The following is a 57,671-nucleotide window of genomic DNA, read 5'->3' as shown; positions in this document are numbered from 1 at the left end:
TCGCCACTGCTCCTCGGTGAAGTCCGTCAGGTCGTCGGCGAGCGCCGCCCGTTCGGCGAAGGTCAGGTCCCAGAGGCGCGCGACCATGTCGGGTCCGTCAGAGGCCGAGCAGCTGCCCGACGGTGCTGTAGTTGAGGATCGAGTCGACCGAGAGCGCGCAGAACAGCAGCGCCAGGTAGTTGTTCGACTGCAGGAAGACCTTGAGCGGCTTGATCTCCTGACCCGCCTTGGTCTGCGTGTAGAGCTTGTGCACGGCGTAGAGGAACCAGCCGCCGCACAGCGCCGCGGCGACCGCGTAGACCAGGCCCGCGGCCGGGATCAGCACGAGCGTGGTGATGACGGTGGCCCACGTGTACCAGACCATCTGGCGCGCGACGACGGTCTCCGGCGCCACGACGGGCAGCATCGGCACGCCTGCAGCCTTGTAGTCCTCCCGGTAGCGCATGGCCAGCGCCCAGGTGTGGGGCGGCGTCCAGAAGAAGATCACCAGGAACAGCACGATCGCCGGCCACCCGATGGTGTTGGTGGCGGCCGCCCAGCCCACCAGCGTGGGCATGCAGCCGGCGGCGCCGCCCCAGACCACGTTCTGCGAGGTCCGGCGCTTGAGCAGCATCGTGTAGACGAACAGGTAGAACGCGATGGTGACCAGCACGAGCACGGCCGAGAGCACGTTCGCCATGACGGACAACCAGGCGAACGAGGCGGCCGCGAGCACCAGGCCGAAGATCAGGGCGTGCCGGACCGGCACCGCGTGCCGCGCGAGCGGACGACGCTCGGTGCGCTTCATCTTCTGGTCGATGTCGGCGTCCGCGACCATGTTCAGGGTGTTCGCCGACGCGGCGCCCAGCCAGCCGCCGAACAGCGTCGAGAGGATGAGCGGGAGGTTCACGTGGCCGCGGTCCGCGAGCAGCATCACCGGGATGGTGGCCACGAGCAGCAGTTCGATGACCTTCGGCTTGGTCAGGGCGATGTACGCCAGCACGGTCTGCCCCGCGCGGCCGGCGAAGGAGGTGGGCGCCGACACGGCCGTCGAGCGAGCGTCTGGGGTGTTCGTCCCGTGCCCGCCCTTGAAAACCATGTGTGCCGCACTCTCTTCTTCACACGTCCAGGCGCCGCCCGGACTCGTTTCCTCCCCAGCCGGGGCTGACCGACCGCGGGCGGAGGGGCGACTGCCCCGCCGCGGATCCGCGACCGGCGCAGACCCCATCTACTACGTGCCATGGTAGTCCTCCGGTCGCGCGTCGCCGAATCGGGTTCGCCCACGCGAATCACGGTCACGCCCGGGCCGCGCCCCTGAGCGGTGGTTTCCGCAGATGGCACAACAGCGCCGAGTAGGGTTGAGTCGAGCACGCACGCCCCCACGACCAGGAGAGCCCGCCCGCCGTGACCAGCACCGCCGAGATCCACGCACTCACCACGCCGCACCACCCCGCCGACTGGACCGATCTCGACACGCGCGCGGTCGACACGGCCCGGGTCCTGGCCGCCGATGCGGTCCAGAAGGTCGGCAACGGCCACCCCGGCACCGCCATGAGCCTGGCGCCCCTGGCATACACCCTGTTCCAGAAGATCATGGTCCACGACCCGTCGGACACCGACTGGATCGGCCGCGACCGGTTCGTGCTCTCCTGCGGCCACTCCTCCCTCACCCTGTACCTGCAGCTGTACCTGGGCGGCTTCGGCCTCGAGCTCGCGGACATCGAGGCGCTGCGCACCGAGGGTTCACTGACCCCCGGCCACCCCGAGTACCGCCACACCCGCGGCGTGGAGATCACCACCGGCCCGCTCGGCCAGGGCCTGGCCTCCGCCGTCGGCATGGCGATGGCCTCCCGCTACGAGCGCGGCCTGTTCGATCCGCAGACCGCCCAGGGCCAGAGCCCGTTCGACCACTTCATCTACGTCATCGCCTCCGACGGCGACATCGAGGAGGGCGTCACCTCCGAGGCCTCGTCCCTGGCCGGCACCCAGCAGCTGGGCAACCTGATCGTCTTCTACGACGACAATAAGATCTCCATCGAGCACAACACCGACATCGCCCTCTCCGAGGACGTCGCGAAGCGGTACGAGGCCTACGGCTGGCACGTCCAGTACGTCGAGGGCGGCGAGAACGTCACCGCCATCGAGGAGGCCACGGCCGCGGCGAAGGCCGTCACCGACAAGCCGTCGATCATCATCGTGCGCACGATCATCGGCTTCCCCGCCCCGACCAAGATGAACACCGGCGGCGTGCACGGCTCCGCGCTCGGCACCGACGAGGTCGCCGCCGTCAAGCAGATCCTCGGCTTCGACCCGGAGAAGAACTTCGACGTCGCACCCGAGGTCATCGCCCACTCGCGCGAGCTGATCAAGCGCGGCAAGGCCGAGCACGAGGCGTGGGACGTCAGGTTCGACGCCTGGGCCGCCGCCAACCCCGAGCGCAAGGCCCTCCTGGACCGCCTCGAGGCCGGCACCCTGCCCGAGGGCTGGGACGCCGACCTGCCCACCTGGAGCGCCGAGGACAAGCCGCTCGCGACCCGCGCCGCGTCCGGCGCCTTCCTCGCGGCCGCCGGGCAGACCCTGCCCGAACTGTGGGGCGGCTCCGCCGACCTCGCCGGCTCGAACAACACCACCATCAAGGGCGCCGACTCCTTCGGCCCGACGTCGATCTCCACCGACGACTGGAACGCCCAGCCCTACGGCCGCACCCTGCACTTCGGCATCCGCGAGCACGCCATGGGCTCGATCCTCAACGGCATCGTCCTGCACGGCCCGACCCGCCCCTACGGCGGCACCTTCCTCCAGTTCGCCGACTACATGCGTCCCGCCGTCCGCCTCGCCGCGCTGATGGACATCGACCCCATCTACGTCTGGACCCACGACTCCGTCGGCCTCGGCGAAGACGGCCCCACCCACCAGCCGGTCGAGCACCTGGCCGCGCTCCGCGCCATCCCCGGCCTGAACGTCGTCCGGCCCGCCGACGCCAACGAGACCGTCGCCGCCTGGAAGGCGACCCTCGAGCGCACCGGCGGCAACGGCCCCACCGGTCTGATCCTCAGCCGCCAGGGCCTGCCGATCCTGGCCGGAACGTCCGCCGAGGGCGTCGCGCGGGGCGGTTACGTCCTCCAGGACGCCGACGGTGCCGCACCCGACGTCATCCTCATCGGCACCGGTTCCGAGGTGCAGTACGCGGTCGAGGCCGCCGCACTCCTGGCCGGCAAGGGGATCAAGGCCCGCGTCGTCTCGATGCCCTGCGTCGAGTGGTTCCACGCCCAGGACCAGGCCTACCAGGACAGCGTGCTGCCGCCCGCCGTCAAGGCCCGCGTCGCCGTCGAAGCCGGCATCGCGCAGTCGTGGTGGCGCATCGTCGGCGGCTTCGGCGAGGTCGTCTCGCTCGAGCACTTCGGCGAGTCCGCCTCCGACAAGGTCCTGTTCACCAAGTACGGATTCACCGGCGAGAACGTGGCCCAGAAGGCCGAACAGTCCCTCGCCAACCTGAAGGGATAACCCACACCATGGCTCAGAACCCGAATCTCGCCGCCCTCTACGAGGCAGGCGTCTCCGTCTGGCTCGACGACCTGTCGCGGAGCCTCATCGCCTCCGGCGACCTGAAGACGCTGACCGAGACGGACTCCGTCACGGGCGTCACCACCAACCCCGCGATCTTCCAGGCCGCGCTCTCCAAGGGCACCGACTACGACGGTCAGGTCGCCGAGCTCGCCGCCCGCGGCGCCGACGTGGACGAGACGATCCGCACCGTCACCACCGACGACGTCCGCAACGCCTGCGACGTCCTCGCGCCGATCTTCGAGAAGACCGGTGGCCTGGACGGCCGCGTCTCGATCGAGGTCGATCCGCGCCTCGCCCACGACACCGATGGCACCGTCGCCCAGGCGATCGAGCTCCACCGCATCGTGGACCGGCCGAACGTCCTGATCAAGATCCCCGCCACGCTGGCCGGCCTGCCCGCGATCACTCGCGTCATCGCCGAGGGCATCTCCGTCAATGTCACGCTGATCTTCTCCGTCGAGCGGCACCGCCAGGTGATGGCCGCCTACCTCGACGGCATCGAGCAGGCGGCCGCGGCCGGCAAGAACGTCGCCGACATCTACTCGGTCGCCTCCTTCTTCGTCTCCCGCGTCGACACCGAGATCGACAAGCGGCTCGAAGCGATCGGCACCGACGCGGCGCTCGCCCTGCGCGGCAAGGCCGGCCTCGCCAACGCGCGCCTCGCCTACGCCGCCTACGAAGAGGTCTTCGGCGGCGCCCGCTTCGCCGCGATCGAGGGCGCCAACGTCCAGCGTCCGCTCTGGGCGTCGACCGGCGTCAAGAACCCGGAGTACCCGGACACGCTGTACGTCGCCGGCCTCATCGCACCGAACACCGTCAACACCATGCCCGGCGCCACGATGACCGCCTTCGCCGACCACGGCGAGGTCACCGACGGCACGATCCTCGGCCGCGCCGAGGAGTCCGCGCAGGTCTTCAGCGACCTCGAGGGCGCCGGCGTCGACCTCGCCGAGGTCTTCGAGGTGCTCGAGACCGAGGGCGTGGAGAAGTTCGAGGAGGCCTGGCAGAAGCTGCTCGACGCGACCGCCGCGCAGCTCAAGGACAAGGCCTCCTAACCGGTGCCCCGGACGAAGCACCCCGCGACCACGCGCCGATACCGGTCGGGCGGGATCCGATGATGCCCGGCAATCCCCTTCGTGACCCGAAGGACCGTCGGCTGCCGAGGATCGCGGGGCCCTCGTCCCTGGTGATCTTCGGCGTCACCGGCGACCTCTCCCGGCGCAAGCTCATGCCCGCGGTGTACGACCTGGCCAACCGCGGCCTGCTTCCGCCGGGCTTCTCCCTGGTGGGCTTCGGCCGCCGCCCGTGGACCGACGAGGACTTCGCGGCGACGGTCCGGGAGGCGGCGAAGGCGCACTCGCGCACCGAGTTCCGCGAGGACGTCTGGGAGCGCCTCGCCGAGGGCATCCGGTTCGTCCAGGGCGAGTTCGACGACGACGACGCCTTCGATCGCCTCTCGGCGACGTTGGCGGACCTCGACGCCGAGCGCGGCACGGGCGGTAACACCGCCTTCTACCTGTCGATCCCGCCCGGCGCCTTCCCCACGGTGTGCGAGCAGCTCAAGCGCTCCGGCCTCGCGGATCAATCGCACGGCTGGCGGCGGGTGGTCATCGAGAAGCCCTTCGGGCACGACCTGGAGTCGGCGCAGCAGCTCAACGCCGTGGTCAACGACGTCTTCCCCGAGCAGTCGGTCTTCCGGATCGACCACTACCTCGGCAAGGAGACGGTGCAGAACATCCTCGCGCTGCGCTTCGCGAATCAGCTCTTCGAGCCGACGTGGAACAGCCACTACGTGGACAGCGTGCAGATCACGATGGCGGAGGACATCGGCCTGGGCGGCCGCGCCGGGTACTACGACGGCATCGGCGCGGCCCGCGACGTCATCCAGAACCACCTGCTCCAGCTCATGGCGCTCGTCGCGATGGAGGAGCCGACCAGCTTCCACCCGGCGGAGCTGCAGGCGGAGAAGATCAAGGTCCTCTCGGCCGCCTCTCCCGTCGAGCCGCTGTCGGAGACCTCCGCCCGAGGCCAGTACGGTCCCGGCTGGCAGGGCAGCGAAAAGGTCGTCGGCCTGCTCCAGGAGGAGGGGTTCAGCACGACCTCCACCACGGAGACCTTCGCCGCGATCACCGTCGAGATCGCCTCCCGGCGGTGGGCGGGGGTGCCCTTCTACCTGCGCACGGGCAAGCGGCTCGGGCGCCGGGTCACCGAGATCGCGCTGATCTTCAAGCGCGCGCCGCACCTGCCCTTCGACGACACCATGACCGCCGAGCTGGGCCAGAACGCGCTCGTCATTCGCGTGCAGCCCGACGAGGGCGTGACGCTCCGGTTCGGTTCCAAGGTGCCGGGCAGCTCGATGGAGGTCCGCGACGTCAACATGGATTTCAGCTACGGCGAGGCCTTCACGGTGAGTTCCCCCGAGGCCTACGAGCGGTTGATCCTCGACGTGCTGCTCGGCGAGCCCTCGCTGTTCCCCGTGAACGCCGAGGTCGAGCTCTCGTGGAAGATCCTCGACCCGGTCCTCGAGATGTGGGCGCAGAGCGGTAGGCCCGAGGAGTACGAGTCCGGGTCCTGGGGCCCGGCATCGGCCGACGAGATGCTGGCCCGGACCGGAAGGACGTGGCGCCGCCCATGATTCTCGATCTGCCGGACACGTCCACGCAGGACGTCTCGAAGCAACTCGTGCGCCTGCGCGAGTCGGGAGGCGCGGTCACGCTGGGCCGCGTCCTGACGCTCATCATCTCCGCCGAGGAGGGCGAGCCCACCGAGAGCGCGATCGAGGCGACCAACGCCGCGTCGCGCGAGCACCCGTGCCGCGTCATCGTGGTGGCCCGCGGCCCCCGCGCGGAGCGGACCCGCCTCGACGCCCAGATCCGCGTGGGCGGCGACGCGGGCGCGTCCGAGGTGGTGGTGCTGCGCCTGTTCGGCGAGCTGGCCGACCACAGCGCCTCCGTGGTCGTGCCCTTCCTGCTCCCGGACACCCCCGTCGTCGCGTGGTGGCCCGGCGTGGCCCCCGCGGTGCCGTCCGCCGACCGGATGGGCCGCCTCGCGAGCCGGCGCATCACCGACGCGACCGCCTCCGCCGACTCGGTCGCCGTGCTGGCGCAACGCCGCGACGGCTTCGCGCCGGGCGATTCGGACCTGGCCTGGTCGCGGATCACGCCGTGGCGTGCGCTCCTGGCGTCCGCGCTCGACCAGCCGCCGTTCGAGCCGATCACCTCGGCGGTCGTCACGGGACCGTCGAACAGCCCCGGCGTCGACCTGCTCGCGGGCTGGTTGCGGGCGCGGCTCGACGTGCCCGTGCAGCGCCGGGCGGGCAGCTTCGAGGTGCAGCTCGACCGCGCGAGCGGGCCGCTGCGCCTGGAGTTCGACCAGAACTCGACCGCCGTCCTCGTGCGGCCGGGTCAGCCCGACGGCCGCGTCGTGATCCGCCGGCGGGACGTGGCCGACTGCCTGGCGGAGGAACTGCGCCGGCTCGACGATGACGACATCTACTTCACGGCGTTGGACGGCGTGTCCGACGTGGACCGATCGGAGATGCCCTGATGACCACACCGAAGGCCACCGTCCGCACGTTCGACGACGCCGCCGCCCTGGTCGCGGCGGCGGCCGACGACCTGGTCGGGGTGATCGCGCAGGCGCAGGCCGACCGCGGCTTCGCCTCGATCGTGCTGACCGGCGGCACGAACGGTAATGCGCTCTCGGCGGCGTTGCGGGACAAGGAGATCGACTGGTCAAGGGTCGACGTCTTCTTCGGCGACGAGCGTTTCGTCGCGGGCGACGATCCCGACCGCAACGTGCTCCAGGCCGAGGACGCGCTGCTGGCGCACGTCCCGGTTCCCGACGCGAACGTCTACCGCTTCCCCGCCGCCGACGAGTTCAACGGCGACGGCGAGCTCGCGGCGCGGGTGTACGCGAAGCGCCTGGCGGACAACGCCGCCGCCCGCGGCAACGCGGTGCCGGTGGGCACGGGCACCGTCCCGCGGTTCGACGTGCACCTGCTCGGCATGGGCGGCGAGGGGCACATCAACTCGCTGTTCCCGCACACCGATGCGGTCCGCGAACAGGACGCGACGGTGGTCGCGGTGGAGGGCTCCCCCAAGCCGCCTCCGCGGCGATTGACGCTGACGCTGCCCGCTGTCGGAGCGGCCCGCCGAGTCTGGTTCCTCGTCTCGGGCGAGGACAAGTCGGAGGCCGTCGCCGCCGGAGTCGGCGGCGCCTCGCCGGAGGACTGGCCCTGCGCCGGCGCGCACGGCTCGGAGGAGACGGTCTGGTACCTCGACGGTGCCGCCGCCTCCCAGCTCGACTAGGACTGTTCCAGCACGATCGTCGGGACGCCCAGCGCGGGATCCTTGATCGTCGCGACGCGGGTGCCCGGCTTGGCGCCGCGGCGCACCTCGCTGACGGTGACGCCCTCGTCGGTCAGGCGGGCGCGCGTCGCGTCGGCGTCGACGGTGCGCCACGCGAGGCCCCACAGGCCGTCCGGCCCGGCGGGATCGACTCCCTCGCCCTCCTGCAGGACGACCTCCACGAGCAGGTCACCGCGGCGGAGGAAGAGCTGATGCACTCCCCAGGACTGGACGCGGTCCAAGCGGAGGTCGAAGTCGAGCCGGCCGCAGAGCGTGGCGATGATCCGGTCGCGGTTCGGCGAGCTGAGGACCACGTGGTCCACACCGGTGATCTCCGCGCCCGGGCCGCTCGCGGGCACCGTCGGGCCGGCGAGGCCGAGCGCGAGTCCGTCGGCCGCACCGGCGAATCCGGCCTCGACCTCGACGACCGGCAGTCCGCGCCGGTCCACGAGCTTCGCCGCCGCCGCGGGTGCGTCCGTCGCGACGAGCAGGCCCGGCCCGCTCGCCCACGACGGTGCGCCGACGGCCACGTCGATCCCGCCCGCCGAGAAGCGGTCCGCCGGATCCGCGCCGAGCAGCCTGGCGTGGGCCGCCCGGGCCTGCTCCGGCACATCGAGGATGATCAGGTCACGTGCTTGCGGAGTGCTCACTCCGCCATCCTGCCCTACCGGATCAGCCGGGATCGGTGCCGGACCACGTCTTCCACGCATCCCCCATCGACTTCGCGACCGCGGTACCCACGGCCTTCGCGGCCTCGACGCCGGAGGGCGTCGACGGTGCCGCACCCGCCCATCGCGCGACGAGCTCACTCGAGGCGCGCGCCGTCGCACTGCCGGAACTCGCGGCATCGGTGGCCCGCACCACCGCGCCGTCCACCCGGACAGCGGCCCTGCGCAGCGCGTCCACCGCCTTCCCCAGCGCACCGAGCCGGCTCGTGAAGCTCTCCAACTTCGCGGCGAGCCTGCGCAGTACCCCGGTGAACCTCTGTCCGAGCACGGCTCCGCGGAGGATCGCGCTGTTGATGAACGTCGCGACGGAGCCGCCCGAGGTGGGCACCGAGGCCGCCGATGCGATCGCGGCTCCCGCCGTCAGCCACCCGAGGAAGGTCGAGAGTTCATCGCGGATGTAGTTGCGCACCTCGACGACGAGCGTGCCCGCGCCCGCCAGCCCCGCTGCGGCCGCGCGGGCCGCCGTGCCGAGTGCCTCGCTGTGGCCGGCCAGCTCCGTGGTCGCTGATCGGTAGGCCTCCGCTGCCTCGCCCGACCAACCGCTCCGGGTGGCCGCGGCGGCGTCGGACACCGATTGGGCGACGGTCGCCAGGGGCGTGGCGACCTCGTCCGTCCAGGTGTCGGTGACGGCCTCGATCGCGTCCGGATCCCCCGACACCGCGTCCAGCGCGGTCCGGAGGACCGGGTTGTGCTCGATCACCCATCCGAAGCCCGCGGCGACGATCGATCCGAGCGGGTCCGAGACCACGTCCTTGACCGATCCCACCAGCCCGACCGCCGCCCCCGCGCTGCCGAGACTGAGAAGCCCGTCATCGGACAGGGCGCTCGCCGCATCGCGTACCGCCTCGGCGAGCGGGACACCGTCGACCAGACCGGTCATCGCGGAATCCCGGCCGCGCCGGCCTCATCCGCGTCCCGGAGAACCGTGACCGTGCGCTCGAAATCCGCTCGGTGCGTGGCCAGTTCGGCGCTGTGTTCCGTGATGGCACGCTCCGCCTTCTCTAGGTAGACGTTCACCAGCGCCATGATCGGCGTGAACATCGCCCCGAAATCCATCGAACCGACCCGCGCCGCGCCGGCCGCCCCGGCGCCATCCACTGTCGCGCCGATGTCGGCGAGCGCTCGCGCGTGGGCGGCGGCGACCTCCGCCGTCAGCTCGACGTCGGCCATGATCCCTCCGTGTACGCGCTCCAGATTTCGTGGTCCGGATAGAACCCGGTGGCGATCGAGTGGACCTCCCTGGCCGCAGCCTGCTCGGCCAGGGAGGCCGCCGTCATGATCTCCGCGCTCAGAGCCTCCCCCGAGAGCTCCACTGCGCGTCCTGCGATCACCACCCCCGTGAGACGTCCTCCCATTCCGACGGTGACCCGCACATCCCCCCGTGCGGCCGCCCCGGTGCCGGAAACCCCGGCCAATCGCTCACGGACCTCGTGTGCCTGGTCGATCGTCTTCTCCGCCTCGGCGGCGTCCGACCAGAACTGCGGCGTCGTCTCCAACTCGTTCCCCCGATCTCGTTGGCTTTTTCCTCCGCATCAATTAGACGCACCGGCTCAGCGATCGGTTCCCACTTTCTTTTCCCGCAGATCAGGCGCCCAGCGAGGTCGGAATCGGCGCTCCGCGCTACGCCTGGCCGGACCGTCGGTATGCGGTGGGGGTCATGCCGAACCACCGCCGGCAGGACCGGGTGAGCACACTCTGCTCCGCGTATCCGACCTGCCGGCACACGAGGTCGATCCCCAGGTCCGTGTCGAGCAGCAACCGCTGCGCGGTGGTCCGGCGCACCTCGTCGACAAGGCCCGTGAACGTCGCCCCCTCGGCCGCGAGACGGCGCTGCAAGGTCTTGGGGTGCATGCCGATGTAGCCGGCGACATCCGAGATCCCCACGGCCCCGGTGGGCAGGAGCATCCGCAGCAGGCTCAGCACGATGTGCGTGGTACTGGTGGCATTCGCCCCCACCGATCCGTGCAGGTAGTCCATCGCTGTCTGGTGGGCGACCGGATCGGTGGGGAGCTTGCGCTCCAGATCCCCGGTGCGCACCCGGACGCCGAGGAAGGGTTCGCAGAACCGGGTGGGACCGGCGTAGTAGCGGTCGTACTCGTCGGCGGGCCCGATCGGTGCATGCGGCACGTGCACGGAGACCGGACGGTAGTTCCTGCCGAAGAAGGACCTCAGCACGTTGACGGTGACCCCGAGAGCCAGTTCGTCGGCCTGCACCTGGGGCGGAGCGGGGTCGAGGACGAAGGCGTATTCGAACCGGTGCAGGGCCGGATCCAGGTCCGGCACCATGCGCGCACTGATCGACGGGCTGTACGACACCATGAACCGGTCGAAGATGTCGAAGGCGTGGCCCACCGACGGCGCGCTGCGGGCGGCGAGGCCGACCGCGCCGAGGATATCGATGGACTGCCGGGAGGCGAGGCGCCTGCCGAAGTCGGGTACGCCGAGGGCACCCGCGGCGTCCTCCAACAGCTGGATGCCGCTGCGGAGCGGGATGTAGCGGTCGTGCTGCCCGAGATCCTCGACGTCGATCCCGACGTTCCGGACCAGTGATCGACTGTCACCGCCCAGTTCGGACACGAGCTCGTGGAACCCGCTCATCGCGGTGCCCCGGATCACCGACATGTCCCATACTGTCGAAAATCTGTCCGGAAAAGTCAAGAACCGATCCGCCCCGACGGTGCAGCAGCGCACCGGCCCGCAAGACGGTTCCGGTTCTCCATCGCGCCTCTACAGCGCTCTATCGCGATCCGGCCCTCCGGTAGACCGGCGGTACGCGGTGGGGGTCATGCCGAACCACCGCCGGCAGGACCGGGTGAGCACACTCTGCTCCGCGTATCCGACCTGCCGGCACACGAGGTCGATTCCCAGGTCCGTGTCGAGCAGCAACCGCTGCGCGGTGGTCCGGCGCACCTCGTCGACCAGGCCGGCGAAGGTGACACCCTCGGCGGTGAGCCTGCGCTGCAGGGTCTTTGCGTGCACACCGATGTAGCCGGCGACATCCGAGATCCCCACGGCCCCGGTGGGCAGCAACATGCGCAGCAGCGTCAGCACCGTGTGCGTGGTGGTCACCGGAGCCTCGGCGGCGGAGGCGGTGAGGTACTCCACGGCGATGCGGTGCGCCAGGGGGTCGACCGGGAGTGTGCGCTCCAGATCGACGGTGCGGACCGTGATCGCAGCCACCGGCTCGGAGAACGACGTCGGACCCCCGAAATACCGGCGGTAGTCGTCGACGGGCCCGTTCGGGAGGTGCGGCATGTGCACCGACACCGGGCGATAGTTCTGCCCCAGGAAGAGCCGGAGCACGCCGATCGACACGCCGAGGGACAGCTCGATCGCCTGGGATTGCGGCGGCGGGTCGGGCATCGTGTACTGGAACTCGAACCTGTGCAGCGCGGGGTCCACCGTCGGGTTCATCTCGGCACTGATCACCGGGCTGTAGGCGGACATGAAGCGCCTGATCACGGTGAACGCCTCGCCGACGGACTGCGCGCTACGCGCGGCCAGCCCCACCGCGCCGAGGATGTCGATGGACTGCCGGGTCGCCAGTCGGCGCCCCAGGTCGGGAGTGTCCAGAACGGCGGCGGTCTCCTCGAGCAGCGCGATGCCGTTGCGGAGGGGAATGTACCGCTCGTGCTGCCCGAAGTCGTCGACATCGAGACCGGCGGCGGCCGCGAGTGCCCGTGGGGCGCCACCGATCTCGGACACGAGCTCGGAGAATCCGCTCAAGGCGGTACCCCGGATCACTGACATGTCTCATACTGTCGAAAATCTGTCCTGGAATGTCAAGACTCCGCAGGTGGCGGTGGCACAGAATTGTTGTGTCGAGAGCCCCGGACGCACTTCTGGAGAACTAGGAAGATGCGCCCGGGCTCTCGCGTCTCAGCCGCATTAACCGTACCCCGGTTGCGGTATCGCGACGACGTCATTTCTTTCGTTCGGGTGACTTCATACGCTTGGGGACAAGACCTTCCGGACAGCTGCTACTGTCTGCATGCCGATGGCACCGGGACGGAGCGGAGTCTCCCGTCCGGGAACCAGTGGGGTGTTGAAGAAATCGATGCTCGAAGGAGATTCATGCTGACCGCCAATGATGCGCGCGCGATCGCGAAGGACGCCTACGTCTACGGCTTCCCGATGGTGGATTCCTACCGGATTCAACACGCCTACTTCGTCGATTCCACCAATCCCGAGTACAAGGGCGCGTGGAACACGGTGCACGGCGCGGCACGAGTCTTCACCTCCGACGACACGGTGATCCAGACCCCGAACTCCGATACTCCCTACGCGATGCTGGGTGCGGACCTGCGGGCGGAACCGCTCGTCCTGACGGTGCCGGAGATCGAGGAGGGGCGCTACTACTCCCTCTCCTTCATCGACGCGTACACCTTCGACTACGACTTCGTGGGCAGCCGTACCACCGGCAACGGCGGCGGCGACTACCTGCTCGTCGGCCCCGGCTGGAACGGCGAGGTACCGGAGGGCATCGCCGGCGTGATCCGGTCTGCCACCGATTTCAGCCTGGTGATCTACCGGACGCAGCTCTTCGATCCGGCGGACCTGGAGAACGTCAAGGCCATCCAGGCGAAGTACACGGCGCAGCCGCTGTCCGCCTTCCTCGGGACCGAGCCCGCGCCCGTCGCGCCCGCCGATTTCGTCACGCCGCTGTCCCCCGACGCGCAGCGCACCTCACTCGAGTTCTTCGACGTGCTCAGCCGCGTGCTCGAGTTCGCCCCCGTCCTCCCCGAGGAGCAGGCGGTACGAGATCGCTTCGCCCAGCTCGGAATCGGCGCCGGACTGGACTTCCAGGCCGGGCTGACCGACGAACTGCGGGCGGCGGTGGCGGCGGGCATGGCCGACGCGTGGGCCGAGCTCGCTGCCTTCAAGGCCTCCGAGGTGGACACCGGCAAGGTGTCGTCGGGGCAGTTGTTCGGGACTCGCGAGCAGTTGGCCGGCAACTACCTCTACCGGATGGCCGCAGCGGTCTTCGGCATCTTCGGGCTGCCGGCCGTCGAGGCGATGTACCCGTTCCTCTCGGTGGACACCACGGGCGCCACGCTGGACGGGGCGAACAAGTACACCGTGCGCCTGGCCGCGGACGCGCTGCCACCCGTGAACGCGTTCTGGTCGATCACGCTGTACAAGCTGCCGGAGAGCCTGCTCGTCGCGAACCCGATCAACCGGTACCTCATCAACTCCCCGATGCTGCCCTCGCTGATCCGGGACGCCGACGGCGGGATCACGCTGTACGTGCAGAACGAGTCGCCGGGCGAGGGCCTGGAGGCCAACTGGCTGCCGGCACCGTCGGGCGCCTTCACGATGATCATGCGACTGTACTGGCCGCAGCAGGCGGCGCTGGACGGCACCTGGCGCGCTCCCGCAGTCAACCGGGCCTGACGAACGCGGAGATGTGGGATCTCATGTGAGATCCCACATCTCGCGCGGCTTCTCGGTATATCGAGCACCGGCTGATGCGTGCTGGATGCGGTTGACGAGATGCTGAGAATTCTGTGAAAATTCGTGCAGTGATTCGCCGGCGAAAGGTGACTCACCCAAGTCGAGAGGGCGGCTTATGGAACTTCGCAGCGGCAGGCCGGTGTTCCGGTGGGGATAGCCGACATCGCGCTCGGCGCGGCACCCATCGCCGGTGGACTGCTGGTGGGGAGCGTCGCGGGCGGCCTCAAGCCGCCGGACTACCGCGCGGCGATCAAAGCCGACCTGGACATCCTCGACCGGCTCCCGGACGATGACACCGAGCTGCGGGACTCCCTCTACCGCAGCATCTCGATGCGAGTGAACTCGCTCGTCGCCGGCGTCGATCGGAGCATCGCGCTCAAGCAGGCGGCTGCGGCGTACCAAGGGCACTGGCGCGACGCCGTCTCCTTTCTCTGCGCAGTGCTGTTCACCGTGGTGTGGTGGCACGTCGACCACCACCGGTCGAACTGGAAGCCGATGTTCGCGCTGATGATCGTGGCCTGCATCGTCACCGCGGTCTACGCCGTGCGGGGCATCATGGCCGGCATCCGTAACCGGCGCGGAGCACGGGCGTCGGTGCGGCCGACTGGGCCGTCCGACGATGCCGGTGGCCCCTCCCGTGGTCCAGGCGCCCCCGCGGGTGACCGCGCGGACTGGCGCGCCGGCGGGATCGGCCCGACCCCGGGACCCCACCCGGACCCGCGCGGCGGGTCCATCGCGGGATCCGGCCCCGGGCCGTACCCGGGACTTCCCGGCGGTCCACGCCCGGGGGCCGGTCCCGGCCCGTTCCCGGGACCCGCCGGCGGCCCGCGTCCGGGATCGGGTTCGAGCCAGTTCCCGGACCCCACCACGGGGCCGTTCAGCGCGGCGCGAGAAGGCCAGCACCGCGCCTGATCGGCGCCGGAAGACGACAGCAGACTTCCCCGGCTCGTACGTGGTTCGGGGTGGACCCAAACAACGAAAGGGAACCGAAATGGCTTTCAATCTGAAGGTCGCCCGTCGGGCGATCGCGCCGGTGCTCGGCGCGGGCGCCGTGGCGCTGGCACTCGCCCTGCCGGGCGCCGCATCCGCCGCACCGCTGCCCGCGGGCTGCACCGCCGCGAATCTGGCGGACGTCACCGGCGACGTCGCCAAGAACACCGCGACGTACCTGAACGCACACCCGAACGTCAACGCGTTCTACACCGGGCTGCACAACCAGCCCACCGATGAGGTCAAGACCAAGGTCACGGCGTTCTTCAAGCAGAACCCGCAGACGCTCAAGGATCTCAACAAGATCCGTCAGCCGCTCGTGGACTTCCGCACCAAGTGCAACATCCCCGAGCCGTCCAACCAGTTCCTGGGGCAGTGATCATGACCAACTCCCTTCGTACCTGGGCCGCCGGTGCGCTCGCGGCCGTGGCGATCCCCGCCGGGATCGCCCTGCTGGGCCCCACGGCCTCCGCCAACGCCGTCGTCTGCGCCGCGGGCGTCCGGGTCGCCGGTTGCGCCGGAGTGGCGCACGTCGTCGCCCCGTACGCGCCGCCCCCGGCCTACTACGCGCCGGTGCCGACGGACTACCCGCCGCCGGCCGGCGGCTGCGCCGCCTACCACGGCCCTCGGGTCAGCGTGGGTGGCTGCAACTAGTAGCCCGCACTGACGGCGCGACGGGCGCCCCGCACCACCGCACCCGGTGGGCGGGGCGCCCGTCGCATATCCGACGGTGCCGTGCGCGGCCGCGGTGAGCCTGCGCGGGCGCGCCGGAAACCCGCGCTGACCTGCACATCGACCGACAACCAGTCATGCGTGCTTGTTTTCGTCGAGACGATTCTGATTAAGTGGTGCTCAACAAGCCCGCAGAACCCCTGCAGAAAGGTGGTCACCCCATGGCCGCACGCCGCCGCTCGAGCTGGATGAACGAGGAGCTCGACGCCCTCCGCGACCTCGCGGACAAGTTCCTGGCGAAGGAACTCACGCCCAACATCGAGAAGTTCGCCGAGCAGCACCACGTGGACCGTGACCTGTGGAACAAGGCCGGCGAGCTGGGCCTGCTGTGCCTCTCCATCCCCGAGGAGTACGGCGGCGGTGGCGGCGACTTCCGCCACGAGGCGGTACTGATCGCCGCGCAGGCGCAGGCCTTCGACACCAGCTGGGGCGTCTCGCTGCACAACGGCATCGTCGCGCACTACATCCTCGCCTACGGCACCGAGGACCAGAAGAAGACGTGGCTGCCGAAGATGGCCTCCGGCGAGGCCGTGGGTGCCATCGCGATGACCGAGCCCGGCACCGGATCGGACCTGCAGAACGTCAAGACCCGCGCCATCAAGACCGGCGGCGAGTACGTGATCAACGGCAGCAAGACCTTCATCACCAACGGCCAGCAGGCCGACATCGTCGTACTCGTCTGCAAGACCGACCCCGAGCAGGGCGCCGCCGGCATCTCGCTGATCCTGGTCGAGGCCAACCGCGAGGGCTTCCGCAAGGGCAACATCCTCAACAAGATCGGCCAGAAGGGCCAGGACACGTCCGAGCTGTTCTTCGACGATGTGCACGTGCCCGTCGAGAACCTGCTCGGCACCCAGGAGGGCCTGGGCTTCTACCAGCTCATGCAGCAGCTGCCGCAGGAGCGTCTCATCATCGGCCAGGCCTGCGTCGCCGGCATGGAGGTCATCTTCGAGGAGACCCTGCGCTACACCAAGGAGCGCGAGGCCTTCGGCCGTCCCATCTTCGGCTTCCAGAACACCAAGTTCAAGCTCGCCGAGGCGCTGACGGAGACCACCATCGCGCGCGTCTTCGTGGACGACTGCATCGAGAAGCACGTCAAGGGCGAGCTGGACATCCCCACCGTGGCCATGGCGAAGTGGTGGACCTCGGACCGGGCGCAGCAGGTCGCCTCCGAGTGCCTGCAGCTCTTCGGCGGGTACGGCTACATGGCCGAGTACCCGGCGGCGCGCTTCTGGGTCGACAACCGCGTCCAGATGATCTACGCCGGCACCAACGAGATCATGAAGGAGATCATCGCCCGCACGCTCTGACGCGCAGCGCGAATGCTCCGGCGGCGCCCGGGTGCCATCCGAACGGATGGCACCCGGGCGTCTCGTCCGCGGGACTCAGCGCTGCAGGGGCGTCATCGTCCGCTGTGCGGCGGGAACCGCCAGCGCCACGAGGCCGCGCACGAGGCCCTTGACGACGTCGAGGTTGTCGAAGTAGTCGCGCCACAGCACGATGCGGCCGTCGTGGACGTCGAACCGGCCGCAGACCCAGAACCGCACGCGCAGCGGTCCGACGCGCAGCTCGTCGATGCGCTCGGTGAGGACGACGGCCCCGTCGGCCGCGATGGACGTGACCTCGACGCCGAAGCCGAGCGCGGGGAGCGCGAGCAGCCGGATCACCCGGCCCGCACGCTTCCGCCCGCGCAGGGTGGCCAGCCCCACGTTCGTGTAGACCACGTCCTCGTCGAAGGCGGCGACCGCCTCCTCCGCCCGACCGTCCTGCATATCGGCGAGGAAGGTCAGTACCGTCGCGCGTTCGTCCTGCACCACCACGTCAGTCATGCGGCCGACAGTACCGCCGCCTCGCCGCCGCGTCCTCCGCCCTGGGGCGGAGAAACTACCCGGAGTTGCGCAGCGCCGTCGCGAGGCCGTTCATGGTGAGCAGGATGCCGCGCTGCACGAGCGGATCCTCGTCGCCCGAGCGGTAGCGGCGCAGCAGCTCCACCTGCAGGTGGTTGAGCGGTTCGAGGTACGGGAAGCGGTTGAACACCGATCGCTTGAGGGCGGGGTTGTCGGCCAGCAGGTCGTCGGTCTCGGCGATCGCGTAGTACATCTCGATCGTCCGCCGGTGCTCGTCGGCGATCTTGCCGAAGACCCGGTCGCGCAGGGCCGCATCGGGAACCAGGTCCGCGTACCGAGCGGCCAACCCCAGATCGGACTTCGCGAGCACCTGCGCCATGTTGGAGAGCACCGAGCGGAAGAAGGGCCAGCGCCGGTACAGCTCGCGCAACCGCTCCAGGCGCGCCGGGTCTCCCCCGATCCAGGTCTCGAACGCCGTTCCCGTGCCGTAGAAGCCGGGGAGCATGACCCGCGAGAGCGACCACGCCATCACCCACGGGATCGCACGCAGGTCGGAGATCTTGGACGTCTGTTTGCGGGAGCTGGGCCGGGAGCCGATGTTCAGCGAACCGATCTCCGCCACCGGCGTGGAGGTCGTGAAGTACTCGACGAAGCCCTCGGTGCGGTGCACGAGGTCACCGTAGGCCTCACGGGCGAGCGCGGCCAGCTCGTCGAGTACCGCGTACGCCTCCTCGGCGTTGTCGCCCAGGCCCTCGACGTCGAGGAGCGTGGACTCGAGCGTGGCGGCGACGAGGGACTCCAGATTCCGCACGGCCAGAGCGGGTTCCGCGTACTTCGCGGCGATGATCTCACCCTGTTCGGTCAGCCGCAGGGAGCCGCGGACGGCGCCCGGGGGCTGCGCCAGGATCGCGTCGTAGCTCGGCCCGCCACCGCGCCCGACGGTGCCACCGCGACCGTGGAAGAGCCGCAGCGTGATTCCGGTCTCCCGCGCCATCGCGACGAGATCGAGCTCGGCACGGTACAGCGCCCAGTTCGCGGCGAGGTAGCCGCCGTCCTTGTTGGAATCGCTGTAGCCCAGCATGATCTCCTGCAGTCCGCCCTTGCCGTCGACCAGCGAGCGGTACACCGGCACGGCGAGCGCAGCACGCATCGTCGCAGCGCCCTGCTGCAGGTCTTCGATCGTCTCGAAGAGCGGCACGATGTTGACCGGACATGCGGCGCCGCCGTCGGCGTCCGGCCGCAGGAGCCCCACCTCCTTGAGCAGCACCGCCGCCTCCAGGAGGTCCGAGACCGAGGTGCACATGGAGATGATGTAGTTCGGGATCGCCCCTGCGCCCAGGGTTTCCACCGCTCGTGCCGCGGCGCGGAGCACGCCCAGTTCCTTGGCGGTCTGCTCCGAGAACTGCGCGCCGGGACCCACGAGCGGCCGGCGCAGGCGCAGCTCGCCGGCCAGCAGGCGGACGCGCTCATCCTCGTCGAGGGAGGCGTAGTCGGGATGCACTCCGGCCCAGGCGAAGAGCTCCGCGATGGTCTCGAGATGCACATCGGAGTTCTGCCGCATGTCCAGCCCCGAGAGGTGGAACCCGAAGGTGCTCACCGCTTCCCGGAGATCCTGCAGCCGGTCGTCGGCGATCAGTCCGTCACCGCCGGCCCGGAGCGAGGCGTCCACGACGCCCAGGTCCGCCAGGAGTTCCGACGGTGCCCCGTAGGCCTGCGCCCCGATATCGGCGCGCGCGTCGAGCGGCTCGTCGAGCAGCGCATCCGCCGTCGCGGAGAGCCGCCCCCGGATGCCGTGCAGCGCACGGCGATAGGGCTCGTCCGCCCGCTTGGCCGAGTCGTCCCACGCCGCAAGGGCGAGCAGATCGTCGGAGACCGTGGTGAGCCGCGAACTGAGCGCGAGCTCACGCTCCAGGTGCAGCAGCTCACTCAGATAGTGCCCGATGGCCGTCGCCGCGGCGCGCCGCGAGGCCGTCGTGACGACGTCCGCGGTCACATAGGGGTTGCCGTCGCGGTCCCCGCCGATCCACGAACCCGGCCGGACGATCGGCTCGGGCAGCAGGTTCTCGCCGGGGTACAGCTCGCGCAGCCGCGTCCGGGCCTCGCGATTGATCGCCGGCATCACCCGGAGGAAGGCGGCGTCGAAGTACCGCAGCCCGTTCTCGATCTCGTCCTGGATGCGCAGCCGCTCGAGCCGGACGAGGGCCGTGTCCCAGAGCGTGAGGATCTGGCGGCGCAGCGCGACCTGCACCTGCTCCTCCTCACGCGCGTCCAGCTCGGTGCGGTCCCGGTACCGCATCAGCTCGGAGATCCGGTGCTGCGTGTCGAAGACGGTGCGCCGCCGCGTCTCCGTCGGGTGCGCGGTGATCACCGGGACGACGAGCGCGTGCCGCAGGGCCGCAGCCACCTCGGCACCGTCGAGCCCGGCCTCCTCCAGCAGGGCGTAGGTGTGCGCCAACGAGGACGCCTGCGGCGGCTCGCCCGCCCGCACGTGGATCGCGCGGCGGCGCTCGCGGTGCAGATCCTCCGCGAGGTTCGCGAGGAGCGCGAAGTGCGAGAAGGCACGGATGACCGGGACCGCCTCGGCGGTGGGGAGGTCGGCGAACAGCGCGGCGAGCTGCTCGCGGTCGATCTCGGAGCGGCGGACGGCGAAGGACTCCTGCCGCGCCCGTTCGACGAGCTCGAAGATCCCGGGTCCGGCCTGCTCGCGGACCGTATCGCCGAGAATCCCACCGAGCAACCGGATGTCGTCGCGGAGTGGTTCGGTGGCGGCGGGGCCTGGCTCACTGGTCATAACGTGCAGTATGCCAAGTCATTTCGCCACTTGCGAGACTGAAGACCACCACTGCCCATATGGGCGCCTTGCGATCCCGGGCGTGTCGGCACCGTCGACAACGAAAACGCCCCGAACCCTACGGGTTCGGGGCGTCTCGCTCAGGATCGACGCGACGTCAGGAACTGAGCCTGATGCTCAAGGTGACGCCGACGATGCACACCGTCCAGATGATGCCCACGAAGATCGTCACCCGATCGAGGTTCTTCTCCACCACGGACGAACCCGAGAGCGACGACTGCACACCACCACCGAACAGCGACGACAGGCCGCCGCCCTTACCGCGATGGAGCAGCACGAGCACCACCAGCAGCAGGCTCAGCACGAGGATGGCGATCTTCAGCACCAGCTGCAATGTATCCACGAGGATCCAGTGTACCTTCCGGTCGGCGTCGGTGATTCAGGGCGTCGGTTCAGAGCGGCCCGGCCGGCCATCCACGTCATAGCGGCCCGGCCGGCCACTCCACCTCAGAGCGGCCCGCCGGCCGCGATGGCGCTCAGTGCGGCGAACTCGTCGGGCTTGAGCGACGCACCGCCGACCAGGCCTCCGTCCACGTCCGGCTGCGCGACCAGCTCGCCGACGTTCTTACTGGACACCGAGCCGCCGTAGAGCACCCGGATGCCGGCCGCGACGTCGGCGCCGCCCAGCTCCGCCACGGTGGCGCGCACCGCGGCACACACCTCCTGCGCGTCCTGCGGAGTGGCGACCTTGCCGGTGCCGATGGCCCACACCGGCTCGTAGGCGATGACGATCTTCGACAGCTCATCGGCGCTGAGCCCGGCGAGCGAGCCCCCCAGCTGCTCGACGTTGTACTCGACGTGCGTGCCCTGCTCGCGGATGTCCAGCCCCTCGCCGATACAGACGATCGGCGTCAGGCCGTGCCGCAGCGCCGCCTTCGTCTTGGCCAGCACGATCTCGTCCGTCTCGCCGTGGATCGTGCGGCGCTCGCTGTGCCCGACCACCACGTAGGTGCAGCCGAGCTTGGCGAGGAAGGCGCCCGAGATGTCACCCGTGTACGCGCCCGAATCGTGCGGCGAGAGGTCCTGCGCGCCGTAGGTGATCTTCAGGTCGTCACCGTCGACGGCGGTCTGCACCGAGCGCAGGTCGGTGAACGGCGGAATGACCGTCACGTCGACGTGCGCGAAGTACTTGTCCGGCAAGGCGAACGCCAGCTTCTGCACCACCGCGATCGCCTCGAGATGGTTGAGGTTCATCTTCCAGTTGCCGGCGATGAGCGGCTTACGGCTCATGCGTCACCCCTTTCGAGCACCTTCAGCCCCGGGAGCTCCTTGCCCTCGAGGTACTCCAACGACGCACCGCCACCGGTCGAGATGTGGCTGAAGCCGTCCTCGTCGAGGCCGAGAGTGCGCACCGCCGCGGCGGAGTCACCGCCGCCGACGACCGTGAACGCGCCGTTGCTCGTGGCCCTGATGACCGCCTCCGCGACGGCCTTCGTGCCGGCCGCGAAGGCCGGGAACTCGAAGACGCCCATGGGACCGTTCCAGAAGACCGTCTTGGCCTGCGCCAGCACCGCGCCGAAGCGCTCGGCCGATGCGGGGCCGATGTCGAGGCCCATCCACCCGTCCTCGATGGCGTCCGCGGCGACCGTCTTCGACGCGGCGTCCGCGGCGAAGGCGTCGGCGACCACCACGTCGACCGGAAGGTGCAGAACGTCGCCGAACTCCTCGAGCAGCGCCTTGCAGGTGTCGATCTGGTCCTCCTGGAGCAGCGAGGTGCCCACGGAGTAGCCCTGCGCGGCGAGGAAGGTGAAGGCCATGCCGCCGCCGATGACGAGCGTGTCGACCTTCGGCGCGAGAGCGCGGATGACCCCCAGCTTGTCGGAGACCTTCGAGCCGCCGAGCACCACGGCGTAGGGCCGCGACGGGTTCTCGGTCAGCTGCGCGAGCACGCGGACCTCGGCGTCGACGAGGCCTCCGGCGTACGCCGGGAGCAGCTTCGCGACGTCGAAGACCGACGCCTGCTTGCGGTGCACCACGCCGAAACCGTCGGAGACGAAGGCTCCCTCACCGGCGTGCGAGGAGACGTCGACGAGCTCGGCGAGGTCGCGGGCGAGCGCCTCGCGCTCGGCGTCGTCCTTGCTGGTCTCGCGCGGATCGAAGCGCACGTTCTCCAGCAGGAGCACGTCACCGTCGGTGAGGCCCTCGGCGCGCGCGAGCGCGTCCTGGCCCACGACGTCGCCGGCGAGCTGGACGTTGCGGCCCAGGCGCTCAGCCAGTTCCTTCGCGACGGGCGCGAGGGAGAACTTCGGGTCCGGGGCGCCCTTCGGACGGCCCAGATGCGCCGTGACGATCACCTTGGCGCCGGCCTCGGCGAGCGCCTTCAGGGTGGGCACCGAGGCGACGATGCGACCGGCGTCGGTGATGACGCCGTTGTCGTCGAGCGGCACGTTCAGGTCACTGCGGACCAGGACGGTGCGTCCCTCGACGCCCTCGGAGAGCAGGTCGGAAAGAGTGGAAACGGTCATCAGAGCGATTTACCTACCAGATCAGTCAGGTCGACGAGGCGGTTGCTGTAGCCCCATTCGTTGTCATACCAGGAGACGACCTTAGCCTGATCGTCGATCACCTTGGTCAAACCGGCGTCGAACAGCGAGCTGTGCGGGTCGGTCACGATGTCCGAGGAGACGATCGGCACGTCGTAGTACTTCAGGATGCCCTTGAGCTTGCCCTCCGCGGCGGCCTTGAGCGCGGCGTTGATCTCGTCGACGGTGGCCCGCTTCTCGAGCTGCACCGTCAGATCCGTCACCGAACCCGTGGGGATCGGCACCCGCAACGCGTAGCCGTCCAGCTTGCCCTTGAGCTCGGGCAGGACGAGACCGATCGCCTTCGCCGCACCGGTGGAGGTCGGCACGATGTTGATCGCGGCCGCACGGGCACGACGCGGATCCTTGTGCGGACCGTCCTGCAGATTCTGATCCTGCGTGTACGCATGCACCGTCGTCATCAAGCCACTGATGATCCCGAACTCGTCGTTGACCACCTTCGCCAGCGGCCCCAGGCAGTTCGTGGTGCACGAGGCGTTGGAGATGATGTTCTGGCTGCCGTCGTACTTGTCGTCGTTGACACCCATCACGATCGTGATGTCCTCACCCGACGCCGGCGCCGAGATGATCACCTTCTTCGCACCCGAATCCAGGTGACCCTGCGCCTTCTCCCGGGCGGTGAAGATACCCGTCGACTCCACCACCACGTCGACACCCAGGTCGCCCCAGGGCAGCGCCGACGGGCCCTCACGGACCTCCAGAGCCTTGATCACCTGATCGCCCACCCGGATCGAGTCACCATCGGCGACCACGTCCACGTCCAGCCGGCCGAGGATCGAATCGAACTTGAGCAGATGCGCCAGCATCGCATTATCGGTCAGGTCGTTGACCGCCACGATCTCGACATCCGTCGTGCCGAGCGCCTGCCGCGCGGCGACCGCCCGGAAGTAGTTGCGGCCGATCCGGCCGAACCCGTTGATACCTACACGAACCGTCACTGTTGTGCTCCTTCGAGTCAGGGATTCCTGCCCGTCAACGGTAGCCGTGGAACACCCCGACCGCTTGGCTATTACCAGTTCTGCGGTCGTCGCCGATCGTGCCCGTTCGCTCGGCTTTCGGAGGCGCTCAGCCCTCGTCGAGCATGTCCGCGGTGACGGCGGACTCGGTGTCCGGCACCCCGTCGGCGGCGGCGCGCTTGTCTGCCATGGACAGCAGGCGGCGGATCCGGCCGGCGACGGCGTCCTTGGTCATGGGGGGATCGGCCAGCTGGCCGAGTTCCTCGAGCGAGGCCTGACGGTGCTGCACGCGCAGCGAGCCCGCCTGGGCCAGGTGATCGGGCACGTCGGAGCCCAGGATCTCGAGCGCCCGCTCGACCCGCGCTGCGGCCGCGACCGCGGCGCGGGCGGACCGGCGGAGATTCGCATCGTCGAAATTGGCCAGACGGTTCGCGGTGGCGCGGACCTCGCGCCGCATGCGCCGCTCCTCCCAGACGAGCCGGGTGTCGTTGGCGCCCATCCGGGTGAGCAGCGCACCGATCGCCTCGCCGTCCCGGACCACGACCCGGTCCGCGCCGCGCACCTCGCGGGCCTTCGCGGTGACGCCGAGGCGGCGGGCGCAGCCCACGAGGGCGAGCGCGACCTCCGGCCCCGGGCAGGAGACCTCGAGCGCGCTGGATCGTCCGGGTTCGGTGAGGGAGCCGTGCGCGAGGAAGGCGCCACGCCACGCGGCCTCGGCGTCGTGCACCGAGCCGCCGACGATCTGCGACGGCAGGCCGACCACCGGCCGCCCGCGCATGTCGAGCAGCCCCGTCTGCCGTGCCAGCGCCTCGCCGTCCTTGACCACCCGGACGATGTACCGGGCGGCCTTGCGCAGCCCACCCGCGCTGAGCACGTGCACGTCGGAGTTGTAGCCGTACAGGTCGAGGATCTCCTTGCGGAGCCGCCGGGCGGTGATCCCCATGTCCACCTCGGCCTCGACGATCACCCGTCCGCCCTGGATGTGGAGCCCGCCCGCGAACCGGAGCAACGAGGCGACCTCCGCGCGGCGCGCGCTTACCTGGGTAATGGAGAGCCTGCTGAGCTCGTCCTTGACCTGGGATGTCAGCGCCACTGCTGGCCCCTCCTAGGGAAATGTCGACTACTTCGGATGGATGACGAAGGGTTGCTATTCGCGGTCCGAGAGTTCACTGTAGGCCACTTCGGCTATCGCGGCTGCCAGTGCCTCGGGGTCGTGCTGATGCGCCCCCGGGACACCGACGTCCACGAAGTGCGGCGTCGCGCCCAGCAACGCGGTGGCCCGGATCAGGTGCTCGCGTTCCGTCCCCACGGGCACCGTCCGCGCGTCGACGATGACGTCGTCGAAGCGCAGGCCGTCAGCGTGCGCGGCGAGCACGTGCAGGTGCCGCTCCGGCGAGTACCCGCCCGTCTCCTCCGGTTCCGGGGCCAGATTGAGGATCAGGACCCGCCGGGCGGACGTGCGCCGCAGCGCGTCGACCTGCTCGGGCACGAGGACGTGCGGGATGACCGAGCTGAACCACGATCCCGGGCCCAGCGTCACCACGTCGGCGCTCAGGATGGCCTCGACGGCGTCGACGCAGGCGCTGGGATTCGGCGGCAACAACCGGACCCGCCGGACCTGGCCCGGGGTCACGGCGACGGCGACCTGCCCCCGGATCACCCGGGAGAGCCGGGGATCGTCCTCGAGCCCCGTCACGTCCGCCTCGATCCGCAGCGGCCCCGGGACCATCGGCAGCACGCGCCCCTGGACGCCGAACCGGTCGACGATCGCGTCGAGGGCGTCGACGGGGTCGCCCAGCACCTCGCACAGTCCGGCCAGCAGGAGGTTCCCGACGGGGTGTCCGGCCATCGCCCCGCCACCGCCGAAGCGGTGCTGCAGGATCCCGGCCCAGAACTCGCCGCGGTCGTCGTCGGGCATGAGGGCGGCGAGCGCCATGCGCAGGTCGCCCGGCGGGATGATGCCGAGCTCCCTGCGCAGTCGGCCCGAGGACCCGCCGTCGTCGGCGACGGTGACGATGGCGGTGATCTCCGCGCCGAGGGCGCGCCCCGCACGCAGCGTCGCGAACAGTCCGTGCCCCCCGCCCAGGGAGGCCAGTCTCAGCGGCTTCATTCGAGCCCCAGATCCCGGTGCGCGGCACGGACTTCGATGCCCGATCGGCCGGCGAGGCGGCGTACCAGTTCCTCTGTCATCGCAACGCTGCGATGCTTGCCGCCGGTGCACCCGACGCCCACCGTGAGGTAGGTCTTCCCCTCGCGCCGGTACCCGGCGAGCACCGGGTCGAGCAGCCGGACATAGGTGTCGAGGAAGTCGGACGCGCCGGGCTGGCCCAGCACGTACTCGGAGACGTCGCCGGTGAGTCCGTTGAGCGGACGCAGCTCGGGCACCCAGAACGGGTTGGGCAGGAAGCGCACGTCGAGCACCATGTCCGCGTCGAGCAGGATGCCGTTCTTGAAGCCGAAGGATTCGACGGTGACGGTCACCGTGCCGGACCGCAACGTGCGGAAGGAGTTCTCGATGGTCTCGCGCAGCCGCGCCACCGACAGGTTCGAGGTGTCCAGCACGAGGTCCGCGGTCGAGCGGATGGGCCGCAGGATCCGCCGTTCCGCGGCGATGCCCTCGGCGAGCGTCCCACTGCCCTGCAGCGGGTGCTTGCGGCGGACCTGCTCGAACCGGCGGATGAGCGTCTCGTCGGAGGCGTCGAGGAAGAGCACCCGGGGCTCGATCTCCTTCTCCGCCAACTCCCGCCGGATGTTCGCGAAGTCGCCCGTGAAGGTGCGGCTGCGGACGTCGGTCACGATGCACAGGCGGTGGATCCGTGACTCGTCGGCCAGCGAGATGTCCACCATGTTGCTGATCAGCGCGGGCGGCAGATTGTCGGCGACGTACCACCCGAGGTCCTCGAGCACCTTGGCCGCGGTGCCGCGGCCGGCCCCGGACAGGCCGGTGACGAGCAGCACGTCCATCGGCCCGTCGCTGCGATGCTCGCCGACGGTCCGCTCCCCTGCTCGGTCGTCCGGATTCCCGGTCGGGCTCACGGACCCTCCTCCTCGCTCGTCGGTACCGTCTCAGCCTAGCCACCACCGCCGGTTCCCGCGGTGGTCTCGACAGGCCGTCGCTCCCGCGCGGCGGACCGCCTAGAGTCGTCACGATGTCCGTCCGTCGCAACGCCTCCGTGACCGTCGCAGCCCTCGCCGTGGCGGCGTCCGCCCTGGTCGCTCCCGCGGCGTCGGCGGAGACGGTGCCCGGCACCGTCGGGCTCGATCCCGCCCTCGCGGAAGCCTACTCGGCGGCGTACCGGGCGGCCGCGTCGAGCGGGGTGGTGCTGCGCATCACGTCCGGCAAGCGCTCCTGGTCCCAGCAGCAGTGGCTGTGGGAGGACGGGATCGCGCGGTACGGCTCCCCCGCCGCGGCCCGGCGATGGGTGCTCCCACCGGCGGAGTCCACGCACGTCAGCGGCCGGGCCGTCGACGTGGGACCGGCGCAGGGCGCCGCCTGGCTGCAGGCGAACGGGAACCGGTGGGGCCTGTGCCGGACCTTCGACAACGAGTGGTGGCACTTCGAACTGGCCACCGACCCGGGCGGCACGTGCCCGCCGACGGTGCCGGACGCCTCGCAGCGCTGAGCTCTCGCCCGAGATCTCCGCGCGAGGTCTCGCCGAAACCGTTCGTGCGGCTCAAGGACCGGTGTTAGGTTGCGATGAACCGACTCCTTGGAGGGCATCGTGTTCCGTCTCAGGTCGGCGGCGGCAGCCGCACTCGTGCTCCCCCTCGCCCTCGCCGGGTGCGGGACCTCCGGAAACGGCGGCGGGCCGTCGGGCGGACCGTCGACGGTGCCGATCGCCGCGGGCGGCTGCGATGCCACGAGCCCGACCGGCACGATGTACCGGCCCTCGGCCACCGCATCCCCGACGGGGCCCCGGGACATCAGCACCAACCCCGAGGGCGCCTCCGGATACCGGTCGGGGCTGCCGGTGACCCGCACCAAGGGCTACGCCGCGGCCACGGCGAACCCGATCGCCACGAAGGCGGCGTGTGAGGTCCTCGCGAAGGGCGGCACGGCGGCCGACGCGCTCGTCGCGGCGCAGACGGTGCTCGGCCTCGTCGAACCGCAGTCCTCCGGGATCGCGGGCGGCGCCTTCCTGCTGTACTACGACGCGAAGACGAAGAAGGTCCAGGCCTACGACGGCAGGGAGACGGCGCCCGCGAGCGCCGACGAGAACTACCTGCGCTGGATCTCACCCGAGGACCACAGCGCCCCCAAGCCCGACGCCCGCGCGTCGGGGAGGGCGATCGGCGTGCCCGGGGCGCTGCGCCTGCTCGAGGCCGTCCAGAGCGAGCACGGGAACAAGCCCTGGCGCGAGCTCTTCGATCCGGCCGTGAAGATCGCCGACGACGGCTTCGAGATCAGCCCGCGCCTGGCCGGCGCCATCGCCGAGGAGGCGAAGAATTTCGCGAACGACGCCGATCTCAAGGGATACTTCCTCGAGCCCGACGGTGCCCCGAAGAAGGCCGGCGTCAAGCTCACCAACCCCGCCTACGCGAAGACCCTGGGCGCCATCGCCTCCGAGGGCGCGAAGGCCTTCTACACCGGGCCGATCGCGGAGGCGATCGTCGCCTCGGTGCGCGACACCACCGGTGGCCGTACCGCGGGCACGATGACGGTCGAGGACCTCGCGAAGTACAGCGTCAAGACCCGCGAGGCGGTGTGCACGCCGTACCGCACCCGCGAGCTGTGCGGAATGCCCGCGCCGTCCTCGGGCGGCATCACCGTGGCGCAGGCGCTGGGAATCCTGAACTCCTTCGACCTGTCGAAGCTCGGCCCGGCCGCCGTGCACGGCGGCGATCCCGGGACCGACGGCGGCATCCCCACCGCCGAGGCGATCCACCTGATCTCGGAGGCCGAGCGGCTGGCCTACGCGGACCGCGACAAGTACATCGCCGATCCCGACTTCATCCCGCTGCCCGGCGGTTCGCCGGCCGCACTCGTCGATCCGGCGTACCTGGCCGGTCGCGCGAAGCTGATCGACCGGAACAAGCCGATGGGCACCGCGAAGCCCGGCGAGTTCCCCACCGCCACACCGGGTGTGACCACCACCCCGGAGCACGGCACCAGCCACATCACGATCCTCGACAAGCACGGCAACGTCGCGTCGATGACCACTACCATCGAGTCGGCCTTCGGCTCGTACCACATGGTCGACGGCTTCCTGCTCAACAACCAGCTCACCGACTTCTCCGCGGATCCCGTCGACGCCACCGGCCGGCCGGTGGCGAACCGAGTGCAGCCGAACAAGCGTCCGCGCAGCTCGATGTCGCCCACGCTCCTCTTCGCCCGTGGCGCCGACGGCGGCCGGGGCGAGATGGTCGGCGCGCTCGGCTCCCCCGGCGGCGCCGTCATCATCCAGTTCGTGATCAAGGCGATCATCGGCCTCACCGACTGGAACCTGAACCCGCAGCAGGCCGTCGGCATGGCCAACTTCGGCGCGGCGAACACGCCGAAGACGAACGTGGACAGCGCGCACCCCGTGCTGGCCACCGACGAGGGCCGCAAGGTCGTCGAGGATCTGCGGGCGCTCGGCCACCAGCTCAACCTCGCCCCGCAGGTGTCGGGGCTGTCGGCCATCGTCAAGCAGGGCGACGACGTCGACGCCGGCGGCGTCGATCCCCGGCGCGAGGGAGTCGTGCTGGGCGGCGGCTGACCCGCTGCTCGGCTACCGCTGAGCCGCGCCCTCGCCGAGGCGGACGGCCTGCCCGACGACCCGCAGCCGCACCTCGTCGCCGGGCGTCGGCAGCTGCGTGCTCGGGTGCCGGATGTCGATGGTCGTGCCATCGGCGATCCGCAGCCCCACGGTGGCGTCCGGGCCGAAGAACTCGACCCGCTCGACGGTGGCGGGCACACCCTCCCCCGCGATCCGGATCTGCTCGGGCCGCAACATCAGTCGCGCCCTCCCGACGGTGCCGTCGGCCACCGTCAGGCTCCCCAGAGCGGTTTCCGCTGCCCCGCCGACGATCTCGCCCTCGAGCACGACCACGTCGCCGAGGAACCGCGCAACGGTCTCGGACGCGGGGCGCGCGTAGACCCGCGCCGGCGGGCCGGCCTGCTCGAGGACCCCGCCGCGCAAGACCGCGACCTGGTCGGCGAAGGACAGCGCCTCCGCCTGGTCGTGGGTCACCAGCACCGTCGTGATACCGGCCGCGCCGAGCACCTCGGCGACCGCGGCGCGCGTCGCGACCCGCAGGCCGGCGTCGAGGGCGGAGAAGGACTCGTCGAGCAGCATGATCCGCGGGCGGCCCGCGAGTGCCCGGGCGAGGGCCACGCGCTGCTGTTGGCCGCCGGAGAGCTCGTGCGGATAGCGCCGCGCCAGCGCGGGGTCCAGCGAGACGGTCTCCAACAGCTCGGCGACCCGCCCCGCCGCGGCACGCCGCCGCACCGGCACCGTGGCGCCGAGGCCGAAGGCGATGTTGCGCGCGACCGACAGATGCGGGAACAGCGCACCGTCCTGCGCGACGTAGCCGACACCCCGGCGGTGCGCCGCGACCCACGCGGTCTCGGAGGCCAGGTCCCGGTCTCCGAGCCGGACCGACCCGGCGTCGGGCCTTACGAACCCGGCGACGAGGCGCAGCAGCGTGGTCTTTCCGGAGCCGGACGGACCGACCACCGCGGTGATGGATCCGGCGGGCACCGTCAGGTCGACATCGCGCAGGACGGTGTCGCCGCCGTAGCGCTTGGTGAGTCCGCGCAGCACGAGTTCGGCGCTCATGCGGCTCCTCTCGTCCGGGTGGTGCGTCCGGCGGCCCGTCGGGACTGCCGGAAGAGCAGGTACGTGGTGGGCAGCGAGAGCAGCACCATCGCCAGCGCGTAGGGCGCCGCGCCGGCGTAGTCGATCTCGCTGCTCTTGGCCCAGAACTCGGTCGCCAGCGTGCGGGTGCCGTTGGGCGCGAGGATCAGCGTCGCGGTGAGCTCGTTGGTGACCGCGAGGAAGACCAGCGCGGCACCGGCCGCGGACGCGGGTGCGGTCAGCCGCAGGGTGATGCGGGCGAAGGCGACCGGGGGCGGCGCGCCGAGGGCGCGGGCCGCCTCCTCGAGCGACGACGGTGCCTGCGCCAGCCCGGCCCGCAGCCCGACGGCGGCGCGGGGCAGGAACAGCATCACGTAAGCGAGCACCAGCACCGTCGAGCTCTGGTAGAGATCCGGAACCACGCGGATGGAGACGGTCACCAGCGCGAGGCCGATGACGATCCCCGGCATCGCGCTGCTCACGTAGGTCGACGCCTCGAGCGCGCGGGTGATCCGGTTCGGCCGCCGGACGGCGAGGTAGGCGAGGGGGAAGGCGACCGCGACGGTGAGCACCGCGGTCACGGCGCCGTAGCCGAGCGAGGTGCCCAGCGCGTCGAGGAGATCGCGCGGCACCGTCGAGGCGGCGCCCAGCACCGTCCATCGGATCACGAACCACAGCGGCAGCCCGAGCGCCGCGGCGACGAGCGCCAGCAGCGCCAGCTGCGCTCCGATCTGGTACCCGCCCAGCGGGATCCGCTCGGGTCCGGCGATCGCGCCGGAGCCCACCCGGGCGTACCGGGCGCGCCCCCGGGCCGCCACCTCGGCGAGGAGCAGGAGCAGGCACAGGACCGCGAGCACCCCGGCCAGCATCGATCCGGCGGCGCCGTTGAAGGTCGACTGGTACTGCACCATGATCGCCGTCGTGAAGGTGTCGAACCGGATCATCGCGAACGCGCCGTACTCGGCGAGCAGGTGCAGCGCCACGAGCACGGCGCCGCCGAGCGCGGCCAGCCGCAGCTGCGGGAGCACCACGCGCACGAAGACCGCCCAGCGGCCGAGGCCGAGCGCGGCGGCGGACTCCTCCAGCGCGGGGTCGAGCCGGCTCAGCGCCGCGGCGACGGGGATGTAGACGAGCGGGTAGTAGAAGAGCACGGCGATGAGCACCCCGGACCAGAGTCCGGCGAGCGACGGGATCGCCGACACCCAGCCGTAGCTGCCGACGAAGGCGGGGATCGCGAGCGGCGCGGCGAGCAGCAACGACCACGCCCGGCGGCCCCACAGCGTGGTGCGCTCGACGAGCCAGGCACCGGCCACCCCGACGATCACGGTCAGCGGCACCGCGACCACGGTGAGCAGCACGGTGTTCGTCAGGAGCTCGGCGACACGGGGCCGCAGGACCAGGCGCAGCGATTCGGCCCAGCCGGTGTCGATCGTCGTCCAGACGACGAAGCCCAGCGGCACCGCCGCGACCGCCGCGATGGCGGCGGCCGCGAGGGTGAGCAGCCTCAGAGCAGGCCCGCCTCGGTCATGAGCTTCACGACCTCGGGGCCGTTGAGCTTGGCCGGGTCGACGGTCGGCGCCTGCAGGTCGGCGAGCGGCACGAGCTTCGGGTTGGCAGGGACGCCGGAGGCGACCGGGTACTCGAACGAGGTGCCCTTCTCCAGCACCTCCTGGCCCGCCTTGGAAGTGAGGAACTTCAGGAACTGCTGCGCCTGCGCCTGCTTCTTCGAGGACTTGAGCACGCCACCGCCGGAGATCGAGACGAAGGCGCCCGGGTCCTGGTGCTTGAAGTAGTACGTGCCCACGTTGCCGGAGTTCTCGGCGGTCTTGGCCTGGTCGCCGTAGAAGTAGTAGTGGTAGATCAGCGCCGTGTCGACCTCGCCGGCGTTGACGGCCTTCATCGCGGCGCCGTTGCCCTTGTACGCCTTGGCGTTCTCCTTCATCGCCTTCAGCCAGTCCTTCGTGGCCTGCTCGCCCTTGAGCTGCAGGTACGCCGAGACGATGGCCTGGAAGTCGGCGCCCGACGGCGAGGCGCCCCAGCGACCCTTCCAGTCCGCGGTCGCGAGATCGGTCATCGACTTCGGCAACTGCTCGGGCGTGACCTTGCGCTTGTCGTAGACCAGCACGGTGGAGCGGGCGGCGATGCCGGTCCACTTCCCCGTCGACGGCTTGAGGCCGGCGTCCACCTGCGCGAGCGTGGCGGGATCGACGTCGGCGAACAGGCCCTTGTTCTCGACCTGGGTCATGGCGGGCGAGTTCTCGGTGAGGAAGACGTCGGCGGGCGAGCGGTCGCCCTCGGCGATGATCTGCTGCGCGAGCTCGGAGTCCTTACCCTGCCGGATCGTGACCTTGATGCCGGTCGCCGCGGTGAACTTCTCCACCCACTCCTTGGCGAGGGTGTCGTGCTGGGCGTTGTAGAGGGTCAGCTCGCCGCCCGCCGTGCCGGAGCCCGCCGCTCCGGAGCTCGACGGTGCGGCACCGTCGCCGCTGGAGCCGCAGGCGGTGACTGTGAGGGAGGCGATCGCCACCAGGGCGGCGGCGAGGGTGGAACGCGTGCGCAACGACATCGTCGAATCCTTTTCTTGAGCAACGAGATCACTCACCTCAGGCGGGAGTAAGGCGACGCTACACTAAGTCCTGGACCGGCGGAAGCGCCGGGGTGACCGCGTCACAGCACGAGAACCGCGGCCACGGTGGCGGGAACAGCGAGTAGCAGACCGTGCGCCGCGAACGCCCGGGCGGAGACCCGCACGCCCGCGCGGGCGCAGCGCGCCCGCCAGAGCAGCGTCGCGAGCGAGGCCCACAGGGTCACGACCGGCGCCACGCCGACACCGATCAGCAGGGCCATGAGCCGGACCGGGTCCCCTGCGGCGGTGGGCTCCAGGGCGAGGTAGGCGGGCAGGTTGTTGACGCCGTTCGCGGCGAGCGCCCCGATCCCCGCGAGCCGCAGCAGGTCCGACGGTGCCGTGCCCGCCCCCGCCGCCTCGCGGAGGACGCCTTCGAGCCCGGCGGCGAGCGCCACCTGCACCGCGGTGAAGACCCCCGCCAGGATCAGGACCATGCGCCAGGGCACGTCGAGCTCCCGGAGCCGCTCGGGCCGACGGACCGCGACCACGACGATCAGGGCGAGCGCGGCCACCGTCGACGCCACCGCGGGCGGGACGCCGAGCACGAACGCCGGCCCCAGCGCCAGGCAGGCGGCGGCCGCGATGCCGAACAGCACGCGGTCCGGCGGCGGGTCGACATCGGGAACGACGTACCGGCCGCGCAGGGCTCGACGGTGCAGCAGCCACAGCACGGCGACGGTCACGGCGATCGCCGCCAGCGCGGGCCGCCAGGAGAGCCCGAGGTAGGCCCGCACGCCGCCGTCGAGATGGTAGACGGCGAGGAGGTTCGTGAGGTTGGAGACGGGGAGCAGCAGCGACGCCGTGTTCGCGAGCCACACCGTGGTCATCGCGAAGGGCAGGGGTGCCAGCCCGAGCCGGCCGGCGGCCGCCAGGACGACGGGGGTCAACAGCACCGCGGTCGTGTCCAGGCTCAGGACGATCGTCGCGGCGCAGGCGAGGACGACCACGCCGAGCCAGAGACCGAGCACGCTGCCGCGCCCGAGCCGGGCGGCGAGCACCGCCACCGCGTCGAAGATGCCGGCCAGCTGCGCGATCTCGGCGACGACGGTGATCGCGAGGAGGAAGACGAGGACGGGGGCGACCTGCGCCACCACGTCGGCGGCGTTCACGCGCTGTCGGTGCGCAGGCCGTCGAGCACCGTCCGGGCGGTGGTGAGCCCGATGCCGGGCACCTCCACGATCTCCTCCAGGGTCGCCTCGCGCAGTTTGGCGACGGAACCGAAGTGCTTGATCAGCGCCGCCTTGCGGGTGTCGCCGAGACCCGGGATGGAGTCGAGCGCGCTCACGGTCATGCGCTTGGACCGTTTGCTGCGGTGGAAGGAGATCGCGAACCGGTGCGCCTCGTCGCGCACCCGCTGCAGCAGGAACAGCGCGTCCGAGCTGCGCGGCAGGATCACGGGGTCCTCCTCGCCGGGGACCCACACCTCCTCGAGGCGCTTGGCGAGGCCTACCACGGCCACGTCCGTGACCCCGAGTTCGTCGAGCACCTCCTGCGCGGCGGCGGCCTGCGGCGCGCCACCGTCGACCACGAAGAGGTTCGGCGGGTACGCGAACCGGCGCGGGCGCCCGGTCTGGGGGTCGATCGCGGCCTCCGGGGCGAGGTCACCCCCGTTGTCGCCGGCGGCGAGATCGCCCGTGCTCTCCTCCTGCCGCACGTCGGCCCGGTGGCGGAGGAAGCGGCGGCGGGTGACCTCGGCGATGGAGGCGACGTCGTCGCTGTGGCCGTCGCCCGCGGCCTCCTTGATCCCGTAGTGCCGGTAGTCGGACCGCTTCGCCAGGCCGTCCTCGAAGACGACCAGCGAGGCCACCACGTCGGAGCCCTGGATGTGGCTGATGTCGACGCACTCGATCCGCAGCGGGGCCTCGTCGAGGTCGAGTGCGTCCTGCAGGCCCTGCAGAGCGGCCGACCGTGCGGTGAGGTCCCCGGAGCGTTTGAGTTTGTGCTGGTGCAGTGCCTCGGCGGCGTTCCGCTCGACGGTCTCCATCAGCGTGCGCTTGTCGCCGCGCTGCGGGATGCGGAGGGAGACCTTGCCGCCCCGGAGTTCCTCGAGCCAGTCCTGCACCTCCTGCGCGTCCTCGGGGAGCACCGGCACGAGCACCTCACGGGGAACGGGGTTGACCGCGCCCTCGCCCGACTGCGCGGCCCGGTCCGTCTCCTCGCCGTAGAACTGGGTGAGGAACTGCTCGATGAAGTCGGCGTTCTCGCTGCCCTCCGCGTCACCCGGCTTCTCGACCACCCAGCCGCGCTGGCCGCGCACGCGGCCGCCGCGGACGTGGAAGATCTGGACGGCGGCCTCGAGATCGTCGGCGGTGAAGGCGATGACGTCGGCGTCGGTGCCGTCGCCGAGGACCACCGCCTGCTTCTCGACGGCTTTGCGCAGCGCGGAGACGTCGTCCCGGAGCCGGGCGGCGCGCTCGAAGTCCAGTTCGGCGCTGGCGGCGAGCATGTCGCTCTCCAGGTGCTTGATCAGGTTGTCGGTCTTGCCGGCGAGGAAGTCGCAGAAGTCGAGGACGATCTCCCGGTGCTCGGCGGCGGTGACCCGCCCGACGCACGGTGCCGAGCACTTGTCGATGTACCCCAGCAGGCAGGGACGCCCCATCTGGTTGTGCCGCTTGAAGACACCGGCCGAGCAGGTCCGGGCGGGGAAGACGCGCAGCAGCAGGTCGAGCGTCTCGCGGATCGCCCAGGCGTGGCTGTACGGCCCGAAGTAGCGCACCCCCTTGCGCCGCGGCCCGCGGTAGACGTACAGCCGCGGGTACTCCTCGTTCAGGGTGACCGCCAGCATCGGGTAGGTCTTGTCGTCCCGGTAGCGGACGTTGAACTGGGGGTCGAACTCCTTGATCCAGTTGTACTCGAGCTGCAGCGCCTCCACCTCGGTGCCGACGACGGTCCACTCGACGGACGCGGCGGTGGTGACCATCTGGTAGGTGCGCGGGTGCAGCCCGTAGACGTCGGCGAAGTAGGAGTTGAGACGGCTGCGTAAGGACTTCGCCTTGCCCACGTAGATGACGCGGCCGTGCTTGTCCCGGAACTTGTACACGCCGGGCTGGGTGGGAATGGAGCCCGGTGCGGGACGGTAACTCTGCGGATCGGCCACCCGTCCAGGTTAGGACGGGTGGCCGACAAGTCCTGGCATCGGCAGGCGGGAGATCAGCCGACCGGGATCCACACCGGCCCGAGCCAGAAGCCCCAGTGGTTGCGCCCCTTGTCCCAGATCGGCGTGTGCCACCCGCCCTGCCGGTACACCGGCCCGGGCCGCCAGTTCGGGTTCTGCCCGTTCGGGCGGGGCGCGGCCTGCTGCGGAACCCGGTTCGGGGTCTGCCCGGCGTTCGGGCGGGGAGCGGGGGTGGTGGTCTTCGCAGCCTGCCCGGCGCCCGGCTGGGCCGGGTTCGGCTCCGCCGCGGCGGTGCCTGCACCGATGGTCGCGAGGCCACCGATCACGGTGGCGCCGAGGAGTGCTGATCCGATCATCTTCTTCATCGTTGTCATGGTGGAAGCCTGACGGTCCGATCTGCGCGTGAGCACCACACGACCTGGGAGCCTGCTGAACGGTCCGCGGCGTCCGCGGCACGCCGGTCTAGTCGTGGACCACGTCCACCTCCCCTGCGGCGTGCTGCGCCCGCAGGACCTTCTTGTCGAACTTGCCGACCGAGGTCTTCGGGACCTCGGCGATGAACGCCCAGTTGTCCGGGATCTGCCACTTCGCGAACTTCCCGCTGAGATGTTCCCGCAGGTCGGCGACGGTGACCTCCGCACCGGGGTGCAGCACCACCGCGACCAGCGGGCGCTCGTCCCACTTCGGGTCGGGCACGCCGATGGCGACGGCCTCGAGCACCGCGGGGTGCGCCATGACCTCGTTCTCCAGTTCGACGGAGCTGATCCACTCGCCGCCGGACTTGATGACGTCCTTGGACCGGTCCACGAGCGTCACGTACCCGTCCGCGGTGAGCTTGCCGATATCGCCGGTGCGCAACCAGCCGTCGTCGAACTTGTCGCCGCCCACGGGCTCGGCCCCGTCGGGGCTGTAGTAGCTGCCGGTGATCCACGGGCCCCGGACCTGCACCTCACCCTGGGAGACGCCGTCGGCGGGCACGACCTGGCCCAGGTCGTCGACGAGGCGCCCCTCGACGCCCGGGAGGAACCGTCCCTGCGTGTTCCGGTACGCCCAGGCGTCCTCGCCGGTGACGCCGCGCGGTGGCCAGGCGATGCTGGCGAGCGGCGAGGTCTCCGTCATTCCCCACGCCTGTACGATCTGCACGCCGTGCCGGTCGAGGGCCTTTGCGAGGCTGAGCGGGACCGCCGAGCCGCCGCAGGCGATGTGCCGCAAGTGGCTGATGTCCTGCGGGTGCTGGTCGAGGTGGTTGACGATGCCGATCCACACCGCGGGGACCGCGGCCGAGAGGGTCGGCTTCTCCTCTGCCAACAGCCGGAGCATGGGCTCGGGCTGCAGGTACCGGTCGGGCAGGATCAGCGACGCGCCGGACATCAGCGCCCCGAACGGCGTGCCCCAGCTCATCGCGTGGAACATGGGCACGATCGGCAGCACCGTGTCGTTCGGGCCCATGCCGAGGCCGTAGCTCGCGCAGACGGCGGTGGAGTGGAGCCAGATGCTGCGGTGGCTGTACATGACGCCCTTCGGGTCGCCCGTCGTGCCGGAGGTGTAGCAGGCCGCCGCGGCCGCGCGCTCGTCGATGTCCGGCCAGTCGTACTCGTCGTTCTGGGCGTCGAGCAGGTCGCGGTAGTCGTGCAGTTGCACGCCCGACGGTGCCTCCACCAGCCCCTTGTCGCCGTCCACCACGATCACGTGCTCGATCGTGGTCATACCGCCGATGGCGGCGTTGAGCTGCGGGATGAGGCTGCCGTCGGTGATGATCACGCGGTCGGCGGCGTGGTTGGCGATGTAGGTGATCTGCTCGGGAAAGAGCCGGATGTTGATCGTGTGCAGGACCGCACCCATCGCCGGGATGGCGACGTAGGCGGTCATGTGCTCGTTGTTGTTCCACTGGAACGTGCCGACTCGATCGCCCGGCACCACGCCGAGGGCCGTGAGCGCGTTCGCCAGCCGGGCCGCCTCGTGGCCCATCTCGCGGAAGCTCATCCGGGTGGTCTTCTCAGGCGTCCACGTGGCCACCTCCGCCGCATCGGCGTACCAGGTGGTGGCGTGGCGGAGCAGCGTCGCCAGCGACAGGTGCTCGTCTTGCATCGTTGAGGTCAGGGGCAGGATCCGTTCGCGCATGCACCATGGGTACCGCATACCCGACGGTGGCGGCCCGATTTCGCCGAGCTCGGCCCTGCCGGTCATGCGGCCGCACCGATCAATCGCAGGTCGAACCCTGCTCCCACGCCGGAGGGCGGGCGGCGGCGATCGCCCGGTAGCCGGTCGTCGAGCAGCACGCGGACCGTCCAGCCCGTGAACTGCCCCGTTCCACTGTCGAACCCCGCCGGTTGCGAAACCTCCAGCCGGACCGTTCCACCGTCGTCCCGGTAGAGGACGACCGTCCGACAAGTTCTGGGTGCTCCCCGCGGGCATTAGCGCCACCGGGATCGCAACGGTTCCGGGCACCGTCGGGCCTGGACAGACTGCAGGGAACCGCCCGACGGAAGGAACGCCATGACCCGCCAGCTCCACCTCGGTGGATTCCAGATCGCCTCGCACGTCACGCATTCGCACGCCGCATGGCGCCACCCCGCCTCCGATCCGGCGTTCCTCACGCCGGAGTACTACCACCGGATCGGACGGATCCTGGAGCGCGGCCGGTTCGACTTCCTCTTCTTCGCCGACCTGCTCTCCGTCCCCACGCGGTTCGGAAACGACATCGACGAGTCGCTGCGCCGCGGGACGCAGGCCTCGGCGACTCTCGACCCGTCGATCGTGGCCGCGTCGATCGGCGCGGTCACGTCGCGACTCGGGATCGCGATCACCAAGTCCACCACGTACTTCCACCCGTTCGAGCTGGCCCGGATCTTCTCCAGCCTCGACCACATCACCCGCGGGCGGATCGCGTGGAACATCGTGACCTCGCTGAGCCAGTCGGAGGCGCTGAACTTCGGGCACGACGAGCACCTCGAGCACGACCTGCGGTACGTGCGGGCGCAGGAGTTCGTCGAGACCGCCGTCGAGCTGTGGGCGTCGTGGGAGCCGGACGCGCTGGTACAGGACAAGGAGTCCGGCGTCTTCGCCGATCCGGCCCGGATCCACGCCGTGGACCGGCGGTCGGAGCACTTCCGCACCCGCGGTCCCCTGCCCACCCCGCGGTCGCCGCAGGGCCGACCGGTGCTGATCCAGGCCGGATCCTCGGGTCGCGGCAAGGATTTCGCGGCGAAGTGGGCGGAGGCGATCTTCGAGATCGATCCGACGCCCGAGGGTCGGCGGGCCTACTACGACGACGTGAAGTCCCGCGCGGTGAACTTCGGCCGGCGCCCCGAGGACGTGAAGATCTTCCCCTCGTTCATCCCGTTCGTGGGCGAGACCGAGTCGATCGCGCGGGAGAAGCAACAGTTCCACAACGAGCTGGCCGATCCCGTCTCCGGGCTGATCACACTGTCCGTCCACACCGACCACGACTTCTCGCAGTACGACCTCGACAAGCCGGTGGAGGACGTCACCGTCGGCGGCACGCAGGGCCTGTTCGACGTGGCCCGGCGCCTGTCCGAGCGGGACAACCTGACGCTGCGCGACATCGGCAAGCTCTACGCGCAGGGCGTGCTGCTCCCCCAGTTCGTCGGCACCGCGGCGGATATCGCGGATCAGATCGAGGAGGGTTTCACCGGCGGGGAGGCCGACGGCTACATCCTCTCCGCCGCCAGCTCCCCCGGAACGTTCAACGACTTCGTCGACTTCGTGGTGCCCGAACTGCAGCGCCGTGGACTGTTCCGCAAGGAGTACACCGGCCGCACCCTGCGCGAGCACCTCGACCTCCCCGCCGACCCGTTCGCGCCGCGTGCGGTGGCCAAGGCGGGCTGAGTACCGGTCTGCTGAGGATCCCGGGGGCTCCGTCCCATACGCGACGCTCCGCTCGGCGCCGTCGTACCCCGGGGATGACAGGACCGAGCGGAGGTGAGTGATGACATCGTCCGACCGCTGTGTCCGCGCGGACACCTACTCAGGCGGGCGCCTCCCTGTTCGACCGGCTCCCACAGCGACAGCCGACTTGTCAGCCCCCTGTCCCAGTATGTGAGGAAAGAGGGAGGCATGACATGACCATCGACGCGATCGCCGATTCCATCGCCGAAACTGCCCATCGAGGGCAGACCGATAAGGCGGGGAACGACTACATCACCCATCCGCGCAGGGTCGCGGCGCGGGTGCGACCTCAGACGGCCGAGAACCGCGCCACCGCACTTCTGCACGATGTCCTCGAGGACACGTCCGTGACGGCGGAGGAGCTGGCCGCAGCGGGGATTCCCGACGAGGTGATCGCCGCCGTCCGGCTGCTCACCCGCCGGGAGGACGTGCCGAGCGAGGACTACTACGCGGCGATCCGGACCGACCCGATCGCCCTGGCCGTCAAGCTCGCGGACATCGGCGACAGCACCGATCCCGCACGCCTCGCCCTTCTGGACTCCGTGACGCAGGACCGCCTGCGCGCCAAGTACGCCTCCGCACTCGCGGCCCTGAGCGCCCGCGCAGGGGCATAAGCACGCCCGGCCTCGCCGTACGCTCCACGTCGACGGTGACCCCGAACGGCACGGCTGTGTACCTGCCCCCCGTCGCGGTGGGCTCGTAGCCGTTGCCGGCATCCCAGCGCTCTCACAGCGACTTCCGAGCCAAAGGGGCGATTCGGTCGTTAGCGTTCATTTCGACGCGGAGAGCAACCCCGCCCGAAGCGAGAAAGTTGGAGAGACCATGCGTCGCACGTACCACGGACGAATCCTCCCCCGCCCCGAAGCTGAGGTCGTCGACCAGGGCCTCGGCTTCGACCTGGACACCCTGACCACCCGTCGGCGAATGCTGTCGCTGCTCGGGATCGGCACCGTCGGACTGGGATTGGCCGCGTGCGGGACCGGCGCGAGCACCGAGGCCGGGCAGTCGTCCTCGACCTCCACCGCACCGTCGACGGCCGGTGACGCGACCGGCCTGGCGGAGATCCCCGACGAGACGGCGGGTCCCTATCCCGGCGACGGGTCGAACGGACCCGATGTGCTGGAGCAGGCCGGAGTGATCCGCAGCGACATCCGCTCGAGCTTCGGCGACATGGACGGTACCGCCGAGGGTGTCCCGATCACGCTCGAGTTGACCGTGCGCGATCTCGCCCGGGACGGCGTGCCCTTCGCCGACGCGGCGGTGTACGTGTGGCACTGCGACCGCGAGGGTCGGTATTCGCTGTACTCCGAAGGGGTGACGGACCAGAACTACCTGCGCGGCGTGCAGATCGCCGACGGTGACGGGACGGTCCGGTTCTCCAGCATCTTCCCCGCGTGTTATCAGGGGCGGTGGCCGCACATCCACTTCGAGGTCTACCGCGACCGCGCGGAAATCACCGATTCGACCAGGGCGATCGCCACCTCGCAGCTGGCCTTCCCGAAGAACGTGTGCGACGCCGTCTACTCCACACCCAGCTACGAAGCCTCGGTACGGACCTTGAGTCGGGTGTCCCTAACCTCCGACGGCGTCTTCGGCGAGGACGGTGCCGCGCACCAGTTGGCCACCGTCACGGGCGATGTGAACTCCGGTTACCGCGTCTCCCTCCCCGTGGGGGTGGACACCCGGACGCAACCGTCGTGACGGACGCCCGGACCGCCGCAAGGGCGACCGCGGTAGCGGGTGGTCGATCACCGCACGACGATCACGACGGGCTCCGCGGCGGCTCGGAAGACGGCGCCACGCTGACGATATTCGGACTACGACGCGTCGGCCTCCGGCGCAGCGGTGCCCTTGATCCGCTTGAGGATCGTGACGATCTCGCCGACCTGCTCCCCCGGGAACACGTGATCGGGCCCGGGTGCCCTATCGGTGTAGGGATCCTCCCACAGTCGCCGGGGGTCCACGAAGCCGTTCGTGGACAGCTCGTCGACGATCATCTCGACGAACCGGATCTGGTCGACAGTGTGTGACGAATCGTCCAGGTACTGCCCGAACGCTTCGACAGCGGCCGAGCGCTCGAGACCAACCAGCGAGCGGACGAACAGGCCCAAGCCACCGGTCTGCTCGCGCGCCCAGGCAAGATCGACATCGCTCGCACCGGACGACACCAGCATGCCCTCAAGGGCCTCGATGTCGGCAGGAGTCAGCTGCCGGTTCCTACGCAAGCGCTGCAGGGCCACGTTGTCCTCGTGCTCGCGGAGATACGCCGACGACTTCGCCTTGAACCGTTCAGGATTCGTACCCGGCGTTGCGCTCGGCAGGTGAGTGGCGATCCGAGTGATCAGTTCGTCCTCGAAATCGGTATACACGCGATTACGCACCACAGCGTCCACGAGCTGAACCAGCGATCGCAGCTTGATTCTGGCGGATTCCAGCATGGGCAGAGTCACGTCGACCCACCACTCGTCTCCGCTGACGGCATCGATCAGTTCGATCTGAGCCTGCACGACGGGGATGTTCGCTTTCGCCAGCAAGGAGGCTGCGATGTCCTGAACCGCTTCACGGACCCTGTCCGAGGTTGAGACGTCGCCCTCGAGGGAGGCGAGCTGCGCGCGGAGGATCAGGAGGTCGAACCGCTTGGCCTTCTCGTCCGAGTCGGTCACCCCCGACGGGAGCCCCGCGAGGGTGAGGACCGTCTCCTGCGCTTCTGCCGAGAGCTCCGCCCACGCGCCCCGCTCACTGAACCGTTCGACGGCCTTCCGATGGGGTCGCACGAGGAAGTTGTCCGCTGTCATTCCCGCGACGTACTCGTGCAGCGCGCCCACGGTCGAAGCCCGGAGCGCAGGCTCGGCGTCCTTCAGCTGAACGACGAGACCGAGCCGCGCCTCGAACAGACGTTGCGATAGCGACTTCTGCGTACTCCCCTCACTCCCAGGCAGCCCGGAGCCGAAGTACTCGTCGTTCCCGCAGAAGTCGAACACCAGGAACTCCGTCTTGTGGTCACCAGGCCCGAATAGGTCGGGACACAGGCGGGTGCCACGGCCCATCATCTGCATGTACTTCGTCTTCGAGCGCACGGTCTTGAAGAAGACGAGGTTGACGATCTCCGGCGCGTCGATCCCGGTATCGAGCATGTCGACGGAGATCGCGATGTGCGGCGCCTTGTCGGCGATAGTGAAGTCGTCGATCAGGCTCTCGGCGTAGGGAGAGCCGTGTGTGATGACGCGGGCGAACTGCCCAGCGTAATGGGGCCATTGCAGGTCGAACCGCTGTTGAATGAACTCGGCATGCGCCTGGTTCTTGGCGAAGATGATCGACTTACCGAGCCGGTCTCCGCCGGCCACCTTGAGGCCGTCCGCCATCGTTGCGGGGCACCCGGAGCGTGCCGAGGACCTGGATCTCGCCGACGAAGTCGCCGGTGGCTGGCGAGCACTTTGTCGACGGTGTCCTCGTTGAACAGGAACTTGTTGAGCTCCTCAGCACCCACCTCGTCCGGGACGTCGCCGTCACCCCAGTCGATGGAGTCCCACTGCTCTTTCTCCGCCTCCGAGAGATCGGCGTAGCGGATGCCCTGCTGCATGAACTTGGTCCCGACCGGGACGTTCTTCCCCGGTACGAGGTACCCATCGTTGATGGCGTCATCCAGGTCGTAGGCGTCAGTGGGGACGCCGTCTTCAAGATGGAAGAGCCGATAGGTGTTGTGGTCCACCTCGTCCTTCGGCGTCGCGGTGAGCCCGACGAGCAGACCGTCGAAGTAGTCGAAGATGGCGCCGTACTTGGCGTATACGGAGCGGTGTGCCTCGTCGATCACGATGAGATCGAAGTGTCCGGGCCCGAACCGCCGGCCCGACTCGCCCACGGAATTGATGAGGTTCATCATGGTCGGGTAGGTCGAGGCGTAGACGCGGCCGTTGGTCGCCTTCTCGGTGACCAGGTTCACGGTGGTCGCGTCCGGCAGGTTCGCCTTGAAGGCGTTCACCGCCTGCCGCACCAGTGCCGTCCGGTCGGCGAGGAACAGGACCCTCCTGGCCCAGTTCGCGCGCATGAGTTGGTCGACCAGGGCGATGACGGTGCGCGTCTTGCCCGAGCCCGTCGCCATCACCAGCAGGACCTGACGGTTCTTCTGTTCGAAGGCGTCGTCGACGGCCTTGATCGCTCGGGTCTGGTAGTAGCGCCCCGCGATGTCGTTGCTGATCGGCACGGCGCTGAGCGTCTTCCGGGTGCTTCGTCGCTGCACCACGAGGCCGAGTTCATCGGGTGTGTAGAAGCCCTGGACCGGTCGCGGCGGGTACCCGCTCGCGTCGTCCCAGATCCAGTGCTCGTACCCGTTGCTGTAGAAGATCACGGGTCGCTGACCGAACCGTGCTTCGAGACAGTCCGCGTACAGCTTCGCCTGCTGCTGCCCCACCTCGGGGCTCTTGTTCGTCCGTTTGGCTTCGATGAGTCCGAGCGGGCGACCGTCGGCGCCCCAGAGTACGTAGTCGACGTAACCCTTGCCGGTGGGACTGGGCATTCCCGTGACTTCGAACTCGGTGGTCACGCGCCCGGGCCCCGTCGCGGTGCCGATCGTCCATGAGGCCTCGTCCAGAAGCAGGTCGATGAATTCGTCGCGGGTCTGCGCCTCGTCGTAGTCGTGATCGTCGGTCGCCTGCTTGGCGGCCTGTACCGCGGCCACCTGCGCGCGCAGCTCCTCCAGTTCCCTCTGCAGCCCCTCCTTCTCCTCGCGCTCCCGCGCGAGGACCGCATCCTGTTGGGCGAACTTCTCGGAGAGCTTCGCGACCTCGGCCCGCGACAGCGGCGCGGCCCGAGCCGCGAGTGCGGGATCGAACTGAGACTTCGTCGGGGCCAGCTCGGGATGGCTGGACTGGTTGAAGGTCGCCCAGACGACGACGTGGAACAGCTCGCGCAGCGACGCGATCGCGTGGTCCGGGCGAACGGCGCGGTTCTCGTGGACGGCTGCGTTGCCGACCTTGCGGATGAGAGTCAGCTTCTGAATGACTCCGAGCGGCACGATCGCCTTGAACTTGGCGTCGCCGATGCGTGCCGCGAGATCGTCCTTGTAGGGCGTGGGGATCTTGTTCAGGTCGTACAGGTAGTGCACGAGGTGCTCGACGGCGCGGCGGCTGTAGAAGCACGCCGACCGCGGGTCCGAGACCAGGTACGACTCGGCCCGCGCGCAGTCGCCGAACACCGACGGCAGCGCGGTGCGAACGAAGTCAAAGTTCCCCATCCAGTCTCCATTTCCGCTCGGTACTGAACCTACCCGGTCACCGGTAGGACGACAGCCCCTCCGGCCGGACACATGGCACCGGGTCCGCCAACACCGTCGGATCGTCACATTGCAACTCGGTGTACAACTCTGCGATACGCCGTCCCGCGAACCGGTTGTGCCGCTCGAAGTCATCCCCTATGCACGTGAAAGTCCATCCGGGCCACAGCGCCTGCGCCGCAGGGTAGACGCCCTCTTCGCACATGCACGTCCACCAGGCCACAGAGCGACGATCTACGTCGACGCACAGTCCGAACTCGACATCCTCGGTATCGAATTCCTCTGCGCACAACTGCATCGCAACCTCCGGACCGACTCTGACCGCATCGGCGACGGAGCACAGATAATACGGCAGGCCGATCGATCTCGGTTCTCCCGATTCACGAATGGTCATGACGCACGACGGACCGCCGATCTTCTCGTCGTACGGATCCTGCAGTCCTATGTCCTGACGGTGCCGCACGTCTTGTCGAGGAATCCCCAGAACGTCGGCGAAAGACCACATCCCTTCGACCGCCCACTGGACTGTCCACCCTGGATACGCCCTGCGCAGCACGTCGTACTCGATACGTGCACTCCCGAGGTCCCAGAACGCGGTGTGCCAGGCGACTGTTCTGGTGACCGCATCGACCAGAATCCCTCCCTCCAAGGATTCCCACTGATCGACCGCTAGGTCAGCGCAGACTGGGTACTCGAGGTAGCCACGAAAATCGTCGACGCCGACGGTCGCGACATGAGCTGCCCCGAACGCGCCCGATCGCTCGAAACGAGCACGAAGCCCCTCCTCGTCTCGCAGAACATAGAATGCTGGTGCTCCCATGCCGCTACTCGAAGAAGTCTTCGTCGACTTCGACGATCTGCAGTGTCTGCTTGACCTGCACGCCCACGCCGTAGCGGATCATGAGGCCGGCGAGTCGCGCACCGTCGATGAGGATGATGCGGGTCGGCACGACCTCGGCGTACTCGACGGCGCCCTTCGAGAACTTGCCAGTGGTGATGAAGACTCCGCCGTCGGCTTTACCGCTCAGTGCGCCCACGAACGCCTGCAGCTCCGGCCGACCCACCGAGTTGTCGGGTGCGTACCGCTTGGCCTGAACGTAGACACGGCTCAGCCCCAGCGCATCCTGGTCGATGATTCCGTCGATCCCGCCGTCATTAGAAGCACGGGTGACGGTGGCCTTACCGCCCGCGCCGCCGTATCCCATCGCGACCAGGAGGTTGATCACCGTCTGCTCGAAGAACGTCGGGCTGTTGTCGTGCAACCGGGTCAGGAGTTCATCGGCGACGGTGGCGTTGATCCGCCCGATGCCGTCGGCGATCTGTTCCTCGGGGTCGAGTGCGGTCACCGGCTCGGGATCGGACGTAATGGCGGTTTCGCGTGCCTCGATACCTTGGAGCGCCTTCCAGGTGTGCGACGCGTTGGGATCGCCGACGAAGGCGCGCAGCGCCTTCTCGCTGATCCCGTTCGGGTGATCGGCGAGGAGCTTCCGTCCGGCGTCAGTGATCGCGTAGTGCCCTCGGGTAGGCCGGCTGATCGCGCCCGCCCTCCCGAGGTACGACGTGGCCCAACCAATCCGATTGCGGTATCTCAGCTGGCCGGATGGCAATGTTTCGGCCAGTTCGTCCTCCGACAGCCGCTCGGCCGCGACGACACGCTCCTCCAGGTCGCGGCGCTTCACGGTCTGACCAGACTGCAGCTCACGCAGCACCGGCGCCATGAACTCATCCCAGGTCGGCATCACCATCAGAGCACACCCCGAAACGCCCGGTGACGTAGCGCGCCAACGAGTTGCTCTGCCAAGTCCTCCCGCTGACGCCACCAACTCGACATGTTGTCTATGCGCTTCATTTTCTCAACAAAATGATGTTGCAGCTCAATCGGCGGAATCGGCAATGGGAGCGCCCGCAACCCTGGGCCGCTAAAATTCTGCTGCGCAGCCTGCCTGGACAACGTCGCTATTATTGCCTGAATACTGGGGGTACGCAGCGCCGCAACCACGTAGCCCGGCAAAAGATTGCCCCTAAGTCGCATTCGAATAAAGTAGGCACCCGCGATACAGGGAGGATCCGCTGCTTCAATCAAAGCCACTTTACCCACGGTGGCACCCGTGCGGGCGAACACAATATCACCAGGCTCCAGCAAATACTTTGCCCGATCACTATTGGACACCGACACGCGAGGCATAGAGTCGAATCGCAACTTGCCGCTTGAGTCCAAGTCAGTAATTCTGACAATCCGCACTCCTTCATTAGCGTACTTCTCGTCATGAAAGCGCGGACCGTACTTCATCTCAGCGACACCATCGCCGAGAGTCGCCCTCTCCCAGCCGAGTTGATTACGCACAGGGTCGCCGAACATCTCGATGAATATCGAGGTCTTGACTTCCTCGCATTTCATGTTTTGACGACGGTAAGAACCGACGATGTCAGATGACCGATCAAGGATCGTGGCGATACGATGTTGCTCCTCAAGCGAAGGCAGAGGCAGCTCGATCGATTCGACAGTTCGCTTCGATAGTTCTTTAAATGTTGCACCGTTACCCAGCGCCTGCAGTAACGCAGTGTTCGACTTCAACCAATGGTAAAGATATCTTCCAAAAAGACTCTCTCCTGGGATCATGCTTTTAAAACCCTGATTCGTCGCCATAGGAACACTGTTGATCGCAACGTACCCGATCGGCGCTCGAGAACTCAATAGCACCGATCCAGGCGGCAGCAACGACGCTGCACAACTCCGAAGACCTTCGACCGTAAGATTCCTCGGAGTCTTAGATATCGAAGAACCTGGCAGACTACTCAGATCCGCTGGCGTAGCCCACGGTATTTCCCCACCCCAGAACTCGAGATTACCTGTCTTCGGGGTCGCACCCGAGACCACTTTTGCTACTTCCCCAAGTGGCACCATCCTCATGACAGCATCGCCTTCAGTTCCGCCAGTCCACCTGCAATCTCTCCTTCGAGCTTCTCGATTTCGGCGATGATCTCCAGCGGCGAGCGGTGCTCGATCTCCTCGTACTCGATCTCCTTGTAGCGGTTGATCGAGAGGTCATAGTTTTGCGCGACGATCTCGTCTTTCGGCACGGTGAAGGACTTGTCGGTGCGGGCTCGCTCGCGTTCGGCACCAGCGCGCTCGGTCCAACGTTCGCGGACCTCAGGAAGGTCATTGGCGTCCACGGGGTTTCGCTTGTCGTCGAGTGAGAAGCCGTCGGCAGTGACGTCGTAGAACCAGACCTCGTCGGTGCCGCCGGAGTCGGTCTTGGTGAACAGCAGGATCGCCGTCGACACACCCGCGTAGGGCTTGAAGACACCAGAAGGGAGCTTGACTACACCGTCGAGCTTCTGGTCCTCGACGAGCGCCTTACGCAAGTCCTTGTGTGCCTTGGTGCTGCCGAAGAGGACACCGTCGGGAACGATGACGGCGGCCCGGCCGCCGGGCTTGAGCAGCTTGAGGAAGAGCGCGAGGAACAGGAGTTCCGTCTTCTTCGTCTTGACCATGCGCTGAAGGTCCTTGGACGTCGACTCGTAGTCGAGCGAGCCGGCGAACGGCGGGTTGGCGAGGATCAGCGTGTACTTCTCGGCATCGCCGCTGGCGCCCTCGGACAGGGAATCGCGGTAGCGGATGTCCGGCTGATCCACGCCGTGCAGCAGCATGTTCATCGAGCCGATGCGGAGCATGGTGCTGTCGAAGTCGTAGCCGTGAAACATCGAGCGGTGGAAGTGATTCCGCTGCTCCGCGTTCGACATGGCCTGGGGGTGCTGCTCGCGGATGTACTCGCTGGCCGCCACGAGGAAGCCGGCCGTGCCGCAGGCTGGATCGCAGATCTCGTCGCCGGGCTTCGGCGCCATGAGATCGACCATCAGCTGGATGATGTGCCGTGGCGTGCGGAACTGGCCGTTGGTGCCCGACGCGGACAGCTTCGAGAGCATGTACTCGTACAGGTCGCCGTTGGTGTCCCGCTTCTCCATCGGGATGTCGCCGAGCATGTCCACGACCTTCGCCAGCAGGGCCGGCGTGGGGATCGTAAACCGGGCGTCCTTCATGTGCTCGGAGTACGTGGACCCGTCTCCTCCGATGCCCTGCAGGAACGGGAAGACCTCCTTGCTCACCACGTCGTACATCTCCGACGGCGCGAGGTTCTTGAACCTCGACCACCGCAACTGCTCCTGGTCGGGCATGAAGATCGGGTCGGTGATGCCCCCGCCCACGAACTGCGCTCGGCTCTCCTTCTGCTCCTGCAACTCGTCCAGCCGCCGGATGAACAGCAGGAAGGTGATCTGCTCGATGACCTCGAGCGGGTTGCTGATCCCGCCGGACCAGAAGGCGTCCCAGACGCGGTCGATCTTGTTCTTCAGCTCTCCCGTGATCACGCGGCCAACTGTAGCGGTGGGCCGGGCGCCGTCTGCGGACATGGTTCTCCTTCGCCGGGCCGGTACCTCCAGCGCAGCCGATCAGAATGCACGGAGGCACTGACAAGTCTCGAGATCGCCGAAAATCGCGCGACAAGCATCGCCGCAACCTGGTGAGATCTGGAACCTGTCAGACGTGCGCGGCATCCTGGTCGGCTGGTCCGAAGGAGGCCGGCCGCGGTGCGCCGCGCACGCACTACCCGAGGAACCACCATGACCGACTTCAGCACACTCGAGCCGCTCACACGCGCGCAGACGATCGCCCTCCGAGGCACCGTCGAGAAGGTCTGCGCCGCGCGCGGACTTCCGCACACCCCGCACGACCACGATGCCTACCGGATCGGCGACGCGATCTGCGGGCTCGCCAACCTGGCCGCCCATGTGGCGAACGTCCCCGAGGACCAGTGGCACAGGGAGGTCGACGCGTGGATCGCGAACATGGATCGCCTCCGCGAGGCGCACGACACAGACGTTACGGAGGCGAACATCTACCCTCGCCTCATTCGGAGCACCGTCCCGACCGACGCGGACACCGACTACCCGATGGCAGAAATCCTCCCAGGTCTGTCCCTCATCTTCGCAGCGGACTACCCGACGCACGTCGCCGAGCTACGCGATTCATCGTTGTTCGGACACTTGGGCACTGTCGACGAGGTCGGGCGGATCGCCGTTAACAATCTGCACCGCCTGCCGGTGCCCACACCGGATCTCCTCGACCTCGAGATCGACGGGTCGCATGCGGCAGTCATCGCGTTCGAGTTCGACGACTTCTTCGCACCGTCGAGGCTGCTGTACGTAGCCACGTTCGCGGCGGAGCATCTCACTGCAGCCGAGCACGGTTTTCTCGTGGCAGCTCCGACTCGTGACGTCCTCCTGTTCATTCCGGTGGACGGTGACAACATTCTGGGTCAGGTCAACGTCTTCGCCAACGCCGTGGACAACCTGTACCGCGGCGGTCCCGGGTCCACGTGCGAGCTGACCTACCACCTCACACCGTCCGGCGACCTGGACGTCGTGGCGTACCTGTCGGCACCGGACAGCCTCTACTTCAAGCCGAACGACTACCTGGCCCCAACGCTGTTCGGCCTGCCCGAGCAGGGGGCCTGATCATGCGCGTGATCGATAACTTCCGAGGAGACCACTACTTCCTCTCGAACTTCTACCCGGCGCGAGTCGAGTTCCGCGGCAAGGCCTTTCCGAGTGCCGAGCACGCCTTCATGTCCGCGAAGACCACGGACGAACGCAGCATCGAGCGGATCCGCACAGCTCCGACCCCGGCGGAGGCGAAACGAATCGGCCGCTCAGTCGCCCTGGTCGACGACTGGGACCGCATCCGGTTCGACGTCATGGCCGATGTGCTCGCCGCCAAGTTCGACGATGCCGAGCTCGCGCGACGGCTCGTCGCCACCGGCGGCGCGATCCTGATCGAAGGCAACTCCTGGCACGATCAGACGTGGGGGTCGTGCACGTGCGACCGGCACCGCCGGATCGACGGCGACAACGCGCTCGGTGTGCTGCTGATGAATGAGCGGATTCAGCAGAAGTTCGTCCTTGGCTGAGTCCGCGCCACCGAGGCGACCTGCGCGGAGAACCCGCGCTGACGGGTGATCGAGGTCGATGCGAAAACTTGTCAGTGGTCGATGCGATGCTCTCTCCATCAGGTCCTGGGGAGGATGAAATGACCACACGTAACACCATTCCGATCGACGCTCTCAGTCACCGATCCTGACGGTCCGCATTCGGCGCACCGTCATCACCTGATCACCGGAGCCGGCAACGGCTCGATTCATACCGATCGGCACTTCCCGCCGATCGGTGATTCCCCCATCCCTAGAAATGAGGATTCGTCATGTCTCAGCAGCCCTTCCCGCTGCAGCCCGGCCAGCCCAACAACGGCCAGTACGACCCGAGCCAGTACAACGCCGGTCAGCCCTACCCGTACCCCGCGCCGCCCGCACCGCCGGCGAAGAAGAAGCGCAAGTGGCCCTGGATCGTCCTGGCCGTGATCGCGTTCCTGCTGGTCGTCAGCGTCGCCACGGGTGGCGGCGAGAAGAAGGACGATGCGAGCGCGGCGGCGGGTACTGCTCCCGGCGCGACCACGGCGCAGAAGGCCGACCCGAAGACCGCCGACCCCAAGACGGCCGGCCTGAACACGCCGGTCCGTGACGGCAAGTTCGAGTTCGTGGTCACCGGGGTCCAGGCCGGGCTGGCGAACGTCGGCGACAACCCGTACCTGGCGAAGAAGGCGCAGGGCCAGTTCGTGATCGTCTCGATGACGGTGAAGAACATCGGCACCAAGCCGCAGAGCTTCTCCCCCAGCTCGCAGAAGCTCAAGGACGCGCAGGGCCGCACCTTCGAGTCCGACTCGATGGCCCAGATCGCGCTCGGCGACTCCGACGTGCCGGTGTGGGACAACATCAATCCCGGCAACACTGTCCAGGTCAAGGTCGTCTTCGACATGCCCAAGGACGCCACCCCGGCGACCATCGAACTGCACGACTCGATGTTCTCGGGCGGCGCAAAGGTGACGCTGAAGTAGTCGTCACGGTGCTCCGGCTACCGCGAAGTGCGCAGTAGCCGGAGCACCACCAGCAGACGTAGCATAGTGCTACACGCTTCGATCTCGTCCTGAGGAGTCCAGATGCCGCACCCCACCCGTATCGCCGACGATGTCTTCGAGAACGCCCGCGTCGAGGGCGAGCGCGAGGGTCGCTCGACTGCCGAACAAGTCAACCACTGGGCACGGATCGGCCGCGAGGTCTCGATTCACGACTCGGCCTCACGGCGACGCGTCGAAGCAGCACTCGCCGGGGCCATCGGAGTAGACGCACTGTCCGCCGAGGAAGGAAGAGCTTACGACGCTGAGATTCGTGTCGCCATCGCCGAGCGGCTCAGGAACATCGATTTCAGCACCGTCCTCGCTGATAGGGGCGTCGTCACCGTCGCGCTCGATGACCACGGGCGCATGGTGGAGTACCACCCCGACGGCACAGAAGTCGTCATCTCGGAGAACCCGCAGTGAAGGAGATCCATCTCGTCGTCGGTCCCAACGGTGCCGGAAAAACGACTTTCGTCGAGTTGGCCCTCCAACCGCTGATGCCGCGCTTCCCGTTCGTCAACGCCGACATCATTGCGAAACGTCGGTGGCCGGACGACGCCGAGGCGCGGTCGTACGACGCAGCGAAGGTCGCGGAGGCTACCCGCGACGCGTTCATCAAAGACGGCCGATCGTTCATCGCGGAGACGGTGTTCTCACATCCGTCGAAGGTCGACTTCATTCGCAAGGCGATCGACCACGGGTACGTGGTCCACCTTCATGTCGTGATGGTGATCGAGGACATGTCCGTCGAGCGGGTTCGTCACCGGGTGAACGCAGGTGGCCATTCCGTGCCCGAGGAGAAGATCCGCGATCGCTACCGACGACTGTGGGCGAATGTCGTGGAAGCCGCACAGCTCGCGACTACAGCGACGTTCTACGACAACAGCCGTAAGGGGAGCCCACGCAAGGTAGCGGTGCTCGCCGACGGCATGCCGTTCGGCGCTGCATCGTGGCCCGGCTGGGCTCCCGCCGAGCTGACCGCGTACTGGCGGGCGACGGGCGGCGCCGCAACCTGATCGATCGGTACATTCGAAGTAGGCCCTGGGAGGAGGTCGCGATGGCGGAGACGGTGCCACAGGAGATCGCCGCGCGGGTGACCGCTGCGGCGGATGCGGTTCTGGTGGGGAGGGAACAGGCGCAGGTGGCTGCGCGCGACGCGTCGGCGTACCTGGTCGCCACGCGGCCGGTAGCCATCGATGATGCCTTCCGCCGGTACACGGCGAGCAACAACCCCGCGTACCTGTCGTCGATCCCACAACGGCCACCTCGCTGGGGGATATCGCCGTGGCTCTGGGTACTCGGCACGATCGCGGTGATCGCCGCGGGACAGGCCGTCGACGCCGGCTTGATCGCGCTCCTTCTCGTCGGATCGGGCCTCGCGGCCTTCCGCGCGTGGCAGCTCACGCAGCACAGGAAACACCTCGCCGCGAGCGAGAAGGCGCGGCTCGCGGCGAACCCGTGGCCCTTCCAGGCCGAACGCACGCCGGCGTGGAACCCCGAAGCCGAGCCGGGGGCAACCCGCGTGGAGACCCGCCTCCTCGGCCTCGCGGTGCTCCTCACCGAGGAGATCCGCCGCTCACCGGCGTGGAACAACCCGCTCCTCGACCAGCATCGCGTCCGCATCAATCTCGACGCGACGCTGCAGGACATCAGCCACCGGGCGTACCGCGTCTGGCGGATGCGCACCGATACTCCGCGCCCGACGGGCGGATCCTCCGTGTCTCCGGCACTGGCCCACCACATCGACGAATACACCCAGGCGGCCCGCATGGCCGAGAGCGCGCTCCGCGACCACGTGGCCGCGCTCGCCGAGTACCTGGGTGAGCTCCGCCCCGTCGAAGCCCTGCTGACCGACCTGCAACTGCTCGACCGCACCACCACGGGCGCTCACCGCGAGCTCCTCGACCAGCTCTACCGCGACGCCGTCGGGAACGAGGCCGACACCCGCCGGTTCCAGGCCCACGCCGACGAACTGCGCGACCTGCAGGCCAGCCTGGACACCCAGTTCCACTTCCTGCGCGAGCAGGTCGCTCGCACCAATCTGCTTCGCTGACCCGGACGACCGCCGTACCCGGCGATCACGGCCCGGACGGCGGCGCGAATACGTGGTTTCATCGGAAAATGAGCACCCCACAGTTCGCCGGCAGCTACAAGCCGGACACCCGCTTCTTCGGGCACCCGTGGCCGCTGGTCAACCTGTTCGGCGTCGAGATGTGGGAACGCTTCTCCTTCTACGGGATGCAGGCGATCCTCGCGTACTACCTGTACTACTCCGCGTCCGAGGGCGGCCTCGGCTTCGACCAGGCCACGTCGCTGGGCATCGTCGGCGCCTACGGCGGTTTCGTCTACCTCTCCACGATCGCGGGCGCCTGGATCTCCGACCGCCTGCTCGGCGCCGAGCGCACACTGTTCTACTCAGCGTGCCTGGTGATGGCGGGGCACATCGCGCTCGCGGCGATCCCCGGCGCGGCGGGCGTGGCGATCGGACTCGCCCTGGTCGCCGTCGGTGCCGGCGGCGTCAAGGGCAACGCGACGAAGGTGGTCGGCGACCTCTACCCGCCCGGCGACACCCGCCGGGATGCGGGCTTCTCCCTCTACTACATGGGGGTCAACCTGGGCGCGTTCATCGGCCCACTGCTCACCGGCTACCTCCAGGACGCCGCGGGCTTCCACTGGGGCTTCGGGCTCGCCGCCGTCGGCATGGCGCTGGGCCTGATCCAGTACGCCCTCACCCGCGGCATGCTCCCGCGGATCAGCCAGGAGGTGCCGAACCCCGCCTCCCGCACCGACATCCGGCGCGTCGCCGCGGGCGCCGTGATCGCGATCGCGGCCATCGTCGCCCTGATCCTGCTCGGCGTGATCACCGCGGGGAACCTCGTCGACGCGATGATTCTCGCGGTGGCCGCCATCTCCCTGGGCTACTTCGTCTTCCTCCTGCGCAGCAGCCGGGTCGACGGTGCCGAGCGGCGCGGAGTCACGGTCTTCATCCCCCTGTTCCTCGCCCAGGTCGCGTTCTGGGCGCTGTTCCAGCAGATGTTCACCTTCGTCGCCGTCTACGCCGACGAACGACTGGACCGCACGGTGGGCGGCTGGGAGTTCCCCGCGTCCTGGATCCAGTCCGTCGATCCGGTGTACATCCTGCTCTTCGCCCCGGCCTTCGCGGCGCTGTGGACCACGCTCGGCCCCCGCCAGCCCAGCACCCCGGTGAAGTTCGCGATCGGCACCATCGGCATCGGTGTCGCCTTCCTGGCGTTCCTGCTCATGCCGGCCGGCGCGAACACCGCCCCGCTCGTCGGCCTGCTCGGCATCATGCTGATCTTCGCGCTCGCCGAGCTGTACATCTCCCCGGTCGGCCTGAGCGTGTCCACGAAGCTCGCACCACGTGCCTTCGCCACGCAGATGGTGGCCCTGAACTTCCTCTCGATCAGCCTCGGCACCGCACTCGCGGGCCGGCTCGCGACCTTCTACGACCAGAACGACGAGGCGCCGTACTTCCTGATCCTGGGCAGCACCGCGATCGGCATCGGGCTCGTGGTGCTGGCCCTGGCCCCGGCGCTCAAGCGCCTCGCGCCGGCGGTCGCCGCCTGACCAGGGCTCCCCACCGACAGCACCGCGCGGCCCGCACCGCACCGTCGATCCTGTTCCAAACCCTGCACGACCACCCGACTTGCGAGTAACTTATGGGCACCTAATAAAACGACGCGAGGAGCGGATTTGCCGGCAGACGAGTACGACTACATTGTGGTGGGGGCCGGCAGTGCGGGCGCGGTGGTGGCCGCGCGGCTGACGGAGGATCCGGGAGTGTCCGTACTGCTCCTGGAGGCGGGTGGTGAGGCGGATGCGGACGAGATCGACATCCCGCTCGCCTTCTCCGCGCTGTTCAAGACGAAGTGGGACTGGAACTACACCACCACGCCGCAGAAGCACCTCGATGACCGGCCCGCGTACTGGCCGCGGATGAAGGCGCTCGGCGGCTGCTCGTCGATGAACGCGATGATCTACATCCGTGGCAATCACGGTGACTTCGATGCGTGGGCGAACGACTACGGTGCGGCCGGCTGGTCGTACGACGAGGTGCTGCCGTACTTCAAGAAGGCCGAGGGGAACACCAGCCTGACCGACCGGTTCCACGGCACGACGGGGCCGCTCAACGTCGAGGACCGGGTGTACACCCACCCCCTCGTCGATGCCTGGGTGGATAGCGCGGCGAGCCACGGCATGGCCCGCAATCCCGACTTCAACGGCGCCGAGCAGGAGGGCGCGGGCCGCTACCAGGTCACCTGCAAGGGCGGCCGTCGCTGGTCCACCGACAAGGCCTACATCGAGCCGGCGCGGTCGCGGCCCAACCTCACGGTCGCGCTGGGTGCCACGGCCCGCCGCATCGAGTTCGACGGTGACCGCGCCTGCGGGGTGGTCTTCCGGCAGAGCGCGGTCGACCACACGGCGAAGGCGCGCCGCGAGGTGATCCTCTGCGGCGGCGCGGTGAATTCGCCGCAGCTGCTGATGCTCTCCGGTATCGGACCGGCCGAACATCTCGCCGAGCACGGCATCGACGTGCGCGTCGCGCTGTCGGGCGTGGGCGAGAACCTGCAGGACCACCCCATCGTGCCGGTGATCTTCGAGACGCACGGGACCACCGATCTGATGGAGGCGCAGAACCTGCAGAACCTGCTGCGCTGGAAGGTCCGCGGGACCGGGCCGCTGGCGTCGAACGCGGGCGAGGCCGGCGGCTTCTTCCGCTCCCGCGAGGACCTCGACCTGCCCGACCTGCAGTACCACGTCATGGCCTCGGGCTTCTACGACAACATGCTGCACGAGCCCACCAAGCGGGGCTTCGTCTGCGGGCCCACGCTCGTGAACGTGGCCAGCCGCGGCAGGCTGCGGCTGCGCTCGGACAACCCCGACTGGCACCCGTCGATCGAGCCGAACTACTTCGAGGCGCCCGAGGACCTGGACGCGATGCTGGTCGGC

The 57,671-nt window shown here is 69.0% G+C and carries 53 protein-coding genes (1 of these 53 running past the window's edge); 23 read left to right on the top strand and 30 right to left on the bottom strand.

The genetic code is table 11. The annotated features are described in order from the left end of the window. Together AC21LY_RS21005 and AC21LY_RS21000 are read right to left on the bottom strand one after the other, a co-directional pair. Positions 1–87, bottom strand: the 5' end (the start) of a protein-coding gene (locus tag AC21LY_RS21005) for a maleylpyruvate isomerase family mycothiol-dependent enzyme (protein WP_489048511.1). The gene continues 534 nt to the left of window position 1, outside the view; only the first 87 of its 621 coding nucleotides appear in the window; its start codon is at positions 85–87; its stop codon lies off the left edge, out of view. A gap of 10 nt (positions 88–97) precedes the next feature. Continuing rightward, a complete protein-coding gene (locus AC21LY_RS21000) occupies positions 98–1,078 on the bottom strand; it encodes a heme o synthase (protein ID WP_489048510.1) in 981 nt (326 codons plus the stop codon). Between the two features lie 305 nt (positions 1,079–1,383). Between AC21LY_RS21000 and tkt the strand changes: the two genes are divergently transcribed. The 5 genes from tkt (at position 1,384) to pgl (ending at position 7,856) form a co-directional block, all read left to right on the top strand. After that, a complete protein-coding gene (gene tkt, locus AC21LY_RS20995) occupies positions 1,384–3,483 on the top strand; it encodes a transketolase (protein WP_489048509.1) in 2,100 nt (699 codons plus the stop codon). 8 nt (positions 3,484–3,491) lie between these two features. Continuing rightward, a complete protein-coding gene (gene tal, locus AC21LY_RS20990; RefSeq protein ID WP_489048508.1) occupies positions 3,492–4,601 on the top strand; it encodes a transaldolase in 1,110 nt (369 codons plus the stop codon). 62 nt (positions 4,602–4,663) lie between these two features. Then, positions 4,664–6,181, top strand: coding sequence for a glucose-6-phosphate dehydrogenase (gene zwf, locus AC21LY_RS20985; protein ID WP_489048507.1), 1,518 nt, complete (start codon positions 4,664–4,666; stop codon positions 6,179–6,181). Beyond that, positions 6,178–7,092: a glucose-6-phosphate dehydrogenase assembly protein OpcA gene (gene opcA / locus AC21LY_RS20980; RefSeq protein ID WP_489048506.1), complete on the top strand. Its 915-nt coding sequence runs from the start codon at positions 6,178–6,180 to the stop codon at positions 7,090–7,092. The genes zwf and opcA overlap by 4 nt, the downstream gene beginning before the upstream one ends. Further along, complete coding sequence (gene pgl, locus AC21LY_RS20975; RefSeq protein WP_489048505.1) at positions 7,092–7,856, top strand: 6-phosphogluconolactonase; 765 nt, start codon at positions 7,092–7,094, stop codon at positions 7,854–7,856. The genes opcA and pgl overlap by 1 nt, the downstream gene beginning before the upstream one ends. On the opposite strand, the gene AC21LY_RS20970 is transcribed toward pgl, so the two are convergent. From AC21LY_RS20970 to AC21LY_RS20945, 6 genes are all read right to left on the bottom strand, one after another. Then, complete coding sequence (locus AC21LY_RS20970; RefSeq protein ID WP_489048504.1) at positions 7,853–8,545, bottom strand: VOC family protein; 693 nt, start codon at positions 8,543–8,545, stop codon at positions 7,853–7,855. The two genes, pgl and AC21LY_RS20970, sit on opposite strands and share 4 nt — an antisense overlap. A 22-nt stretch (positions 8,546–8,567) precedes the next feature. Then, a complete protein-coding gene (locus AC21LY_RS20965; protein ID WP_489048503.1) occupies positions 8,568–9,503 on the bottom strand; it encodes a WXG100-like domain-containing protein in 936 nt (311 codons plus the stop codon). Further along, positions 9,500–9,793 carry a hypothetical protein gene (locus AC21LY_RS20960; RefSeq protein ID WP_489048502.1) on the bottom strand — a complete coding sequence of 98 codons (294 nt, stop codon included), beginning with the start codon at positions 9,791–9,793 and terminating at the stop codon, positions 9,500–9,502. Before AC21LY_RS20960 ends, AC21LY_RS20965 begins: the two co-directional genes overlap by 4 nt. Then, positions 9,775–10,119, bottom strand: coding sequence for a YbaB/EbfC family nucleoid-associated protein (locus AC21LY_RS20955; protein ID WP_489048501.1), 345 nt, complete (start codon positions 10,117–10,119; stop codon positions 9,775–9,777). Before AC21LY_RS20955 ends, AC21LY_RS20960 begins: the two co-directional genes overlap by 19 nt. A gap of 124 nt (positions 10,120–10,243) precedes the next feature. Further along, positions 10,244–11,245 carry an AraC family transcriptional regulator gene (locus tag AC21LY_RS20950; RefSeq protein WP_489048500.1) on the bottom strand — a complete coding sequence of 334 codons (1,002 nt, stop codon included), beginning with the start codon at positions 11,243–11,245 and terminating at the stop codon, positions 10,244–10,246. A 105-nt stretch (positions 11,246–11,350) separates the two neighbouring features. Continuing rightward, positions 11,351–12,373 (bottom strand): AraC family transcriptional regulator, encoded by a 1,023-nt coding sequence (locus tag AC21LY_RS20945; RefSeq protein ID WP_489048499.1) that lies wholly within the window; start codon positions 12,371–12,373, stop codon positions 11,351–11,353. A gap of 324 nt (positions 12,374–12,697) precedes the next feature. On the opposite strand from AC21LY_RS20945, the gene AC21LY_RS20940 reads away from it, so the two are divergent. The 5 genes from AC21LY_RS20940 to AC21LY_RS20920 all read left to right on the top strand — a co-directional run bounded on the left by AC21LY_RS20940 (position 12,698) and on the right by AC21LY_RS20920 (position 17,109). Further along, positions 12,698–14,017, top strand: a complete 1,320-nt coding sequence (locus tag AC21LY_RS20940) for a DUF1254 domain-containing protein (protein ID WP_489048498.1) — start codon at positions 12,698–12,700, stop codon at positions 14,015–14,017. A 207-nt stretch (positions 14,018–14,224) separates the two neighbouring features. Further along, positions 14,225–14,989, top strand: coding sequence for a hypothetical protein (locus AC21LY_RS20935; RefSeq protein WP_489048497.1), 765 nt, complete (start codon positions 14,225–14,227; stop codon positions 14,987–14,989). A gap of 79 nt (positions 14,990–15,068) precedes the next feature. Further along, complete coding sequence (locus AC21LY_RS20930; RefSeq protein ID WP_489048496.1) at positions 15,069–15,446, top strand: heme-binding protein; 378 nt, start codon at positions 15,069–15,071, stop codon at positions 15,444–15,446. Positions 15,447–15,448: 2 nt separating this feature from the next. Then, positions 15,449–15,721 carry a hypothetical protein gene (locus AC21LY_RS20925; protein ID WP_489048494.1) on the top strand — a complete coding sequence of 91 codons (273 nt, stop codon included), beginning with the start codon at positions 15,449–15,451 and terminating at the stop codon, positions 15,719–15,721. A gap of 239 nt (positions 15,722–15,960) precedes the next feature. After that, positions 15,961–17,109 carry an acyl-CoA dehydrogenase family protein gene (locus AC21LY_RS20920; RefSeq protein WP_489048493.1) on the top strand — a complete coding sequence of 383 codons (1,149 nt, stop codon included), beginning with the start codon at positions 15,961–15,963 and terminating at the stop codon, positions 17,107–17,109. Between the two features lie 75 nt (positions 17,110–17,184). On the opposite strand, the gene AC21LY_RS20915 is transcribed toward AC21LY_RS20920, so the two are convergent. From AC21LY_RS20915 to rapZ, 9 genes are all read right to left on the bottom strand, one after another. Then, positions 17,185–17,628 (bottom strand): limonene-1,2-epoxide hydrolase family protein, encoded by a 444-nt coding sequence (locus AC21LY_RS20915; RefSeq protein ID WP_489048491.1) that lies wholly within the window; start codon positions 17,626–17,628, stop codon positions 17,185–17,187. 55 nt (positions 17,629–17,683) lie between these two features. Next, positions 17,684–20,437 (bottom strand): phosphoenolpyruvate carboxylase, encoded by a 2,754-nt coding sequence (ppc, locus tag AC21LY_RS20910; protein WP_489048490.1) that lies wholly within the window; start codon positions 20,435–20,437, stop codon positions 17,684–17,686. Between the two features lie 157 nt (positions 20,438–20,594). Further along, positions 20,595–20,831: a preprotein translocase subunit SecG gene (gene secG / locus AC21LY_RS20905; RefSeq protein ID WP_489048633.1), complete on the bottom strand. Its 237-nt coding sequence runs from the start codon at positions 20,829–20,831 to the stop codon at positions 20,595–20,597. A gap of 113 nt (positions 20,832–20,944) precedes the next feature. Further along, positions 20,945–21,727, bottom strand: coding sequence for a triose-phosphate isomerase (gene tpiA, locus AC21LY_RS20900; RefSeq protein ID WP_489048489.1), 783 nt, complete (start codon positions 21,725–21,727; stop codon positions 20,945–20,947). After that, positions 21,724–22,962, bottom strand: a complete 1,239-nt coding sequence (locus AC21LY_RS20895; protein WP_489048488.1) for a phosphoglycerate kinase — start codon at positions 22,960–22,962, stop codon at positions 21,724–21,726. Before AC21LY_RS20895 ends, tpiA begins: the two co-directional genes overlap by 4 nt. Further along, positions 22,962–23,978 (bottom strand): type I glyceraldehyde-3-phosphate dehydrogenase, encoded by a 1,017-nt coding sequence (gene gap / locus AC21LY_RS20890; protein WP_489048487.1) that lies wholly within the window; start codon positions 23,976–23,978, stop codon positions 22,962–22,964. Before gap ends, AC21LY_RS20895 begins: the two co-directional genes overlap by 1 nt. 127 nt (positions 23,979–24,105) lie before the next feature. Next, complete coding sequence (gene whiA / locus AC21LY_RS20885; RefSeq protein WP_489048632.1) at positions 24,106–25,083, bottom strand: DNA-binding protein WhiA; 978 nt, start codon at positions 25,081–25,083, stop codon at positions 24,106–24,108. A gap of 60 nt (positions 25,084–25,143) precedes the next feature. Continuing rightward, entirely contained in the window at positions 25,144–26,106 is a 963-nt protein-coding gene (locus AC21LY_RS20880) for a gluconeogenesis factor YvcK family protein (protein ID WP_489048486.1), read from the bottom strand. Continuing rightward, on the bottom strand, positions 26,103–26,960 hold the full coding sequence (rapZ, locus tag AC21LY_RS20875; RefSeq protein ID WP_489048631.1) for an RNase adapter RapZ: 858 nt from the start codon (positions 26,958–26,960) through the stop codon (positions 26,103–26,105). The genes AC21LY_RS20880 and rapZ overlap by 4 nt, the downstream gene beginning before the upstream one ends. 185 nt (positions 26,961–27,145) lie before the next feature. Between rapZ and AC21LY_RS20870 the strand changes: the two genes are divergently transcribed. Together AC21LY_RS20870 and ggt are read left to right on the top strand one after the other, a co-directional pair. Beyond that, complete coding sequence (locus AC21LY_RS20870) at positions 27,146–27,619, top strand: M15 family metallopeptidase (protein ID WP_489048485.1); 474 nt, start codon at positions 27,146–27,148, stop codon at positions 27,617–27,619. A gap of 96 nt (positions 27,620–27,715) precedes the next feature. After that, entirely contained in the window at positions 27,716–29,695 is a 1,980-nt protein-coding gene (ggt, locus tag AC21LY_RS20865) for a gamma-glutamyltransferase (RefSeq protein ID WP_489048630.1), read from the top strand. Between the two features lie 12 nt (positions 29,696–29,707). Here the strand turns inward: ggt and AC21LY_RS20860 are convergent, their stop codons facing one another. From AC21LY_RS20860 to AC21LY_RS20830, 7 genes are all read right to left on the bottom strand, one after another. Continuing rightward, positions 29,708–30,757, bottom strand: coding sequence for an ABC transporter ATP-binding protein (locus tag AC21LY_RS20860; RefSeq protein WP_489048484.1), 1,050 nt, complete (start codon positions 30,755–30,757; stop codon positions 29,708–29,710). Continuing rightward, a complete protein-coding gene (locus AC21LY_RS20855) occupies positions 30,754–32,235 on the bottom strand; it encodes an ABC transporter permease (protein ID WP_489048483.1) in 1,482 nt (493 codons plus the stop codon). The genes AC21LY_RS20860 and AC21LY_RS20855 overlap by 4 nt, the downstream gene beginning before the upstream one ends. Positions 32,236–32,279: 44 nt before the next feature. Beyond that, complete coding sequence (locus AC21LY_RS20850; RefSeq protein ID WP_489048482.1) at positions 32,280–33,341, bottom strand: iron ABC transporter substrate-binding protein; 1,062 nt, start codon at positions 33,339–33,341, stop codon at positions 32,280–32,282. 101 nt (positions 33,342–33,442) lie between these two features. Next, a complete protein-coding gene (locus AC21LY_RS20845) occupies positions 33,443–34,510 on the bottom strand; it encodes an SLC13 family permease (protein WP_489048481.1) in 1,068 nt (355 codons plus the stop codon). Continuing rightward, positions 34,507–36,498, bottom strand: coding sequence for an excinuclease ABC subunit UvrC (gene uvrC, locus AC21LY_RS20840; protein ID WP_489048480.1), 1,992 nt, complete (start codon positions 36,496–36,498; stop codon positions 34,507–34,509). Before uvrC ends, AC21LY_RS20845 begins: the two co-directional genes overlap by 4 nt. A 53-nt stretch (positions 36,499–36,551) precedes the next feature. Further along, on the bottom strand, positions 36,552–36,881 hold the full coding sequence (locus AC21LY_RS20835; protein ID WP_489048479.1) for a hypothetical protein: 330 nt from the start codon (positions 36,879–36,881) through the stop codon (positions 36,552–36,554). Between the two features lie 97 nt (positions 36,882–36,978). Continuing rightward, complete coding sequence (locus AC21LY_RS20830; protein WP_489048477.1) at positions 36,979–38,637, bottom strand: long-chain fatty acid--CoA ligase; 1,659 nt, start codon at positions 38,635–38,637, stop codon at positions 36,979–36,981. A 375-nt stretch (positions 38,638–39,012) separates the two neighbouring features. Between AC21LY_RS20830 and AC21LY_RS20825 the strand changes: the two genes are divergently transcribed. The 3 genes from AC21LY_RS20825 (at position 39,013) to AC21LY_RS20815 (ending at position 42,126) form a co-directional block, all read left to right on the top strand. Then, positions 39,013–40,365 (top strand): LLM class flavin-dependent oxidoreductase, encoded by a 1,353-nt coding sequence (locus tag AC21LY_RS20825; RefSeq protein WP_489048476.1) that lies wholly within the window; start codon positions 39,013–39,015, stop codon positions 40,363–40,365. A 233-nt stretch (positions 40,366–40,598) separates the two neighbouring features. After that, a complete protein-coding gene (locus AC21LY_RS20820; protein WP_489048475.1) occupies positions 40,599–41,039 on the top strand; it encodes an HD domain-containing protein in 441 nt (146 codons plus the stop codon). Between the two features lie 208 nt (positions 41,040–41,247). Continuing rightward, a complete protein-coding gene (locus AC21LY_RS20815; protein WP_489048474.1) occupies positions 41,248–42,126 on the top strand; it encodes an intradiol ring-cleavage dioxygenase in 879 nt (292 codons plus the stop codon). Between the two features lie 116 nt (positions 42,127–42,242). On the opposite strand, the gene AC21LY_RS20810 is transcribed toward AC21LY_RS20815, so the two are convergent. The 6 genes from AC21LY_RS20810 to AC21LY_RS20785 are packed head-to-tail and all read right to left on the bottom strand — an operon-like array spanning position 42,243 to position 50,062. Continuing rightward, entirely contained in the window at positions 42,243–43,703 is a 1,461-nt protein-coding gene (locus tag AC21LY_RS20810; protein ID WP_489048629.1) for a type I restriction-modification enzyme R subunit C-terminal domain-containing protein, read from the bottom strand. Beyond that, entirely contained in the window at positions 43,613–45,655 is a 2,043-nt protein-coding gene (locus tag AC21LY_RS20805) for a DEAD/DEAH box helicase family protein (protein WP_489048473.1), read from the bottom strand. Before AC21LY_RS20805 ends, AC21LY_RS20810 begins: the two co-directional genes overlap by 91 nt. A gap of 37 nt (positions 45,656–45,692) precedes the next feature. Next, positions 45,693–46,514 (bottom strand): hypothetical protein, encoded by an 822-nt coding sequence (locus AC21LY_RS20800; protein ID WP_489048472.1) that lies wholly within the window; start codon positions 46,512–46,514, stop codon positions 45,693–45,695. A 4-nt stretch (positions 46,515–46,518) separates the two neighbouring features. Continuing rightward, a complete protein-coding gene (locus AC21LY_RS20795; RefSeq protein ID WP_489048471.1) occupies positions 46,519–47,433 on the bottom strand; it encodes a restriction endonuclease in 915 nt (304 codons plus the stop codon). A 5-nt stretch (positions 47,434–47,438) separates the two neighbouring features. Further along, positions 47,439–48,599 (bottom strand): restriction endonuclease subunit S, encoded by a 1,161-nt coding sequence (locus tag AC21LY_RS20790; protein WP_489048628.1) that lies wholly within the window; start codon positions 48,597–48,599, stop codon positions 47,439–47,441. Between the two features lie 2 nt (positions 48,600–48,601). Further along, entirely contained in the window at positions 48,602–50,062 is a 1,461-nt protein-coding gene (locus AC21LY_RS20785; RefSeq protein ID WP_489048470.1) for a type I restriction-modification system subunit M, read from the bottom strand. Between the two features lie 252 nt (positions 50,063–50,314). On the opposite strand from AC21LY_RS20785, the gene AC21LY_RS20780 reads away from it, so the two are divergent. The 8 genes from AC21LY_RS20780 to AC21LY_RS20745 form a co-directional block, all read left to right on the top strand. Then, a complete protein-coding gene (locus AC21LY_RS20780) occupies positions 50,315–51,208 on the top strand; it encodes a hypothetical protein (protein WP_489048469.1) in 894 nt (297 codons plus the stop codon). 2 nt (positions 51,209–51,210) lie between these two features. Continuing rightward, on the top strand, positions 51,211–51,660 hold the full coding sequence (ybiA, locus tag AC21LY_RS20775) for a riboflavin biosynthesis intermediates N-glycosidase (RefSeq protein ID WP_489048468.1): 450 nt from the start codon (positions 51,211–51,213) through the stop codon (positions 51,658–51,660). Positions 51,661–51,950: 290 nt separating this feature from the next. Then, entirely contained in the window at positions 51,951–52,640 is a 690-nt protein-coding gene (locus tag AC21LY_RS20770; RefSeq protein WP_489048467.1) for a DUF4352 domain-containing protein, read from the top strand. A 102-nt stretch (positions 52,641–52,742) separates the two neighbouring features. Next, a complete protein-coding gene (locus AC21LY_RS20765) occupies positions 52,743–53,123 on the top strand; it encodes a TA system antitoxin ParD family protein (RefSeq protein ID WP_489048466.1) in 381 nt (126 codons plus the stop codon). Further along, positions 53,120–53,716, top strand: a complete 597-nt coding sequence (locus AC21LY_RS20760) for an ATPase (protein WP_489048465.1) — start codon at positions 53,120–53,122, stop codon at positions 53,714–53,716. Before AC21LY_RS20765 ends, AC21LY_RS20760 begins: the two co-directional genes overlap by 4 nt. Before the next feature lie 41 nt (positions 53,717–53,757). Further along, the gene (locus AC21LY_RS20755; protein ID WP_489048464.1) at positions 53,758–54,753 is read left to right on the top strand and encodes a hypothetical protein; all 996 of its coding nucleotides are present in this window, start codon (positions 53,758–53,760) and stop codon (positions 54,751–54,753) included. Between the two features lie 68 nt (positions 54,754–54,821). Continuing rightward, the gene (locus tag AC21LY_RS20750; RefSeq protein ID WP_489048463.1) at positions 54,822–56,288 is read left to right on the top strand and encodes a peptide MFS transporter; all 1,467 of its coding nucleotides are present in this window, start codon (positions 54,822–54,824) and stop codon (positions 56,286–56,288) included. 126 nt (positions 56,289–56,414) lie between these two features. Continuing rightward, the coding region (locus AC21LY_RS20745; protein ID WP_489048462.1) for a GMC family oxidoreductase at positions 56,415–57,671 on the top strand (1,257 nt) is incomplete at its 3' end.

The sequence above is a fragment of the Tsukamurella sp. II2bb genome (assembly GCF_057815145.1).
Note: the sequence above shows the minus strand (reverse complement) of the source record. Positions and strands in the feature narration are given on the sequence as shown.

Bases quoted from the DNA above. Each gene is read 5' to 3' on its own strand.
- AC21LY_RS21000 (WP_489048510.1), bottom strand. From the start codon at position 1,078: ATGGTTTTCAAGGGCGGGCACGGGACGAACACCCCAGACGCTCGCTCG.
- tal (WP_489048508.1), top strand. From the start codon at position 3,492: ATGGCTCAGAACCCGAATCTCGCCGCCCTCTACGAGGCAGGCGTCTCC.
- zwf (WP_489048507.1), top strand. From the start codon at position 4,664: ATGCCCGGCAATCCCCTTCGTGACCCGAAGGACCGTCGGCTGCCGAGG.
- opcA (WP_489048506.1), top strand. From the start codon at position 6,178: ATGATTCTCGATCTGCCGGACACGTCCACGCAGGACGTCTCGAAGCAA.
- pgl (WP_489048505.1), top strand. From the start codon at position 7,092: ATGACCACACCGAAGGCCACCGTCCGCACGTTCGACGACGCCGCCGCC.
- AC21LY_RS20965 (WP_489048503.1), bottom strand. From the start codon at position 9,503: ATGACCGGTCTGGTCGACGGTGTCCCGCTCGCCGAGGCGGTACGCGAT.
- AC21LY_RS20960 (WP_489048502.1), bottom strand. From the start codon at position 9,793: ATGGCCGACGTCGAGCTGACGGCGGAGGTCGCCGCCGCCCACGCGCGA.
- AC21LY_RS20950 (WP_489048500.1), bottom strand. From the start codon at position 11,245: ATGTCGGTGATCCGGGGCACCGCGATGAGCGGGTTCCACGAGCTCGTG.
- AC21LY_RS20945 (WP_489048499.1), bottom strand. From the start codon at position 12,373: ATGTCAGTGATCCGGGGTACCGCCTTGAGCGGATTCTCCGAGCTCGTG.
- AC21LY_RS20940 (WP_489048498.1), top strand. From the start codon at position 12,698: ATGCTGACCGCCAATGATGCGCGCGCGATCGCGAAGGACGCCTACGTC.
- AC21LY_RS20930 (WP_489048496.1), top strand. From the start codon at position 15,069: ATGGCTTTCAATCTGAAGGTCGCCCGTCGGGCGATCGCGCCGGTGCTC.
- AC21LY_RS20925 (WP_489048494.1), top strand. From the start codon at position 15,449: ATGACCAACTCCCTTCGTACCTGGGCCGCCGGTGCGCTCGCGGCCGTG.
- AC21LY_RS20920 (WP_489048493.1), top strand. From the start codon at position 15,961: ATGGCCGCACGCCGCCGCTCGAGCTGGATGAACGAGGAGCTCGACGCC.
- AC21LY_RS20915 (WP_489048491.1), bottom strand. From the start codon at position 17,628: ATGACTGACGTGGTGGTGCAGGACGAACGCGCGACGGTACTGACCTTC.
- ppc (WP_489048490.1), bottom strand. From the start codon at position 20,437: ATGACCAGTGAGCCAGGCCCCGCCGCCACCGAACCACTCCGCGACGAC.
- tpiA (WP_489048489.1), bottom strand. From the start codon at position 21,727: ATGAGCCGTAAGCCGCTCATCGCCGGCAACTGGAAGATGAACCTCAAC.
- AC21LY_RS20895 (WP_489048488.1), bottom strand. From the start codon at position 22,962: ATGACCGTTTCCACTCTTTCCGACCTGCTCTCCGAGGGCGTCGAGGGA.
- AC21LY_RS20880 (WP_489048486.1), bottom strand. From the start codon at position 26,106: ATGAAGCCGCTGAGACTGGCCTCCCTGGGCGGGGGGCACGGACTGTTC.
- rapZ (WP_489048631.1), bottom strand. From the start codon at position 26,960: ATGGACGTGCTGCTCGTCACCGGCCTGTCCGGGGCCGGCCGCGGCACC.
- AC21LY_RS20870 (WP_489048485.1), top strand. From the start codon at position 27,146: ATGTCCGTCCGTCGCAACGCCTCCGTGACCGTCGCAGCCCTCGCCGTG.
- AC21LY_RS20860 (WP_489048484.1), bottom strand. From the start codon at position 30,757: ATGAGCGCCGAACTCGTGCTGCGCGGACTCACCAAGCGCTACGGCGGC.
- AC21LY_RS20850 (WP_489048482.1), bottom strand. From the start codon at position 33,341: ATGTCGTTGCGCACGCGTTCCACCCTCGCCGCCGCCCTGGTGGCGATC.
- AC21LY_RS20835 (WP_489048479.1), bottom strand. From the start codon at position 36,881: ATGAAGAAGATGATCGGATCAGCACTCCTCGGCGCCACCGTGATCGGT.
- AC21LY_RS20830 (WP_489048477.1), bottom strand. From the start codon at position 38,637: ATGCGCGAACGGATCCTGCCCCTGACCTCAACGATGCAAGACGAGCAC.
- AC21LY_RS20825 (WP_489048476.1), top strand. From the start codon at position 39,013: ATGACCCGCCAGCTCCACCTCGGTGGATTCCAGATCGCCTCGCACGTC.
- AC21LY_RS20820 (WP_489048475.1), top strand. From the start codon at position 40,599: ATGACCATCGACGCGATCGCCGATTCCATCGCCGAAACTGCCCATCGA.
- AC21LY_RS20815 (WP_489048474.1), top strand. From the start codon at position 41,248: ATGCGTCGCACGTACCACGGACGAATCCTCCCCCGCCCCGAAGCTGAG.
- AC21LY_RS20805 (WP_489048473.1), bottom strand. From the start codon at position 45,655: ATGGGGAACTTTGACTTCGTTCGCACCGCGCTGCCGTCGGTGTTCGGC.
- AC21LY_RS20800 (WP_489048472.1), bottom strand. From the start codon at position 46,514: ATGGGAGCACCAGCATTCTATGTTCTGCGAGACGAGGAGGGGCTTCGT.
- AC21LY_RS20795 (WP_489048471.1), bottom strand. From the start codon at position 47,433: ATGCCGACCTGGGATGAGTTCATGGCGCCGGTGCTGCGTGAGCTGCAG.
- AC21LY_RS20790 (WP_489048628.1), bottom strand. From the start codon at position 48,599: ATGGTGCCACTTGGGGAAGTAGCAAAAGTGGTCTCGGGTGCGACCCCG.
- AC21LY_RS20780 (WP_489048469.1), top strand. From the start codon at position 50,315: ATGACCGACTTCAGCACACTCGAGCCGCTCACACGCGCGCAGACGATC.
- ybiA (WP_489048468.1), top strand. From the start codon at position 51,211: ATGCGCGTGATCGATAACTTCCGAGGAGACCACTACTTCCTCTCGAAC.
- AC21LY_RS20770 (WP_489048467.1), top strand. From the start codon at position 51,951: ATGTCTCAGCAGCCCTTCCCGCTGCAGCCCGGCCAGCCCAACAACGGC.
- AC21LY_RS20765 (WP_489048466.1), top strand. From the start codon at position 52,743: ATGCCGCACCCCACCCGTATCGCCGACGATGTCTTCGAGAACGCCCGC.
- AC21LY_RS20755 (WP_489048464.1), top strand. From the start codon at position 53,758: ATGGCGGAGACGGTGCCACAGGAGATCGCCGCGCGGGTGACCGCTGCG.
- AC21LY_RS20750 (WP_489048463.1), top strand. From the start codon at position 54,822: ATGAGCACCCCACAGTTCGCCGGCAGCTACAAGCCGGACACCCGCTTC.